We start from the raw sequence: 55,364 nt of genomic DNA, 5'->3' as shown, positions 1-55,364 counted from the left end.
TTCCACAAATCAGCGCACCTTAACAAAGGATCATTGTAGAATGCTTGCTTTTACGATAGTTAGCGCGCCAACATGACGGCGCTGCTAAGAACCGGGGCCGACCGATAACTCCAATACCGAGATTTGCAATGAACCGTCGCCGCCGTGTCTACGAAGGCAAAGCCAAAATCCTTTATGAAGGACCAGAGCCAGGCACACTCGTCCAGCACTTCAAAGACGACACCACCGTGCTGCATCCCAAGAAATCGGAAGTGATCGACGGCAAGGGCGTCCTCAACAACCGTATTTCCGAGTATATCTTCAGCCAGCTCAACCGCATGGGCATCCCGACGCATTTCATCCGCCGGCTCAACATGCGCGAACAATTGATCAAGGAAGTGGAGATCATTCCGCTCCAGGTCGTCGTGCGCAATATCGCCGCCGGTTCGCTGGCCAAGCGCCTCGGCATCGAGGAAGGCACCGTCCTTCCACGGTCGATCATCGAGTTCTACTACAAGAATGACGAGCTCGACGATCCTATGGTTTCGGAAGAGCACATCACGGCGTTCGGCTGGGCTGCACCGCAGGAGATCGACGACATCATGGCGCTTGCCATCCGCGTCAATGATTTCCTGAGCGGCCTTTTCCTCGGCGTCGGCATCCAGCTCGTCGATTTCAAGATCGAATGCGGACGTCTCTACGAAGGCGATCTCATGCGGATCGTTCTCGCCGACGAATTCTCGCCGGATTCGGCGCGGCTCTGGGACAGCCAGACCGCCGAGAAACTCGACAAGGACCGTTTCCGCCGCGACATGGGCGGGCTTATCGAAGCCTACCAGGAAGTCGCGCGCCGTCTCGGCATCATGAATGAAAACGAGCCGACCCGCCCCGCGGGACCGGTTCTGGTCAAGTAAGCACTCATCCAATCAGCTCGGAGAAGACAAGTCGATGAAGGCACGTGTCACTGTAACCCTGAAGAATGGCGTTCTCGATCCGCAGGGCAAGGCAATTGTCGGCGCATTGGGCAGTCTCGGTTTCGATGGCGTTGGTTCCGTGCGCCAGGGTAAGGTGTTCGACGTCGAACTCAAAACGTCCGACCGCGCCGCGGCCGAGGCCAACCTCAAGGCGATGTGCGAGAAGCTTCTCGCAAATACGGTGATCGAAGATTATAGTGTGGCGATTGATTGATCACTTTTGAGGATTCGCCATGGACGCTGCCACGACCGAGAAGATCTATTTGGAACTGCTTGAACTCGACCGGCGCTTGCAGGAACTCGTTGAAGAAATGCAGGGATTGACCTTTGAAATGCGCGAGACCCGCAAAGTGCTCGCCGAGGGACAAGCCCGCAACGACGCGCTGAAGCAAAAACTGTTTGGCAATCGTTTCCAAAACGCCGAGATGGTTGCACATGGCTGACGCAACACAGGATTTCGTGCACGAGCTTCTGCGTCGTTTTCATCAGCGGGTCGACAAGGCCGACGCCAGCATTCGGGACTTGCGGCACGAAACAAGCGCTATTCGTCTTCTGATCCAGGCCTGTCAAAGCGACATCAACAATGTCTATACCATGCTTCATCAGCATGAAGACCGTCTCGATCGCATCGAAAACCGTCTCGAACTTCGGGAACTCGCGGAAGCACAAGCAAGGTTTGAACCACACCCATGAAATCAGCAGTCGTTCTTCTCCCCGGCCTCAATCGTGACCGCGACATGATCGCGGCCTTGACCGACGTCTCCGGCGTCGCGCCCGAAACGGTGTGGCAGACGGACACCGAGATCCCCGATGTCGACCTTATCGTCATTCCTGGCGGGTTCTCCTATGGCGATTATCTGCGCTGCGGCGCGATTGCGGCGCGCATGCCGGTCATGCAGGCAATCCGCGAGAAGGCGAACAAGGGCGTCATGGTCATGGGCGTTTGCAACGGCTTCCAGATACTCGTCGAGGCTGGCCTCCTGCCTGGTGCGCTGATGCGCAATGCGTCGCTGAAATTCGTTTGCCGCCAGGTGAAGCTTGAAGTCACCAATGCCAATACCGCATTTACGCGCGGCTATTCGCAGGGCCAGATCATCCGCACCCCCGTCGCCCATCATGACGGCAACTATTTTGCCGATGCGGAAACGCTTGCCCGTCTAGAAGGCAACGGCCAGGTTGTCTTCCGCTACGCCGAGGGCACCAATCCCAACGGCTCAATCAACGATATTGCCGGGGTCGTCAACGAAGCGGGCAATGTGCTCGGTCTCATGCCCCATCCGGAAAACCTTATCGAAGCTGCGCATGGCGGCACTGACGGACGCGCCCTTTTTGCCGGTATCCTCGGAGTGGCTGCCTAGCAATTATTGACGAACCCTCTGCCGGATATACAATCGACCTATATCCAGCGGGGTCGGGTCATATGCGTGTAGCAAAGTGGGGCAACAGTCTGGCAATTCGCCTTCCAGCCTCCGTTGTCGATGCTCTCGAACTTCAGGAGGGCAGCGAAATCGAGATACGCATAGCGGGTGATCGCACCTTCGAAGTATCTTCCGATCAAACCCGTGAACGGGCGCTCGAGCGCATCCGCATCTTCCAGAAGAAGCTCCCACCTGATTGGAAGTTCGATCGCGACGACGCGAATGCCCGTTGAGTTCCTGGATACCAATGTTCTTGTTTATGCGTTCACCGACGATCCGAAAGGGCGGCGCGCTCAAGAACTTCTGAGCAAAGGCTGCGTCATCAGCGTCCAGATTCTGAACGGGTTCACGAATGTCGCCCGCCGCAAGCTCTGGACATGGATTGGACAGAAACCGAGGAGGCGCTTTCACTTATCGCCGTCTGTGCCCCACAGTCGTGTCACTCGATGTAGCCATGCACGATGCTGCGACCAGGATTGCGCGTCGTTATAATCTTCAGCTCTTCGACTCCCCTGTTGTCGCTTGCGCTATCAACAGCGGCAGTTCGGTGCTCTGGTCCGAAGATATGGGGGATGGAATGACCATAGATCGCCTGACAATCACCAATCCGTTTGGTCGTCCTTGATATCGCCCGCCATTTCGTTAGGCTCCTGCAGGAGCCCGGCAAATCACAGAAATAGCCGGCTCAAATGGAGGAACGTTCAATGAAGCTATATTCCCGGCCGCTATCTCCCTACTCCTCCATCATCCGTTGCATTGCCTATTACAAGCAGGCGCCGATCAAGATCGTTGCTCCGCCGCCTGGCTCGCCGATTCCGGAGGAATTCCGGGCGATTTCGCCCTTCAACCGAATCCCGGTCCTGATTACCGGCTCTGGCCTTACGGTGATCGAAGCCACCGTCATTGCCGAGTATCTGGAAGAGCATTTTCCCGAACCGCCGCTTTTGCCGGCCGACTCGCGCGACCGCGCTATTGTGCGGATGCTGGCGCGCGCGGCGGAGCTTGAAGTGCTCGCACCCACCATGGAACTCCTTGAACTGCTGTTCATGAAGTCGAAGGACGAAGCGCGCATCAGCAAATTGTTCAAGCAGATGGAAATCGGTCTTGCGGAAGTTGAAAACCGGCTCGGCCATGGACCTTATGCGCTCGGTGAAGAGATGACGCTCGCCGATGCATGGCTGACGCCGACCCGATTCGTCATGAACCCCTTCCGCCAATTGGCAGACCGGCCCGACCTGCTCGCTCCCTACCCGAGGTTCGACGCACTGGAGCAACGGATTGTTCAGGATCCGGTGCTATCGCTGGTCTGGTACGAGATGGTGGACGGCCTCAAAATATTCCTCGGGGAGCTCGAAACCGCCTGATCCCCTTTCCCGCATAATCCCGGTGCCGAACAGCGGTTCCGGACAGCTTATGCATAGATGTCCTCTGTGCCCACGCGAAGTGGCGCAGTCGTGGAGAACACCGCATGAAGACGCCGTCGATCGGTATTGCCCTGATGATTTCGCTCGCTGCACTCGCTGGATGCCAATCCAAGAGCAAGCCTGGACCGGGCAGCCTTGCCTTCAATTCTGAGAAGGCGGCGCTGCCGACGATGGAAAGGGTCGCGCTCGCCGCCAATGCCTGCTGGTTCAAGTCCGGCGATGCAACGTTCAAGCCCTACCGTCTCGCTCCCGAACTCGATTCCTATTCGGGAAGGCCACGCATCCTCGTCGTACCGGCGAGCAATCCCGGCGGACGGCCTTTGCTTGTCGTTCATGCCGAGGGCAACCCTGCAAAGGTCGAGGCGTTTGGTCCGCTGATGATGCATTCTTCAGGCAATCGCATCGCAGCAGACGTTCGCCGCTGGGCGAGCGGACAATCGTCCTGCGCAGCCAGCGGTTAGAGTCGCCGTCATCGTCGCGTTGCCCGCGCCTCCCTCTCCACCGTCATGCACGCGCCTCCTTCTCCGCCGTCATGCACGTGCCTCCCTCTCCACCGTCATGCACGTGCCTCCCTCTCCACCGTCATCCTCGGGCCCTTGACCCGAGGACCCATTTTTCCTTTCGACGGTCAACAGCTTCCAGGTGGATTCGGGCCAAGGGCTCGTGGATGACGGAAAGGGCGGTGAATATACCGCGACATGGTTTTCAGGTGGGTCCTCGGACCTACAGCCCGAAGATAACGACGGAAGCACCGATAACGGCGAGGTTTATCCCGAGAAGTAGTTACCGAGATCGGCTTCGATGTGATCGCGCGTCAGGCCGAGGTCCTTAAGCCCGTCTTCGCCGAGGGAGCCAAGCTCAAGCCGCGACCGCCGCCGGTCGATTGCATTTCCCACCCAGCCGAATAGACGGCCGAAACGATTGCTGTGCGCATGTACTGCCAAGCCTGGATGAACGGGCCTGGCGGGATCGATATAGGTCGTACCCATTACTGCCTCCATGTGTCATCACTTGCATGATACCTCGTTATCTGTGCCGCGCCGCACAAGAGCGCGCGGCGCCCGCACGTTGCATCAATCCCAGAAGAAGCGCTTGACCTCGCGCCGCGCTTCGGCAGGTGCAATGCCAATGTCTTCGAGTAATTCGTTGCTCAGTTCGCTGAGATGCATGCGCGTGCGCCGCTTCAGCATTGCGCGACCGAACCAATTGACGAGCGCAACAATTGTCACGGTCCGCGAGGGTGTCGATGACCGACAAATTTCGCTCGTGCCAGCGCAATCCGCGCCTATTGTCTCTATTGTGCTCATCATTGGCTCCTTTAAGCCGATCATTGACTCTTATTTTGAATGATTGTCTCTATGTATTGACTCAATTGGAAGCGCAATATATTAATTGTCACCATGACAAATTGGCTTCCGAATCTTGAACCTGGCAAAGGCCCGCTTTATTTGCAGTTGGCCGAGCGTATTGAATCCGATATTGCCGAAGGCGTGCTCGCCCCCGGCACGAAGCTTCCGCCGCAGCGCAACCTTGCCTTCGATATCGGTGTCACGATTGGCACCGTCGGCCGTGCTTACAATCTCATTCGGGAACGAGGCCTCGTCAGCGGCGAAGTCGGTCGTGGGACATATGTCACCGAGCGCAGGGAACCGGTGCTTGAACAGCCCTCCCCGCGCACCGAGACGTTTGGCGGCACGCGCAACCAGGCGGTCGAACCTGGCAGAATACGGCTCGATAGTACGGCCGCCATCGACGTCGGCCAATCGGAAGCGATGGCAAGGTTGCTGGCTGGCATCACCAAGCAATATCCCTCTGAGATCGCAAGCTACTCCCGCACCCTGCCCGCCTCCTGGCAGGTAGCCGGCAGCCGTTGGCTTTCAGCAGCTGGATGGGCACCGGAGCCCGCGTCGATTGTCCCGACCCTCGGCGCTCACTCCGCGATTCTCGCAATCATCGCCGCTGTAACGGTTCCAGGCGACCGCATCGCTTTCGAGGAACTGACCTATTGCTCGGCTGCCCGCAGCGCCAACCTCATGGGACGGCGAAGCATCATCATACAGACTGAGAGCGGCTCGCTCACCCCTGGCGATTTCGAACGGCATTGCGCCCAGCAGCACCCGAAGCTCGTCTTCCTGATGCCTTCGCTGCACAATCCAACGGCCGCCACCATGCCGGAAGACGACCGGCGCGCAATTGTCGATATTGCGCGGCGCTACAACGTCTGGCTAATCGAAGACGAGATCTACGGTTCGCTCACCCGCCACGATCATGTCAAACTTGCCGAACTCGCGCCGGAGCGGACATTTCACATCGGCGGGCTGTCGAAATCCGTGGCCGCCGGCATTCGCAGCGGCTGGGTCGCCTGCCCGCCTCACCTCTCAGCCCGCGTCCTCACGGCCCACAAGATGGTCAGCGGCGGCGTTCCCTTCATGATGATGGAACTCAGCGCACAACTGGTCAATACCGGCGAAGCTGACACCATCCGCAACGAGGTATGTGCCGAAGTGAACGCACGCGAGGCTTTGGCGCGCTCCGTCTTCACCGGTATGGAATTCGCGTCGCAGCCGCATTCTCCGTTCCTGTGGATGAAACTGCCTGATCCATGGCTCTCCGGCACGTTCAAAAATGCCGCGCTCAATGAGGGCGTGATGATTGACGACGAGGACGAGTTCAAGGCCGGACGCAGCGAAAAGGTGTTTCACCGTGTTCGCGTCGGCCTGACCGTCCCGACGACCCGTCAGGAGCTCGGCCAGGGTCTGTCGGTGTTGCGCCGCCTGATGGAGTCCGACAACGCGAGCTACGACAGCTATTCGTAACTGAGTAGTGAGTGGGTGAGTAGTTAAGCGAGGGCGTCTTTGGGTAGGTAGCTGGGCATCTGTCCGTGCGTGCGTGACTGCGTTCGTTCGGTGCCTGGTTGATCCTTGCCGTTCGAAAGACGGGCAGCTTTACCCGCGACCCTTCATCCTCCGACCGACTGGCACCTTTACCCGCGCCCCTCCACCCTCGGACCGAATGGCACCTTGCCGCAACCCTTCCCCTCTCCGTCATCCTCGGGCCTGACCCGAGGATCCACCTTCAACCCGCCACCAGCCCGGCAAAATCGAAGATCTTGCGGTCGAGCAAATGGCTCGGCCGGGTGTTGGCGAGGGCGCGGATCATCGTTTCCTTGCGGCCCGGCATGCGCCTTTCGATGTCGGCCAGCATGGCCTTCATGGCATTGCGCTGCAGGCCCTCCTGGCTGCCGCACAGATCGCAAGGAATGATCGGAAACTGCATGGCGCCCGCAAACTTTTCCAGATCATCTTCCGCGCAATAACTCAACGGCCGCAGCACCATCAGGTCGCCTTCGTCGTTGAGAAGCTTTGGCGGCATTGCTGCGAGCCGTCCGCCGTGGAAGAGGTTCATGAAGAAGGTTTCGAGAATGTCCTCTCGGTGATGGCCGAGTACCAGCGCAGCGCAACCCTCTTCCCGGGCGACGCGGTAGAGGTGCCCACGGCGCAGGCGCGAGCACAGCGAACAATAGGTCTGGTTTTCGGCGATCTTGTCCGTGACCACCGAATAAGTGTCCTGATATTCGATGCGGTGCTCGATACCGTTGGCTTTCAGGAAATCCGGCAGGATGTGCTTGGGAAAATTCGGCTGTCCCTGGTCGAGATTGCAAGCGAGGAGTTCGACAGGCAGCAGACCGCGCCATTTTAGGTCGAGCAACAAGGCCAGGAGCCCGTAGGAGTCCTTGCCGCCGGAAAGTCCGATCAGCCAGCGCTCGCCGGGCTTGACCATGGCGAAGTCCTCGAGCGCCTGGCGCGTTTGGCGCAGGAGCCGCTTGCGCAACTTGTTGAACTCGACGGAGGACGGCACGCCGAGAAACATCGGATGGCAGCCGCTTGCGTCGGTGAGGTCAAGCTCATGGATGGTCATTGAAGTATCCCGCTACGATCCGGTTCGTCGCCTTAATTGCATCGCGGGCTCATCGAAGGCAAGTCCTTCATTGTCCGAAGACGGACCAGCCGGTGCGCTGGGCGAGCAATTCGAGCGCGGCCGACCCGAGCAGCGAGTTGCCATTCTCGTTCAGTCCCGGCGACCAGACGGCCATCGAGGCTTTGCCCGGCGCCACGGCAAGAATGCCGCCGCCGACACCGCTCTTGCCCGGCAGGCCGACGCGATAGGCGAAATCGCCAGAGCCGTCATAATGCCCGCACATCAGCATCAGCGCGTTGATGCGCCGCGCGCGGCCCGGTGAAACGACGCTGCCGCCATTGAGCGGATTGCGGCCGGCCGACGCGAGATAAAGCCCGGCATGGGCAAGCTGGCGGCACGACATGGCGATAGCGCAATGGTGGAAATAGACCCCGAGGACATGCTCGACGGGATGATTGAGATTGCCGAAAGCGCGCATGAAATTGGCGAGCGCGATATTGCGATAGCCGGTCTGCGTTTCGGAACGCGCAACGTTCTCATCGATGGCTATAGTTTCATCATCGGCGACGTGGCGAATGAACTGCACGATTTCCCCGATCGCCTCCCTCGGTTGATGCCCGGCGAGAACGACGTCCGCAACCGCGATCGCACCCGCATTGATGAAGGGATTGCGCGGCTTCCCCTTCTCCTGCTCAAGCTGGACAATGGAATTGAAGGCGTTGCCGGAAGGCTCACGCCCGACTCTCTTCCACAGCCCGTCGCCGATCTTGCCGAGCGCAAGCGTCAGCGTGAACACCTTGGAAATGCTTTGTATGGAGAAGTTGGTTTCGGCATCGCCCGCAACATGGACCTTCCCGTCAACCGTTATCATGGCGATGCCGAACTGTTTCGGGTCCACCGTCGCGAGTTCCGGAATGTAATCGGCGAGTTTGCCCTCGCCGATGCGGCCGGAAAGGTCGCTATAGACACTGTCGACGATAGCCTGAAGGTCGGTCATGGCCGGACTCCGGTTGAAAAAAAAGCCGCCGAGATTTCTCCGGGCGGCTTTTTCTGAAATTCAGAACTGATTAACGCGAATAGAATTCGACGACCAGGTTCGGTTCCATCTGTACAGCGTATGGCACGTCGGAGAAAGCCGGAACGCGGCTGTACTTGGCAACCATCTTGTTGTGATCGACTTCGAGATATTCGGGAACATCGCGTTCAGCGAGCTGAACCGATTCCAGAACGATCACGAGCTGCTTCGACTTTTCGCGAACTTCGATGACGTCGCCAGCCTTGCAGATGTAGGACTGGATGTTCGTGCGGCGGCCGTTGACGTTGACGTGGCCGTGGTTGACGAACTGGCGCGCGGCGAAGATGGTCGGAACGAACTTGGCGCGGTAAACGATCGCGTCGAGACGCGACTCGAGCAAACCGATCAGCTGTTCGCCGGTATCACCCTTGCGGCGTGCAGCTTCCTCATAGGTCTTGCGGAACTGCTTTTCCGAAATGTCGCCGTAGAAACCCTTGAGCTTCTGCTTGGCGCGCAACTGCACACCGAAGTCGGAAAGCTTGCTCTTGCGGCGCTGGCCATGCTGGCCCGGGCCGTATTCGCGGCGGTTTACCGGGGACTTCGGACGGCCCCAGATGTTTTCGCCAAGACGGCGGTCAATTTTATACTTGGACGATTCGCGCTTGCTCATCGCATTTCCTTTCAACAAATACGAACCGGAGCTCACGCGCCGGTTCAAGGAAACGCGCCCTCCTCTGCCTCCTTTGTGTGAAGACTGACAGAATGATTCACGCACGCATTGCGAAATCACTCACGGGACACGTCAAATGAAACGCAGAGCCGTTGGGCCCTGCGCTGGGGTGGCTTCTAGTGGGAAGGGCCAGGGATGTCAAGCGGGGGCGCGCCTGTTTCAGCGGCTCACATTATTTGAAACCCATGGCCCGGTTGAGGCGTTAGGTTAGACGCTCAACAGGAGTAGAGCCGATAATGACCCTATTCTCGCAGCATTCTCGCAGGTCCGTACTTCTTTTATCCTTCACCGCCCTTATCGCAAGCACAATGATCATCACGACGTCCGACGACGCCGATGCACGGCGCCGGCGTCCGCCCCGTGCGGTCACAACGGCGGCGCCACTGCCTTTCGTACCGCCGATCCCTGAATCCAATCCCCGGGCGGCACAATCGACCGAAACGCCTAAACCGGAAGAAAAGCCCAAGGAGGAAATCCAGAAAGCGGATCCTGAAACGCCGGTTCCTTCGCAAAAACCTGCTGCCGGGGAAAACAAGCCCGAACAGGCGTCAAAGCCTGACGTGAAGCCTGGCGAGCAATTGGGACCCAATCCGCTCCCAAAACCGGAAGAAGCCGGCAAAAACACCGAGAAAGGCGATCAGGAAGAGAATGTCGAAAAGGTCGATCCTTCGATCTCACCGGAGCGTGTCTATCAGAACGCCTGTCCAGCGTTGATGAACGGCGAAGTCGAGGGCTCACTCATTCCGCCATTGTCGGAGGGCATCTGCGGCGAACGTTCCCCTTTGAAGATTACGGCGATCGGCAAGGATACTCCGGTGAAATTTGCCGCCGCTATTACCACCAACTGCGCCATGGCCGGTTCACTGGCCAATTGGATCGTCGAGGTGCAGACGGAAGCACAGAAGGATTTCGGAGCGGAAATCGAAAGCATCACCACCGGCTCAGACTATCAGTGCCGCAAGGTAAACAACGGGCACAAGGGCCGTGTGTCGGAGCATGCCTTTGCCAACGCCCTCGATATCGTCGCGTTCAAATTCAAGAATGGGAAGAAGACGGAACTCGGTTCAGGCTGGAAGGGTTCGCCTGAGGAACAGACGTTCTGGCGCGCCTTGCACAAGGCAAGCTGCGACCGCTTTATGACGGTCATCGGCCCCAACGGCGATGCCGCACACCAGGGCAACCTGCACCTCGATCAGGGCTGTCACGGAAAGAAGTGCGAGGCGCGCATCTGTCAGTAAAGGCGCGCCTCGATCAATCACTCGCTGGTTTTCTTTTTCGGCAGGCCCTTGCGCTTGGTTTCGGCAAATTCCTCCAGCTGCTTTTCGCTCATCGAGTCATACATGCTCTTCGAGGCACCCTGGAGTTCGCTCTTCTTGGTTTCTCCGCGCTTGGCCGAAAGCGCAGCACCAGCGGCCTTTTGCTGGGCTTGGGATTTTGCGGGCATCGGATTTCTCCCTGTGGGTGGTTGCACAAGGAAAGAAACGCAAGCGCCATGGCTCGGTTCCCCGCCGAACGTTTCTGCTGACTTGGAAAGTATGAAGGGGGCAGGCGGGCCCCCTTCGTCGCCTCTGGCTAATCTGTTAGCTGCGATGCTTTTGCTTCTTGACCGGCTTGACTGCTTGTACGGGCTCGAGCGACAGACTGCTGACACCGACAGCAACGTTGAAACCCTGCGTTCCTTCGGTGCTGAACGGCTGCAGGCCGATATTCTTGTTGGATCCGCCGATAAGCGCGTTGGCGCCAAGGCCGAGCCCGACGGAAGCACCCGCCGACACGCCGACATACTTGCCGGCAAGCGCATTGGCACCCGGCTTGTTGTCAGCTGTCGTCACCACGGTCCAGCTCAGATACGATTTCTGCGTTATACCGAGGTCAAGGCCAAGTTTACCGAGACGGCCCTTGTAATTTTCAACCGAACCGTCGCGATGCTTGTAGGCACAGTTGATCGCCTTATTCGACCCGAAAACCAACCCGACGCCGCCATCGACCTGGCACGACAGGATTCCGATATGGGTTGCTTTCGCTGGTGTTTCGGCTTTCGTCGTCTTGGCAGTAGCTGCCATGGTGCCACCGGAAAGGGCGGTCGCCGCCACAATGAGCGCCGGAATGAATCGTACCATAATTGTCTTTCTCCGTTGATCTTAATGAAATCACTATCGGCACATGAAGCGCCTCAATGAACCATTCCCCGGAAAATCCCGAGGGCTGCCTTAAACGTTCATATGATTGGATGGTTCCGGCGGCCGTGCCAACTTCACACTTGACGCAGCAGATTGCCGTGTGTCAGCCGATTGGCGCCGCGTCGAACACCTTGCGTGCGTCCCTGAGACTGTCACGGTTTTTTACCGCCCATTCGCCAAGCGCGCCGATCGGCACCGCAATCGAATGGCCCATCGGCGTAAGCGCGTAGCTAACTTCCGGAGGCGAGGTCGGCTTGACCGTCCGCAACACAAGCCCTTCGCGCTCGAGCGAACGCAACGTTACCGTCAGCATTCGCTGCGAAATACCCTCGATCATTCGCCGCAGCACATTGAAGCGGCGCGGTCCCGCCTGGAGATTGATGATCGTAAGCAGGCTCCACGAATCGCCGATAATATCGAGCACCTCGCGCATCGGACATGAGCCGCTGCCGTCCGATTCCATTGCCGCCATGGAAGCGAGAAGCGGCGTCTTGCCTTCGGTTTTGGCGTGAATGCTCATGCGCTCGATGTCCTTGCTGTGGCAGGTGGTTACCTGGATGTGCCCTGAAACGGAAAAAGTGCGTTCTTCCCAAGGCATGTTTCCTAGCATAGGTAGTTATCATTCGTAACTACAAAACGATGCGTACCCGCATCAAAGGAGCATCCCATGAAAATCGCATTGATTGGCGCCACCGGTTTCGTCGGCACGCAGATCCTGAAAGAGGCTTCGTCGCGCGGTCATGACGTGACGGCGCTGGTACGCAACGTCGACAAGGTAGAGAAGCGCGATGGCATCAAGGCTGTGGAAGCGGACGCGCTCAACACCGCCGATCTCGCAGCCAAGCTGAAGGGAAACGACATCGTCATATCGGCCTATAACCCCGGCTGGGACAATCCCGATATCAAGGCCATCCATATCGCTGGCAGCAAATCGATCACCGAAGCGACCAAACAGGCTGGTATCAAGCGCCTGATCGTGGTCGGCGGCGCCGGCAGCCTGCGTGCGCCAGATGGTTCCCAGTTCGTCGATGGCGCGGCGTTCCCGGCAGAGTACAAGGAAGGCGCTTTGGGTGCACGCCAGGCGCTCGAGGATCTTGGCAGCGAAACCGCACTTGATTGGACCTTCCTCTCGCCGCCCTTCGCGCTTGTTCCCGGCGAGCGGACCGGCAAATACCGCCAAGGCAAGGACGAGCCTGTCTTTGGCGCTGACGGCAAGAGCACGATCAGCACCAGCGACCTGGCAGTCGCTATTGTCGACGAGGCTGAAAAGCCGGCGCATGCGCAGGAGCGCTTTACCGTCGGCTATTGACCGCACGCGAAGTGCGTGGCGTTGCTTTCAGGCGCCACGCGCCCCGCCAGTATCCTTTTTGTGCCTCGGACACCGTGATGTGCGTTCTTCACAGAACCACTTTCTGTGCTTACCTGTGCGACAAGGTTTGAACGAGGCGTCAAAAATGGAACTTGGTCTTTATACATTTGTCGGGATGAGTCCGGATCCTGCAACCGGCGTCGCCATCAGCGCGCACCAGCGCATGCAGAATCTCCTCGAGGAGATGGAACTGGCCGACCAGGTAGGGCTCGATATCTTCGGGATCGGCGAACATCATCGGCCGGACTTCGTCATCTCGACACCGGCGGTTGCTCTCGCCGCCGGTGCGGCGCGCACCCGGAACATCCGCCTGACGAGTGCCGTCACGGTGCTGAGTTCCGATGACCCGGTGCGGGTATTTCAGGAGTATGCGACGCTTGATCTGATTTCCTCCGGCCGCGCCGAGATCATGGCTGGCCGCGGCTCCTTCATCGAATCCTTTCCGCTCTTCGGCTATGATCTCAATGACTACGACGAACTTTTTGCCGAGAAACTCGACCTTCTGCTCAAGCTGCGGGACAGCGAGCGTATAACCTGGAAGGGCAATTTGCGCGCTTCCCTGAACGATCTCGGCGTCTATCCGCGCCCATTGCAAAATCCCCTGCCCGTGTGGATTGCCGTGGGCGGGACGCCGCAATCGGTCATCCGCGCGGGAACGCTCGGTCTCCCGCTTGCCGTCGCTATCATCGGCGGCGAGCCGCATCGTTTTGCGCCGCTGGTCGAACTTTACCGCGAGGCAGGAGCCAAGGCCGGCCATTCCCCGGACAAGCTCAAGGTCAGCATCAACTCGCACGGTTATGTTGCTGCGACATCGCAGGCTGCCTCCGACGAGTACTGGCCGTCCTATGAAGTCGTGATGAACAAGATCGGCCGCGAACGCGGCTGGCCGCCGAGCAATCGCGCCCAGTATGAAGCCGGCCGCACCATACGCGGTGCCTTACTTGTCGGCTCGCCTCAGGAAGTGATCGACAAGATCATGCTGCAGCATACCTATTTCAGGCATGACCGCTTCATGCTGCAGATCGATCTCGGCAGCCTGCCGCACACCAACACCTTGAAGGCCATCGAACTCTACGGGACCGAAGTCGCACCGGTCATCCGCAAGGAGCTTGGTGGCGCGAAGCCATCTTGAGGAGGTTGGTTCAGCGATGCTCGATCGACAGCAGCGTATCAACCGCCCATTGCTTTAAACCGGGGTCGTCCATCAGGATAAAAAGGTAGGTCACACCGTCGCTCGCAACGGCGCAGCCCTCGAGCCACTGATCGGTCTTGCCGTTTTCCAGTTTGTTGTCGTTCCATAGGCCGTAAAAGCTGAGCGTGTCCTTGACGACTGAAACGTCGAGCTTGCCGGTAAACCCTTCCGGCGGGCGGCGGTCATCATGTTCGATGGTCGTCGCGGCCGGCACGACGATGCAGCCGATACTCTTGAACACATTCTGTTTGAAACGATCGTCCCAGCCCAGAATGAAATGTCCGGGCAGCGTTATCCACCAATTATCGCCAAAGGGTTGCGGCCGTGGATAGCGCAGATAGCCCATGCCGGGCGGCCTCGGCCACGTCTTCGACCGGCTCGCAGCCTCAAAGGCGGCGACATTCAACTTCTTGTCTGTTTCGAGGCGTGGTTCTTCCCTTGCGATCTTGATGAGTTCCGAGAGCACGTGAATGAAAAGCGCTTCATACTGGTCGATCGGGCCACGCCAGGGGAACGAGCGCCACAACATCGCCTCGGCCAGTCCAAATGCCGCCCGCGCGGGCAAGCCGAAATCCCACCAGGGAAAAAAGTTGGCAGCCTCACCCTTGAAACCGAAGAAATCCACGTCGCGGGGCCCGCGAACTGTCATGATCCGATCCTTGAAAACATCAAGCGCTTCGCGTGCTGACAGGGAAAGGGACAGCGGGCCATGCTTGCTGGCGCTGCTGCGCTCGACGACGACTTTCGAGACCGAGTTGAAATAAACACTCATGTGAGTCTGGAGGACATCGTAATTTCGGTCCGTCCAATACCGGGTGTCGTCGCTGAATTCCTTATCCTGCGTGACGACAAGTTTTTCCTGTTCGACCAGTTCATCCAGCAAGGCCACGAGATAATCATGATAACCCGGGCCGGTTGCCACCGTCGCCGCCGAGAAATTAACCCGAGCGCTGTCTTGGTAGAAATGCACATCCTCGTCCGTCGGCAAGATCGAGCAGCTTGACCTCGCCTTGCCGTCATCACCCTCTGCAGTGATGACAGCCAGCGGTCCCAAAGTCGGTTCCTTGCGCGCCAACAGGCAAAACTTGCGGGCGAGATCCTTGGCGCTCGGCCGCTGCTTTGAAGATTTGATATTTTCTTGGCGAGAGAGGACGAGTCCCAGAATAATGCTCACGAAAGCCCTCGGCGATATTGGAAAGCGTTGTATCTGATCGGCAGTCTCGGCGGCGGCGCGCGGCGCGCTGTCAAAAATCCCGCCACACGCAGGTGCTATGAATATTGCGAATGAAGGATCGGCGCGCAGTGACCGATGGAACTGGAAGGTGTCGCGAAGGTCATGCCGTCCGGCATGAAACACTCGATCGCCACCTCTTCCAATCTGATCGCCACCATTTTCAGGCAGAGGGAGAATTGAGAAGGGGCCGCCTCATTGGCAGCCCCTGTTTATTCGATGATCTGGATTGGCGAATTATCCACCGGCTTTGGTGGCTCGGTGGTTTTCCCTTTTTTCTTCGGGGCAACGCTTGGTTCCGCAGTCCGCGCCACGGGGGAGCGGGCATCCATGAACGATTGGATTTCGTTGAGACCGACCGTATCGCCATTGCCTCGACTGATTTCATCAAAGTGGTCGGCGATGAAGCCCCAACCAGCATCCTTTGCCTGTTGTGCCGTCAAGCGGCCCGAGGGGCCGGCCGCCGCCTCGAACTGCCTCTTCAACCGCTGATCGAGTTCTTTCTGAATGTTCTGCGGCGTCATCGGTGTACGCACCGTGCCGGGCGGGTCGGGCGGTGGGAAGCCCAATTTCTCGCCCGCACTCGCAGGCGACAAGAATAGGATGCTGGCGGCAATTGCCAACATCGTCCCCGATAGAAGTTCGACAAATCGCATAAAATACTCCCAGTCCAATGCAATAGATGGGCGCGGTTTATTGTTTCGCCCAAATGGTATCACCAATGGCAACTCGATAAAATGCGAGCCTAGAAGCGCAGTAACGCCTGGTCAATTATTCGAAAGTTCAACACGCCCGTTTTTTCAACGCCACGCAACATGGCCTATGCTTTAGGCGAAAGTGGCGGAGTTGCCGTCCGAAACCAACTGCAATCCAAGATTGGTGTCGAGACCGAACCCCTGCATCAGGCGGCGCGTGGAGAAATCTGGATTGCCCGATGTGAACACGGCAAAATCGTCGCCGTGTTCGGGTTCTTCGCCGGTACCGTCGACCTTGAGCAATGAAAGACCACGGCGAGCAATGGCCTCTGCGGGATCGAGCCAATCGACCGGCCAGGGAGCGAGCCGGCGAAAGACGTTGGCGAGGAACGGATAATGGGTGCATGCAAGGACGACGATGTCCGTCCGCTTGCCGTCCCGTTCGTAGAAGCAGGGAGCAATCTCCTGCCTGATTTCGGCATCATCGACAAATTCCCCGCGAATATGAGCTTCGGCCAGGCGGGCGAGGCTCTGGCTGCCGACAAGACGCACATGGCATTGCGAGGCAAACGACTGGATAAGGTCACGTGTATAGGCGCGCCGAACCGTTCCGGGTGTTGCAAGAACGCTGACGAGGCCAGACGAAGTCCGCTCGGCCGCCGGCTTGATGGCCGGTACCGTGCCGACAAAGGGGACGCCCGGATAGGCTCTGCGCAGATCGTCGAGCACGAGCGTCGATGCAGTATTGCAGGCGATGATTGCGATTTCGGGGTCGTATTTCGCGATCAGTCCACCGAAGAGTTCAACGATGCGCTGGCACAAAGCCGCCTCCTCCCAATCGCCGTAGGGAAAGCCGGCATCATCCGCGATATAGACGAAGCGTCGATCTGGCATCAGCACCCTCGCCTCGCGCAGAACGGTAAGGCCGCCAATGCCGCTGTCGAAGACAAGGATCGGCCGGTCGGCAACCCGCTCATTCATCGTCCGTCGGCCTTTCATTTGCCGGCTCATCGATCGGCTTTGCCCGCTTGCGCCCTTCCGGCGCTCCGGCGCCGCGCGGCGTATCGGGGCTGAAGAAGTCGAGAGACACAAGGACGCCGCGCAGGAGCTTCAGCTCCGAATCCGAAAAACCCGGCCGGGTGAGGACGCCGCGCAGATTATTGACCATGATCTCCTTGCGGGCCATCGGCCGGAAATATCCCCTCGCCTGCAGCGCTTCCTCCAGATGGTTGAAGAAGCCCTGCAATTGATCCTTTGGCGCCGGCGCAAGCTCGGGGCCGCGAAAGGCGGTATCGGTATGTTTCTCGAGGCCGGATTTCATCCATTCATAGGACATGAGCAGGACCGCCTGGGCAATGTTGAGTGACGAGAATGCCGGATTTACCGGAAACGTCACCAATTCATCGGCAAGGCTGACTTCGTCATTATTGAGGCCGATCCGCTCGCGCCCGAAAAGAATTCCGGTACGCTCGCCACTGTTGAAGCGCTGGCGCAGCACGACGCCCGCCTCCACCGGCCCCCGCACCTGCTTGAACGCATCGCGCTCGCGCGCCGTCGTCGCATAGACGAAATTCAGATCCTTGATGGCGGATGGCAGATCCTCGAAAACCTGCGCCGCATCAATGATGTGGTCCGCCCTGCTCGCCGCGGAGCGCGCCTTCTCGTTGGGGAATTCCTCGCGCGGCTTGACGAGCCGCAGTTCCGCCAGGCCAAAATTGGCCATGGCGCGCGCCACCATGCCGATGTTCTCGGGCAATTGCGGCTCAACGAGAATAATTGCCGGGCCTTCGGCAATAAGCGTGCGTTGTCTATCTGTACCGGCCATCTCTTGTTCCTGCTGATATTGCCGCCGTCATAACGCGCGATCTTTTGATGGGCAATCCTGCCTTAAAATAACGGCATGGCTGGTCGGCAGCTTTGCGTTCGGCGATCCCGATGCTATAGGGGCGCGAACCCTCACTGAAAACCGATGCTGACATTCCCACACCCAGCAAAATAGAGGCTGACTATCCATGGCAAAGATCAAGGTTGCAAATCCGGTCGTCGAGCTTGACGGCGACGAGATGACCCGCATCATCTGGCAATATATCAAGGAAAAGCTGATCCATCCTTACCTGGATATCGATCTGAAATATTACGACCTCGGGATCGAGCACCGTGATGCCACCAATGATCAGGTGACGATCGATGCGGCCAATGCCATCAAGGAGTATGGTGTCGGCGTCAAGTGCGCGACGATCACGCCGGATGAGCAGCGAGTCGAGGAATTCGGCCTGAAGAAGATGTGGAAATCGCCCAACGGCACGATCCGCAACATTCTCGGCGGCGTCATCTTCCGCGAGCCCATCATTGCCAAGAACGTTCCCCGCCTCGTTCCGGGCTGGACGCAGCCGATCATCGTCGGCCGCCATGCCTTCGGCGACCAGTACCGCGCCACCGACTTCAAGTTCCCGGGCAAGGGCAAGCTTACGATCAAGTTTGTCGGCGATGACGGCCAGACGATCGAGCACGAGGTCTATGACGCGCCCGGCGCCGGTGTTGCCATGGCGATGTACAATCTCGATGAATCGATCCGTGATTTCGCCCACGCTTCGTTCAACTATGCCTATAATCGCGGCGTTCCCTGCTATCTGTCGACCAAGAACACCATCCTCAAGGCCTATGACGGCCGCTTCAAGGACATCTTCCAGGAAGTTTACGAGGCAGAGTTCAAGGCGAAGTTTGCCGAAAAGAAGATCTTCTACGAGCATCGCCTGATCGACGACATGGTTGCTTCCGCCCTGAAGTGGTCCGGCGGCTATGTCTGGGCCTGCAAGAACTATGACGGCGACGTGCAGTCCGACATCGTCGCGCAGGGCTTCGGCTCGCTCGGCCTGATGACCTCGGTTCTGATGACGCCGGATGGCAAGACGGTCGAAGCGGAAGCTGCGCACGGCACCGTGACCCGCCACTATCGCCAGCACCAGAAGGGTGAAGAGACTTCGACCAACTCGATCGCTTCGATCTTCGCCTGGACGCGCGGCCTTGCGCATCGCGCCAAACTTGATGGCAATGCCGAGCTCGAGCGCTTCAGCCACACGCTGGAGAAGGTCTGCGTCGACACTGTCGAAGCCGGTTACATGACCAAGGACCTCGCGCTCCTGATCGGCCCGGATCAGCCCTGGCTGTCGACCACAGGCTTCCTCGACAAGATCAATGAAAACCTGTCGAAGGCGATGGCTGCCTGAGCCATCTCAAAGCATCGATGCAAGGAGCTCCGGTTTTCACCGGAGCTCTTTTTGCTTATGCGCTTTGCGAATGAGCGATGCGAAAATGGCGCGCCAAAAAGCGCTGTTTTGGGTATTATGCCTGATGCTATGATCACCCGAGGGGACCGAAGATGAGCAAGCAGCAGTTCTTTTTCCGCCTGATCCCGCCACGCCCGACCTTTGCGGACGACATGGACGATGACGAGCAAGAGCTGATGCGCCAGCACGCAAGCTATGTGCAGGAATGTTTCAACGAGGGCTTCGTCCTTGCCTATGGCCCGGTGCATGAGCCCGACGGCAGCTTTGGGCTCGCTCTCCTTGAAGTGAACGATCACGCGGAAGCGGTGCGCTTCGGCGACAACGACCCGACCGTACTTGCCGGCCTCAACAGCTATACGATAGCGCCCATGCATATCGCGGCTGCACAGGCGCCGCGCGAGGAGTAAGCACGGCGCTAGCTTTCGTTGCCTGAACCCGCTTCCCCGGTCCCGACCGCGTTTCGCCGAGGTGGAGTATCCGCCGCTGCGGCAGAGTCGGAGCGGCACTAAAGGTCGGAGCGGCAGCAACCTCAGCGAACCTCCTCTTTTGCTCCAGCACCTTCTGAAAGACCGCTGCGGATATTTTGCATACAATCGTTGAACTGTTTCAAACACGATATGCGCGGCAAACATCTCCGGACCGATGAGGGTAACCGCCCCCATACGCACGTCCTTAACAACGCCTGCCGACTGGCATCCGTTTAGTGCGACAAGCATGGCCGCCAACCCAAACGCGACACCCCCGTTTCATAGGGACCCGCCTCAAAACCATGTGTTAGACGTAAAGCAACGGTCGCCCGTCACAACAAATAATAAAACTTCAATACCGGCCAAGATCAGTCAGCGCTTCCGCAATAGTCACTCGAATTTAGTGTCTATACCAAGCCAAAAACTTAATAATCAAAATACTATTCAAGCATTACATCATGCACCACTTGAAAGTGCAAGTGCGTTCCAACGCAGCACTATTGACAATAAGTATAATACGCACAGCGGCGAGTTGGCCCGGTCATACCGCAGGATGACCGGGCATTCGAACCTAGGCGCCGAGCGCCTGGCGCACGGCCGATATCGCGTCTTCCGCTTTTGCGCCATCCGGGCCGCCGGCCTGGGCCATGTCGGGCCGGCCGCCGCCGCCCGCGCCGCCAAGAGCGGCGGACGCAATGCGGACAAGATCGACGGCGCTGTACTTGCCGACAAGATCCTCGGTGACCCCGACAACCGCGCTCGCCTTGCCATCTTCGGAGACGCCGACGAAGGTGACGACCCCCGAGCCGACGCTCTTCTTGGCATCATCGGCGAGTGGCTTCAGGTCGCGCGGATTGACGCCGCTCACCACCTTGCCGATGAAGCCGACACCGTTGACCGTCTCCGGCGCGCCGCCCGCGGCTCCGGAAGAACCGCCAAGAGCCAATTGCTTGCGGGCTTCGGTAAGCTCGCGTTCGAGCTTGCGGCGTTCATCGACCAGCGCCGTTACGCGGGCAAGCGCATCGGCCGGCGTCGCCTTCAGAACCGACGCGATCGCCTTGACGCGGTCGTCCTGTTCCTCGAGATAGCGCCGCGCAGCTTCTCCGGTCAGCGCCTCGAGGCGGCGCACGCCAGCAGCGACAGCGCCTTCAGAGACCACGCGAATAAGCCCGATATCACCCGTGGCGCGTACATGCGTGCCGCCGCAAAGCTCGGTGGAGTACCTTTTTCCGGCCTTCTCGCCCTGCACTGCCGTGCCCATGGAGACGACGCGAACCTCATCGCCGTATTTTTCACCGAAGAGCGCCATAGCGCCTTCGGCAATCGCATCGTCGACCGCCATGAGGCGCGTCGATACCGGCGCGTTCTGCAACACGATCTCATTGGCGATGTCTTCGATTGCCGCAAGTTCCTTGTCGGAAATCGGCTTCGGGTGTGAAAAATCGAAGCGCAGCCGGTCCGGGGCAACAAGCGAGCCCTTCTGGGCAACATGGGTTCCGAGCGTTTCGCGCAGCGCCTCATGCAACAGGTGCGTTGCCGAATGGTTGGAGCGGATGCGGGTGCGGCGTGCCTTGTCGACGATAAGTTCGACCGGGGCACCGACCTTCGCCGTTCCCTTCGTCACCTTGCCGATGTGGACGAAGACGCCGTCATTCTTCTTCTGCGTATCGCTGATCTCGATGACAAGGCCGTCGCCGGTGATCGTTCCGGTATCGCCTTGCTGTCCGCCGGATTCGCCATAGAAAGGCGTCTGGTTGACAACGACTGCCACAGCGTCGCCTTCGCCCGCCGTTTCGACGCTGGCACCGTTCTCGACGAGGGCGGTTATGACGCCTTCAGCCTGTTCGGTCTCATAGCCGAGAAATTCGGTGGCACCGACCTTGTCGCGAACCGAGAACCATACGGTCTCGGTCGCCGCATCGCCGGAACCCGCCCAGCTCGCGCGCGCCTCGGCTTTTTGCCTTTCCATGGCGGCATCGAAGGCTTCCGTGTCGACGCCGATGCCGCGCTGGCGCAGCGCATCCTGCGTCAGGTCGAGCGGGAACCCATAGGTATCGTAGAGCTTGAACGCGGTCTCGCCATCGAGCTTGTCGCCCTCGCCGAGGGATTCGGTCGCTTCGCCGAGGAGGCCGAGCCCGCGATCGAGGGTCTTGCGGAAACGCTTTTCTTCAAGCTTGAGCGTTTCCGAGATCAGTGCTTCGGCACGCACGAGTTCGGGATAGGCCTGGCCCATTTCGCGCACCAGCGCCGGCAACAGCCGCCACATCAAGGGCTCGCGTGCGCCAAGGAGCTGCGCGTGACGCATGGCGCGGCGCATGATGCGGCGCAGCACATAGCCGCGACCCTCGTTCGACGGCAACACGCCATCAGCGATAAGGAAGCTCGACGAGCGCAGGTGATCAGCGATAACCCGGTGGCTGGCGCGGAACTTGCCCTCGGCCTTTACTCCCGTTGCCTCCTCGGATGCGTGGATCAGCGTCTGGAACAGATCGATGTCGTAATTGTCATGCTTGCCCTGAAGCACGGCGGCAAGGCGCTCGAGGCCCATGCCGGTATCGATCGACGGGCGCGGCAGATCGATGCGCTGCTCCTTCGTCACCTGCTCGAACTGCATGAAGACGAGGTTCCAGATTTCGATGAAACGGTCGCCGTCCTCATCGGCGCTGCCGGGAGGGCCGCCCCAGATTTCAGCACCGTGATCGTAGAAGATTTCCGAGCACGGGCCACACGGACCCGTATCGCCCATCGCCCAGAAATTATCGCTCGTGGCGATGCGGATGATTTTCTCTTCTGGAAGCCCGGCGATCTTCTTCCAGAAACCGGCCGCCGCATCGTCGGTGTGGTAAACGGTGACCGTCAGCTTGTCCTTTGGCAGCCCGAATTCCTTGGTGATCAGGTTCCACGCAAGCGAGATCGCCTCTTCCTTGAAGTAATCGCCAAAGGAAAAATTGCCGAGCATTTCAAAGAAGGTGTGGTGACGCGCCGTATAGCCGACATTGTCGAGGTCATTGTGCTTGCCGCCGGCGCGCACGCATTTCTGCGATGTCGTCGCCCGGTTGTAGGGACGGTGCTCGATGCCGGTGAAAACGTTCTTGAATTGCACCATGCCCGCATTGGTGAACATCAGCGTCGGGTCATTGCGCGGCACGAGCGGGCTCGACGCCACGATCTCATGGCCGTTCTTCTTGAAATAGTTCAGAAATGTCGACCGGATCTCGTTGACGCCACTCATGCTGCTTGCCTTCTGACTTCTTATATCCAAATGGAAATAGCCCCATTCTTAGTGAAGGAGCGGAACGAAACGCTTGTAGCGACAGGGCTGCGTGCTGTCCAGAAAATCCCTATTGCCGCGAGGTGCGACCGGCCAGGGAATGGCCCAAGGTAAAGCGCGGCCGGCCAGGGAATTGGCCAAGGCAAAATGCCAAGACCCGCAGCCGTCACTGGCCGCGGGTCTCAAATCCTCAGTCAATATCTGGAGGCGGCTCAGCCTTCGGCGGCGTCGGGTTCGTCATCCTCTACTTCCCCGACATTCTTGTCGAGCATCTGCTCGGCAATGAGACCGGCATTCTGGCGCAACGCCAGTTCGATCTCATTGGCTATTTCCGGATTCTCCTTGAGGAACAGTTTTGCGTTGTCGCGGCCCTGGCCGAGGCGCTGCGAATTATAGGAGAACCATGAACCAGACTTTTCGACGATGCCGGCCTTGACGCCAAGATCGACCAGCTCGCCCGTCTTGGAGACGCCCTCGCCATACATGATGTCAAACTCGACCTGCTTGAAGGGCGGCGCCAGCTTGTTCTTGACGACCTTGACGCGCGTCTGGTTGCCAACGACCTCGTCACGCTCCTTGAGCGATCCGATGCGGCGGATATCGAGGCGAACAGATGCATAGAACTTCAGCGCATTGCCGCCCGTTGTCGTTTCTGGTGAACCGAACATCACACCGATCTTCATGCGGATCTGGTTGATGAAAATGACCATGCAGTTGGAACGGGAAATCGATGCGGTAAGCTTGCGCAGCGCCTGGCTCATCAGGCGGGCCTGCAGACCCGGCAGGGAATCGCCCATCTCGCCCTCGATTTCCGCCCGGGGCGTCAGCGCCGCAACGGAATCGACGACGAGAACGTCGATGGCGCCGGATCGCACCAGCGTATCGGTAATTTCAAGCGCTTGCTCGCCCGTATCCGGCTGCGAGATCAGAAGGTTCTCAAGATCAACGCCAAGCTTGCGGGCATAGACGGGGTCAAGCGCGTGCTCAGCGTCGACAAAGGCGCAAATGCCGCCCTTCTTCTGGGCTTCGGCGATCGTATGCAGGGCAAGCGTGGTCTTGCCTGAGCTTTCAGGCCCGTAAATCTCGACGATGCGGCCTTTCGGCAATCCGCCGACGCCAAGGGCAATATCGAGCGACAGCGAGCCGGTCGGAACCGTTTCGATCTCCACAACCTGCTCGTTGCGGCCAAGCCGCATGATCGAGCCCTTTCCAAAGGCCCTCTCGATCTGGGACAATGCCGCATCCAGCGCTTTCGTTTTATCCACCGAATTACCCTCAACCAACCGCAATGAATTTTGAGCCATGTTACACTACCCCTGTGTTGTGCATGAAGTCCCGATGTCGCTTCTGATGAACTTATTTGTATCTGTTTTGTTCTCATTTTGCAATAGACATAAGTAATTGAAATAAATGCATAACTTCAAAATGTTCGTAAAATGTTCTTGTACGGGCGCGACATGCTGTCGGGCAAGCTTTCCCCTGTTTCCGGGCGTTGCCGGACAAACCGGAGTTACGAAAATCGAATCGGCCGGATTATTGCGCCGGTCCGACTGACACTTTAGAGAGGTAGCGCAACGCCAGCCCTTCAATCCGTGGTTTTAATCGGAAAAGCAATCACCCATGACGTCAGGCAACAAACCGCTGCTCTTTGCTGTTGGCGGCGCCCATCTCGACCGGCGCGGCCAAAGCACCGTACCGTTTGTCCCCGGCGCTTCGAACCCCGGCATCATGCGCGAAGAGCCGGGCGGCGGTGTCTTCAATGCGTTAAGGTTGGCGATGCAGCGCGGCATCGCCGCTGAACTCTTGTCCATACGCGGCGGCGACCGTATCGGCGAGACGATTGGCGCAGCGATCGAATCAGCCGGCATCATCGATAGCTCCGTCGTCTTCATGGACCGGGCGACGCCGAGCTATACGGCAATCCTCGACGAACATGGCGATGTCGTCGCCGCAATCGCCGACATGGCGCTTTATGAGATCGGCCTCCCCCGGCAACTGCGCCGGCGCAAGGTGCGCGATGCCGTGGCGGCGGCCGACGCCATATTTTGCGATGCCAACCTTCCGGCCGATGCGCTGGAAAGGCTTGCGGGCCTCGCAGGACATCGGCCGATCTATGCCCTGGCGATATCCCCGGCAAAGGCGGTGCGCCTGCGCACGATCCTTGGCAATCTCAGCTGCCTTTTCATGAACCGCCGTGAAGCATCGGCGCTGACCGGTCTTGGCCAATCCGCAGAGCTAAAGGAAATCTGCGCAGCTTTGCGCGCGGCGGGCCTTCAAGGCGCCGTCGTCAGCAATGGTGCCGGTCCCACCCTCGCCTACCATAATGATCTTGCCTATACACTCGAACCGCCTGGCGTCGACGGGATTGCTGATGTGACCGGCGCAGGTGACGCGCTTGCCGGCGGCACGATTGCCGGGCTGATGCAAGGTGTCGCGTTTCACGAGGCAGTCCGCCAAGGTATGACCGCGTCGATGCTGACATTGAAGACACATTCCGCCAGCCCGATCTTTACCCCCGAGGAATTCGACGCAGCGCTTTCCTTGATACCCGATGCGACCTTGCTGCGTTGATCAAAGGAGCCGACATGACCCTCAATCCCTTTACCGATATAGCCCCCGAGGTCGCGCAGGCACTTGATGCGGGCAAGCCGGTTGTCGCGCTGGAAAGCACGATCATCACTCATGGCATGCCCTATCCCGACAACAGCCGCATGGCCGCGGATGTCGAGGCCATCATCGCGGAAGAAGGCGCTGTCCCAGCGACGATCGCCATTGTCGATGGCCGCCTCAAGATCGGGCTATCCGCCGATGAACGCGAAGCGCTCGCGCAGGTGAATGGCGCCATGAAGCTGTCGCGCGCCGACCTTGCCTTTGCACTTGCCGAAGGACGCACTGGCGGCACGACGGTTGCAGCCACCATGCTTGCCGCGCACCTTGCTGGCATCAAGGTCTTTGCCACGGGCGGAATCGGCGGCGTGCACAAAGGCGCAGAATTGAGTTTCGATATTTCGGCTGACCTTGAAGAGCTCGGTCGGACCCCGGTCATCGTCGTCTCGGCCGGGGCCAAGGCCATTCTCGATATCGAAAAGACGTTGGAAGTGCTTGAGACCAAGGGCGTTCCGGTCGTCGTCCATGGCGCCGATGTGCTTCCCGCCTTCTGGTCGCGCCAATCGCCGATCAAGGCGCCGTTGCGGCTCGACTCAGCCGAGGCAATCGCCGGGTTTCAGCGGGCACGCGAAGCCATCGGCGTCAACGGCGGCATGCTGATCGCCAATCCCATTCCGGCAGCGGACGAAATTCCGGCGGAGAGGATGGCGGGCTATATCGGCGAGGCGATCGCTCGTGCTACGAAAAATGGCGTCACCGGCAAGGCCGTGACGCCATATCTCCTTTCCGAAATTCTCGACATCACCAAGGGCGAGAGCCTCAAGGCGAACATCGCTCTCGTCGAGAACAATGCGCGCCTTGCAGCGAAGATCGCCGTGGCGCTCGCTATCAGGTAAGCGGCGCGATCTGGATTTCGACGCGGCGGTTCTGAGCGCGCCCGGCTTCGGTCGCGTTGGTTGCCACCGGCTGCGAGGGGCCGAAGCCGCGTACATCGAAGCGGCGGTTGTCGATGCCCTGCTGGGTCAGGTAGTTGGATACGGAAAGCGCCCGGCGCTCGGACAGAAGCTCGTTGTGCTGCAGGCTGCCGGTTGAATCCGTATGGCCGGCGACATCGACGATGGTCTGGTTGAACTTGCGCAGGACCACAGCGACGGAACTGAGCGTCGGGTAGAACTCCGGCTTCACCTGATCCTGGTCGGTGTTGAAGGTAATGTTCGACGGCATGTTCAGAATGATCCGGTCGCCATTTCGGGTCACCGAGACGCCGGTCCCTTGAAGCTGCGCGCGCAACTCCGCTTCCTGGCGGTCCATGTAGTTGCCGATCGCGCCGCCACTGAGCGCACCGATGCCTGCACCGATCAGCGCGCCATTGCGACCCGACTTGCCGCTGCCGCCACCAATGGCAAAACCGGCGAGCGCACCTGCTGCCGTTCCGATCAAGGCGCCGCCGGCGGTGTTCGACATCTTCTGGTCACCCGTATAGGGGTCCGTCGTCGTGCAGCCCGCCAGAAAGGTCGCTGCCAGGCAGCTGATGGCAAATTTCTTCATCATCGAATCAAGTCCCCGTTTGGATGTGGCGCGGACTATACAAGCGATTCGGGCAAAATATGGGAGGCCAAAAATGCGTGGTAGACGCACCTATACAGCCATCCTCGCGACTTGGCTGGCGGCCTTTAGACTAAGGTCGAACTGATTTTGGGAAGGCTCGGTATGACGGCGCGTGGGGGCTACGTTCTGATCCGTGCCATCGCGAGACAATCGGCATACCGACCTTCCTTGAAGGCATAGGCTTTGAGGAACCCCTCGCGTTCAAAGCCAAACGTCTCATAGAGGTGAATGGCAGCCTCATTGTCGGTGAAAACCGTCAGCTCAACGCGCTTGATATCCAGCCAATTATCAGCTGCGTCGAGCAAGGCACCGACGAGCGCCCTGCCGATGCCCCTGCCGGTAAACTCATCGTGGACACCTATGCCAAGGCCCGCCGCATGTTGGCGTCTGCCCTGGAATCGCGTGAGCCCCGCAAGTCCGACGATCTGGCTGTTGATTTCGGCAACGATGCTAAGCGTTGCGGTGCCATGGCCGGCGAGCCACGATCGCGTCTGCTCGACGCTTTGATAAGGCAGGCGCAATGTCTCGGCGCGGTAGTGGGGCAAATTCGAAAGCGCGGTGATCTGCTCGACATCTTCCGCCCGTGTGGCGCGGATCAGGAATTCTGGAGCAGATTGTGGTTTGGGTTCACTCATGAAGCTCTCCATCTTGTTTGAGAGAGCGGAGTTCCTACCCTGCTCATCTCGGTGGCAGGGTTTGGTGGATTATCGCGGTCGATTCAGCGCAACAGGATTCCACCATCCCCGACAGGGATTCCGCGTGGCATCCTGATGGTCGAGCGAACGGTCATTGCAGCGATTAATACCTACTGAGCTGGCGAATTCAATGAAAGGCGTCAGATGAGCTTCATCAGCGTCGCGAGTATGCCAAAGCCAAGGGCTAGCATTGCGCCGAGGCGCAAAGTCAACGTCAGATTAATCGCGTTGACGGCCGCTGCGAGATCGGCCTTTGTAACGAGTTCTGACATGATGTAATCCCTCGCTGCTTCGGCATGGGTCTCTGCGTGCTGCTGGTCGATACCACCGGCACGCAATCGTTTTGAATATCCAAGCGTATCAAATGCTATCGCCATCGTCATGTCTTTTCCCATTGGAACTGCCATAAATTCGCATAACAACATCAGAGGTTTCAATTCGACTTTTGACTCATTTTCTCAACGTTCTTCAAAAAATTTGACAGCCTTTGCATCCTGAATTCATTTGCGTCCATCAGGACAATCAATGATGCTCCCCGCCATTCGAGAAGAAGGGCGAGAACCATGACGCAATCACAAGAAGCTCCTGTTGCAATCATTACCGGCGGAGGACGCGGCATGGGCGCCGCCATCGCGCGCGAACTGCATGGCCGCGGCTATCGCCTCGGCCTGATGTCGCCCTCAGGCAGCGCCGTCGAGCTTGCAGGCGAACTTGGCGCGATCGGTCTGAAAGGATCCGCGGGCGAAGCCAGCGATCTCGAGGCGCTGGTCGCACAAACCGTAGAGGCCTATGGCCGGGTCGATGCCGTGGTCAACCACACGGGACATCCGCCGAAGGGGGATCTTCTCGACATCACCGACGACAAATGGGCGATTGGCAACGACCTGATGGTGCTGAGCGTGGTACGCATGGCGCGGCTGGTGACGCCCTACATGCTCAAGCAAGGCAAGGGCGCCTTCGTGAACATCACGACTTTCGCGGCCTTCGAACCAAGCCTGGTCTTTCCGGTATCCTGCGCCTATCGCGCCGCGGTAGGTGCCTATACCAAGCTTTATTCGGACCGTTATGCCGCCGATAATATCCGCATGAACGCGTTGCTCCCGGGCTTCATCGACAGTTTGGACCACAAGCCGGAGACTGCCGAAAAGGTCCCGATGAAACGCGTCGGCACGATGAACGAAATCGCCAAGACCGCTGCCTTCCTGCTATCGGACGATGCAGGCTATATCACCGGGCAGAATATCCGTGTCGATGGCGGGATTACGCGTCACGTCTAGGATAGGCTGACGCCAAACGTCTCACGCAGCTGCCTTTGCCCGTTCGGCGTGACGGTTACGGCCCGCGTCCCGTCCACGCGCCTGATCCAGCCGCGCTCGAAGCAATGGCTGCACAGAGCCGCGCCGATGGCCCCGGCTAGATGCGGGCGTCTTTCGCTCCAGTCGAGGCAGGGCCGGCAGAGAATTCGGCCACGGGCTGCGGTCAAGGCCGCAATGTCGATACCGGCGTGGTCAAGGAGCGCGCGCCCGCTCTCCGTCACCTCGCCGGCGTCGAGGCCGAGCTCGAGGTGACCCGCGTCAACCAGCGCGTCGGTGATTGCGACGCCGAGATGGCCGGCCAGATGATCGTAACACGTTCGCCCTGCCCGCAAGGCGGCGTCGCGCGGCCCTGTTCGAACGGGCTTGGCAGCGACGCCCGGCGCGGCAATGCGCATGATGCTCTCGATCATCTGAGCTACGGCGGGCGATGCCAGGCGGTGGTAGCGGTGCCGTCCCTGTTTTTCCACCGCCAGCAATCCGGCTTCGGTCATGCGTGTCAAACGGCTGCTCGCGGTCTGCGCAGTGATCCCGGCGAGTTGCGCGAGTTCCGATGCCGTCAGCGCGCGTCCGTCCATCAAGCCGTTGAGCATGCTTGCGCGTCCGGGATCTCCCGCCAGCGCTGCAATTTCGGCAAATTTCGCATTGTTCGACATCGCATCTTCCTCACGCCATCTTGCCCTAAATTGCCCAGCCCCTGCCGACAAATGCTTCGAAAACGGCCGAAGTATCAAGCCGCCTTCGCGGCCTATGTTGATGGCCAGTTAGAAACGCGATGGAGCGAGAGAAATGGCGATCACCTGCATTATCAAATACGAAATCGATCCCTATCAAAGGGGTGCATTCGAAGAATATGCCCGCAACTGGAACGAGGCTATCCCGCGCTGCGGCGCCGACCTGATCGGTTATTTTGCCCCACATGAAGGTTCTGCTACCCTGGCCTACGGCATCTACAATATTGAGAGCCTCACAGCCTACGAGGCCTACCGTGCCAAGCTGCGGGACGATCCGGTCGGCCGTGCGAACTATGCGTTCTCAATGGAGAGGAAATTCATCCGCCGCGAGGATCGCACGTTTCTCACTCACGTTTGCGGATTGAACGGGAAGGAACTGATCCGATGATTGCAGTGATTTTCGAGGTTGAGCCGGCAGAGGGCCGCTCCGGGGATTATTTTGATCGGGCAGCGGATCTGCGTCCGCTGCTGGAGACGATGGACGGGTTCATCTCCGTGGAACGGTTTCGCAGCCTTGCCAACGAGAACCGCTACCTTTCCCTTTCCTTCTGGCGCGACGAAGCGTCAGTGGCGGCTTGGCGCCAGACCGAGGAACATCGCCTTGCCCAACGCGACGGCCGTGGTGGGATCTTTGCCGACTATCGGCTGCGGATTGCGTCCGTTGTGCGTGACTACGGCCTCAGAGCCCGTGACGAGGCTCCGTCTGATGCGCGGGCTTACCATCATGCCTAGGCCCGTTGTCCGTGATTGCGCTCGGCGCATGCCGGTCCTGGACCACGCATATAGTGGCGTTCGGGCCGGTAGCTCGGCACAATGAACTCGCGGACGACGCGAAGCGTATCGCGCAGCTGGATAATCATGGTCATCATGTCTGGTCTCTTGCATTTTGGCTGCCGGGCGAACCGGTAGCGATCAATTAGCTAAAATTTAACTCATAAATATGAACAGCTCCTGAATGCCATTGGTTAAAGACCGATAAATTCATCAATCATTAGCCTTAACCACTTGGGCAAAAAGACGTTTTCGCAACGGAAATTGCCGCGAGAATGCCCCTTTTTAAAGCATTGCGACCGCTTCGGGCTTGTCCCTACGTTCAATCACGCATTGCCGATCAAGATACCCGTCGCGAGCACAAGGCTGCCTCCAAGGACCACCTGGATCGCCGCGCGGAAGAAGGGCGTCTCCATGAAGCGATGCTGGATATAGGCAATGGCCCAAAGCTCAACGAAGACGACGAGGGCAGCGACAGTGGTGGCTGTCCAGAAATCGGGGATCAGGTAAGGCAAGGCATGGCCGAGACCGCCGATCGCCGTCATCAACCCATTGGCAAGGCCGCGTTTCAGCGGCGATCCGCGGCCGGAGAGCTTGCCGTCGTCGTGGGCGGCCTCGGTGAACCCCATGGAAATGCCGGCGCCCAGCGAGGCCGAGAGACCGACCAGAAAGGTCTGCCAGGTGTCCTGCGTGGCAAAGGCCGCCGCGAAGATCGGCGCAAGGGTTGAAACGGAACCATCCATCAGGCCGGCAAGCCCGGGCTGGATATAGGTCAGTATCAACTGGCGGCGCTCCGTTTGCTTTTCCGCGTCCTGAACCGCGTCGGGCGTATGTCTGAGACCAAGCCGGTGTGCCAGCGATTCATGTGCCTTTTCCGCAATGGCAAGATCGCCAAGCAGCTTGCGCGTCGAGGCATCGCTGACGAGTTTCATCGCCTCGGTATAAAACCGGTAGGCTTGTTCCTCCATTTTCTCGGCCATCTCGCGCACCTTGTCGATGCCAAGCGGACGCATCAGCCAATCGGGCCGGCGCTCGATATAACCGCGCACATGTTCCCGGCGAATGAGCGGAATCTGGTTGCCGAAGCGCTCCTGATGCAGCTCGATCAGCACTTGCCGGTGCCGGTTTTCTTCCTCGGCCATGTCTTCGAACACTTTGGCGCTGTCGGGAAAATTCTCGCGCAACCCATCCGCATAGGCGAGGTAAATTCGCGCATCGTCCTCTTCTGACGAAATCGCAAGCGCGAGAATCTCCTGTTCGGTGAGCGATTCGAGTGAATGGCGGCGATGGGAGAAGAACCGGCTGAGCATGACATCATCCTATTTTAGAATAATTCTAAACTATAGTTTCCAGCGTCATTGTTCAAGTCCGCGCAGGCCTTTCGATGGACAGAAAGAAACCACGCGGATATGGTCCGCTCCGTCGCAATCACCCAGGAACTCCATAATGACGCTTGCCGGTTTTGTCGCCTATTCGGGCGCTCTTGCCATTGCCGCGGCTATACCCGGCCCGGGCCTCACCGCACTGATCGCGCGCGCGCTCGGTTCCGGCTTTCGCTCGGCGCTGTTCATGTCGATCGGGCTCATTATCGGCGACCTTACCTACCTTACCGCAGTGGTCCTAGGCCTCGCCATGGTGGCGCAGACCTTTGGAACGGTCTTCCTCATCATCAAATGGGCGGGCGTTGCCTACCTCGCCTATCTTGCCTGGGGTCTCTGGTCCGCAGGTATTTCCGCAGAAAAGATCGAGGCGAAGAAAAGCCGCGGCGGGCCGGCTGCAAGCGTTCTTTCGGGACTTACCGTCACGCTCGGCAATCCAAAGACGATGCTGTTCTATATCGCCCTGACGCCGACGCTGGTTGACCTTCACGCTGTCACCCTCGCCGATTATTCGATATTGGCGACGATTACCGTGCTGGTGTTGCTGGTCGTGCTGATTCCTTACCTTGCCCTTGCAGCAAGGGCGCGTGGCCTCCTTGCATCGCCACGGGCGTTGAAGCGGCTAAACCGGACTGCCGCCGCCTTCATGGCCGGAGCAGCGCTTGCGATCGCCGGGCGCGCTTCCTGACTGGAATGATTTTCCAGTTTTCGCGCGATAATGGCAGGGTTTTCCAATGACGATGCGTCGACCGAACGGCTTCGACTAGGAAATTCCGCCGCTGCCCCATAAGATCGGCGCAACGACGCAATCAGAGGATGGGAGTTCATCAATGAGCAACAATGACGCGCGCAAACCGGGCCGTGGCCGCATCTACAATTCGATCGTGGATACGATTGGCGATACACCCATCATCCGGCTCGACAAGCTCGCCAAGGAAAAGGGCGTCGGCGCCAACCTTCTCGCCAAGCTCGAATTCTTCAACCCCATCGCCAGCGTCAAGGATCGTATCGGCGTCGCGCTCATTGAAGCGCTGGAGGCGCAGGGCAAGGCGACGCCGGGCAAGACGACATTCGTCGAGCCTACATCCGGCAATACCGGCATTGCGCTTGCCTTTGCCGCCGCCGCGAAGGGGTACCGCCTGATCCTGACCATGCCGGAAACCATGTCGGTAGAGCGGCGCAAGATGTTGAAGCTGCTTGGCGCCGAGCTTGTGCTTACCGAAGGCGTCAAGGGGATGAAGGGCGCGATTGCCAAGGCCAACGAACTCGTCGAAACGACGCCCGATGCGATTATTCCTGGCCAGTTCGACAATCCGGCCAACCCTGAAATCCATCGTCGCACCACCGCCGAGGAAATCTGGAATGACACGGAGGGCAAGGTGGATATCTTCGTCGCCGGCATCGGCACGGGCGGCACGATCACGGGCGTCGGCCAGGTGCTGAAGCAGCGCAAGCCCGAAGTTCGGATCGTTGCGGTGGAGCCAAAAGATTCGCCGGTGCTTTCCGGCGGCAATCCCGGACCGCACAAGATCCAGGGCATCGGCGCTGGGTTCGCGCCCGCCGTGCTTGACACACATATCTACGACGAGGTGATCCAGGTCTCGAACGAGGATTCCTTTGCCAATGCGCGGCTCGTCGCCCGGCTTGAGGGCGTTCCGGTCGGTATTTCATCCGGCGCCGCGCTGACGGCGGCGATCGAGATCGGCAAGCGCCCGGAAAATGCGGGCAAGAACATCGTTGTGATCATCCCGTCCTTCGCCGAACGTTATCTTTCCACGGCGCTGTTCGACGGGCTGGATAGCTAGTTTCGCGCATCCGCGCCACTGTGTACTTTGGCTCGTCCCGAGGATCCATTATCCGGTGGGAAGGTGGGTCCTCGGGACAAGGGCCCGAGGATGACAGCGGTGGTAGGTCAACGATGACGGTAGTGCTGCAAGGATTGGGAGGTTGTATCGGCAACGAGCGCATAGCCGGATAACGGAAATAGCTCAGCATCTCGAGCGGGGCCCTGCACGACCCACCCATTCCGAATGCGCACGGCTTCCTCCGACCGTCCGCTTTGGTCCCACTCGTCTTGTACCACCGCCACCCTTTGGCCCCCGCCTCACCCACCGTCACCTTTGGGACCGAACACCTTTCCCGTTGCCGTCATCCGCGGGGCTTAGGCGGATCGTCTGGCCAGACTACTTCACTGCCGTTATCCTTGGGGATTGTCGTGATTGTCCCGACGGCGCATTGCCCATTCCAGAAACCACTCCCGCTGCCGTCATCCTCGGGCGCTTGACCCGAGGATCTATTATCCGGCGGGAAACGAGGCAAAGTGGGTCCTCGGGACAAGGGCCCGAGGATGACGGCGGTGGTAGGTCGACGATAACGGTAGTGCTGAATGGCAGGGGTGGAAGGATGCGGTAGTTGCCCAACATTGATGGCGCGAGGTCGGATGGTCACGCGACTATGACAGCTGTAGGGCAAGGATGACGGAGGGGGTGTGCGAATTATGGCCGTAGGCGGCTGACGGTAGTGGCCTAAGGATAGCGGTAGTAATGGGAGGATGGCAGTGGTGGCCCAAGGATGAACGGTGGTAGCGCGAGAACAACGATGGGGAGGATGAAGTTGGAGCTTGGTTAAGCCCCGCTGTCGACTGACTAGGAAGGGGGTCCCTACTTCCCTACTTCCCTACTTCCCTACTTCCCTACTTCCCTACTTCCCTACTCGCCCTCCAGCATCTCCTTGACGGCCGTCGCGAGCTGTTTCAATGAGAACGGCTTCGGCAGGAATCCGAACTTTGCATCCTCGGGCAGATTGCGGGCAAAGGCGTCCTCGGCATATCCTGAGACGAAGATGAATTTTATGTCGCCATATTCCTTGCGCAATTCGCGCAGCAGCGTCGGCCCGTCCATTTCCGGCATAACCACGTCCGACACGATAATATCGACCTTGCCCCCAAGTTCCTTCATTACTTCCAGCGCCTCGACGCCGCTGGAAGCCTCGTGCACCGTATAGCCGCGCGACTGCAGCGCACGCAGCCCGCCCATGCGTACCGCATCCTCGTCCTCGACGAGGAGAACCGTCGCCGATCCTGAAAGGTCGGTCGCCTTTTCCGCCTTCTTCTCGCGCTTCGGCACTTCGGCGGCGATCACCTCGCCATCGGCATTGACGGCCGCCGCCTGCTTCTCCTCCACATAGCGCGGCAGGAATATGCGGAAGATCGTGCCCTTGCCGGGCTCGGATTCGCAGTGGATCGAACCGCCGGTCTGCTTGATGATGCCGTAGACCATGGAAAGGCCGAGGCCCGTCCCCTTGCCCACCTCTTTTGTGGTGAAGAACGGCTCGAAGATCTTGGCGATGACCTCCGGCGGCATGCCGGTGCCGCTGTCGGCAACCTCGACCAGCACGTAGTCCCCCGGAACGAGATCGCGGTAATTGAGCTCCGCGGATTCGGCCTCGCCGACATTGCGGGTGCGGATGATGAGGTCGCCGCCATCCGGCATCGCATCGCGTGCATTGACCGTCAGGTTGACGACCACCTGCTCGAACTGGCCAAGATCGGCCCGTACGGGCCAAAGGTCGCGGCCGTGCTCGATCTTGAGGTTTACTTGCGTGCCGGCAAGCCGCGTCAGCAGCATGCGCACATCGGCAATCACGTCGGTAAGGTTGAGAACCTCCGGCCGCAAGGTCTGACGGCGCGAGAAAGCGAGAAGCTGGCGCACCAGCGATGCGGCGCGGTTGGCATTCTGCTTGATGTTCATGATGTCGGCGAAGGACGGATCGGACGCGCGGTGATTGGACAGGAGCAGGTCCGACGACATGATGATGGCGGTCAGCACATTGTTGAAATCGTGGGCGATGCCGCCGGCAAGCTGGCCTACGGCCTGCATTTTCTGGCTCTGGGCCATCGTGGCCTCGAGTGCCTTTTGTTCCGTCGTCTCGACGACCGAAACGATCGCGGCTTCCTCGGCGCCGTCCTCCGATCCCGCATCGAACACCGGGCTGATGTAGAAACGCAGATGGCGTTCCTCATTGCCTGGAACGACCGTATCGACAGGCGAAATCTCGGCCTGACCGGCAAATGCAGCCGCAAGTGCCCGGTCAAAGGCTTCGCGGTCGCGCTCGTGCACCACAGTTTCCAGCGGGATGCGCCGGTCGATGTCGTCACGGTCGACGATGGGCGCGAACAGACCAAGGAACCGCGCATTGGTACGCAGGATCTTGCCTGTGGCATCGACGGCGGCAATTGCCATCGAGGCGGAATTGAAGAAGCGCGTGAACCGCACTTCCGCTGCGCGCAACGCGGCCGAGTTGTCCTCGCCCTCGGCGCGGTTGAGAACGATAGTGCGGCTCGGGCCCCGCCTTCCGTCACGCTGCACCTGTACGCGGTGATAAAAACGCACGGCGAGACTCTGGCCGTTGGCCTTGGCAAGGTCGAGGTCGATCACCGTATTGCGGCTGGTGCCGGGCTCGGTCTTGACCGCATTGATCAGCGCCATGCCGTTGCCGGCGACGATCTCGCGAACCATCATCGAACCCGGCGTAAACCGCGTCAGATCGACGCCGAGCCATTCGGCAAGCGTCGCGTTGATGTAGATGATGCGCCCGTCAGGATCGGCCGAGAAGAAACCGGCAGGCGCATGGTCGAGATGGTCGATCGCTTCCTGAATGTCCTGGAAGTAGCGTTCCTGCTCGGCGCGCTCGGCCGAAATATCGGCGATCTGCCAGGCATAGACCGGGGCGGTCTGGTCAGGAATGCCGGCGACGGGACGCGCCTTGATGCGGTACCAGGTCGGGACCGGTTCGCGCGACGGATCAAGCGGACGCGACAGCCTGAGTTCTTCCTGCCCGGAAATGCCGTCGCGCACGGCATTGGCGAGACGGTAGATGGGATCTGAGGCGGCAGCTTCCCCGGAAAGAATATGCTCGATCGGGCGAACATCATTGGAGTTGGTGACACCCGTCAATTGCGCATAGGCGCGGTTTGCGTAGACGATGCGCCCCTTCTGGTCGCAAACGACGGTGCCTTCGGGCAGCGTGTCGACAAACGCGCGGGTCAGCTCGTCGCTCGTGCCGCGCGGGGTGAACTGGATGACATTGATCGCCGAGCCGAAAAGATAGAACACGCCGGTCATGGCCAGCGTGCCGAGCAGTCCGAGGAGGAACTGTTGCCCCAACTGGTCGCGGTAAATGAAGTAGAGGATCGAAACGCCGACGAGCAGCACACCGAGGATGACGAGACGCAGGCCCGCCTTGTTCGACTTGGTATTCGCAATGATCGGTTCTGGATAAAGATCGCTGTTCGTTTCTTGAGACATGCGTCTCAAACCCCTTTTTACCTCACAATCGCCGCCACGGCCCTGGCTGCGCTGTCTCGCTTCGAATCGTTTGGATCATATCTTTTCGGCGCTATAAACCCTATCTTTCAAATGCGGGGCGTTCGTCCACTACTCGTTGGCTGACTGCCGATTCCATATCCCCGCCGGGCGAATGCTTCCCGCTAATGATTTATCCCAGGGTAGACTGACGGCATCAGGGTTGCGGCGGGCATTGGCTCGCACTAGTGTCACGCAAAGTATTGCGTGGAAGCCCATGTCGGGGAACAGGTTTTGGGCTCGGAGACCTTAAAGGAGAGTTCGTCATGAACGCTTGGCTCGCCCCTATCGTCGGTGACACAGCCGCCCCCATTGTCGGTTTTGTACTGCTGTTCCTCCTGGTAATCCTGCTGTTGCTGATCGTTTTCGCCATCTTGCGGCGCGCAACCGGCGGAACCTTCGTCGCCGGCGGCCGCAACAGGCAGGTGCGCCTCTCCGTCACCGACGCAGCAGCCGTCGACAATCGCCGGCGTCTCGTGCTCGTAAGGCGCGACGATGTGGAACACCTCATCCTGATCGGCGGCCCGACCGACGTGGTCATCGAGCAGAATATCCGCCAGTTCGCAAAGCAGCCCTCGCGCAACGAAACAATCGCTCCGCCGGTTTCCGCGCCCGCAGCCGAGCTGAAGCGACCAGTGGCACTGGATGAACCGCAGCCGGACCCGATTGCTCCGGTCGCCGCCCCGGAACCGGTCGCGCCCGTCGCGGCACCCGCCCCGTCACGTCCTGTGCAAACCGCGCAGGCCGCGCCGCAAATCCCCTTGCGACCGGCACCTCCCCAACAGCGTCCGGTCGCGCCCCAGCGGGATTTGCGTCTCGCCGAACCACCTAAGCATGCGCCGGCCGCCGTTCCCGTTCCTCCGCTGCCCGCAGCACCTGGAGCCGCTCGCGTCGCGACGGTTGCGACGGCAGTAGAGGCCCCCTCCTTCGCCGCACCCGCCGTCGAGACGCCAACCGTCAGTGAGCCTGCGGCCGAAAACGGCGTCTGGCCTCGCGTCATGCGGCAGGCATCCGCCCCGCAACCGCCAGCGCCGAAGGTGGAATCGCCTTCGCCCGCACCCGCAAGCGAACGCCCTGCGGAACCGCGCACGACCACCGCCGCAGCTTTTCCCTTCGCCGTGCGCAATGAACCCGCCTCCGCTGCGCCTGCACCTTCGGCCTATAAGGAACCGACGCTCGAAAACCTCGACCCTGCCGAGACCGTGGAGCCCGACGTGACCCTCGGCGAGATCGACTTCTCCGAGGCCTTCGAGGCGGATCTTGAAAGCGAGCTCAACATTGCACCCGGCAAGGACGAGGCGCCCAGGAAAGCCGACAATATCGAGGACGAGATGGAGCGCCTCTTGGGCGAACTCTCCAAGCCCGAAAAACGATAGACCGTATAAAACGAAAGGCCCGGAAAACCGGGCCTTTCTCTGGTGCTTTGATCTACTCCGCTCAGTCGTCGCGGTAAACTTTCTCGCGTCGTTCGTGACGTTCCTGGGCTTCGATAGAAAGCGTTGCGATCGGCCGTGCATCAAGACGCTTCAGGCTGATCGGATCCCCGGTCTCCTCGCAAAAGCCGTAGGTTCCGTCGTCGATACGCTGCAAAGCGGCGTCGATCTTCGAGATGAGTTTGCGCTGGCGGTCACGGGCGCGCAACTCGATGGCGCGGTCAGTTTCGGACGAGGCGCGATCAGCTATGTCCGGCAGGTTGGCGTTTTCCTGCTGCAGGATCTCAAGCGTTTCGCGCGCCTCCCGCAGAATGTCGTTTTTCCAGTTGATGAGTTTTTCACGAAAATAGGATTTCTGCCGATCACTCATGAAGGGCTCGTCATCCGTGGGCTTGTAGTCAAGATCGATCAGTTCATTCATCTTTGAATCACCCTGCACCTATGAGACGCGAGGAGGCCTATATAGGTCGTGTCACATGGGCACACAACTACAAAAAGACATGTAAATCCCAGAAACAAATGGCCGGATTTTGCTCAATTTATTGGCAAAATTGGCAGGTTGGTCGAATATTCTGCACCGAAATGATTGGTTTTCGAGGCCAAACGCGGCCTTTTATAGCTCTTACACTCTACTGGGAGTTGTAGCTTGCACTCCCAAAACGCATGCAGCACAGAATTTCCGCAGGCGCTTTTTGCACAATTATTTGATTATTTTGACATTTGCGCCACAGCTGAATCCAGCAATTGCGTCTTTTGAAGAAGCGTGCAACCACTTCTAACAGGCATCATAGCGCTGGGAAATCGATAGATGAGTCAGGTCTTTTTGTTGCGGCATGCAAAAGCGCTCTGGCCATCGGCCGGTCAGAAGGACTTTGACCGTGCCCTCGATATTGCCGGCATCGAGGCTGCCAAGGTCGTCGGCGAGGAACTCAAGCGGTCTGGATTTCGGCCCGAAATCGTCCTGTGTTCACCTGCAATCCGGGCGCGGCAAACCCTTGAATATATCGCTCTCGAACCACCCTTTATCCTTGAAGACGCAGAAAGGCTCTACTCGGGCGGCGCCGATGGCTACCTTTTGAGCGTGCGCATGGCCGGGCTCGAACACGAAACCGCCAATTCCGTCATGCTTGTCGGCCACAATCCCATGATGGAGGAGCTTGCGATCGCGCTCATAGACCAGGCAAAGTCACCGGCACACCCTGACCTCGTATCGGGTTTCCCCACCGCCGGCCTCGCCGTCATCAGTTTCGACGCCCCTCTCGCCGAAATTAACCCGGGAACCGGTATGCTTCAGGCGTTCTTCTCACCCGCCGAACATCACCTCTGAGACGTCAATTCCTTGCCATCGACCGGGCTTCGTCCCATATGGCTGAAACTGTGACCGCGCCATGGGACGATAGAATTGGGTACACTGACGACATTTACCGACGAAGCCAAAATTGCGCTTGATACATTGGCCGACCGGACCAGTGCGCTCGTTTCGCCGTCGCTGCGCCTCGGCGTAACCGGCCTTTCGCGCGCCGGCAAGACAGTCTTCATCACCGCCCTCGTCCACAATCTTATCCATGGCGGCCGGTTGCCGCTGTTTGAAGCGCAGAAATCCGGACGCATCGCCCGCGCCTATCTCGAGGAGCAACCGGACGATGCCGTGCCGCGCTTCCAATATGAAGAACACTTGAAGGCGCTGATCGACGACCGCATCTGGCCGGAATCGACGCGAGCCATTTCTGAACTCCGTTTGACGATCGAATATGAGTCCGCATCGATGTGGAATCGCATGTTTTCGGGCGGCAAGCTCTCCGTCGATATCGTCGACTACCCGGGCGAGTGGCTGCTCGACCTGCCGCTTCTCGGCAAATCCTACAGCGAGTTTTCGAGGGATTCATTTGAACTGGCTCAACTCGCCAGCCACCGCGATGTCGCAACCGACTGGCTCGAGGAGGCAGCGGGCGCCGAGGCCGATGGCCCGGCCGACGAAATGATGGCGCAGCAGCTGGCGAAAAGCTTCACCGCCTATCTGAAGGCCGGCAAGGCGGACGAACGGGCACTTTCGACGCTGCCGCCCGGCCGTTTCCTGATGCCGGGCGATCTCGACGGTTCGCCCGCACTTACCTTCGCGCCGCTTCCCGGCCTTTCCGACGGCAAGCATCGACCCGGGACCCTCGCCGCCATGATGGAGCGGCGCTACGAGGCCTACAAGACCCATGTCGTCAAGCCGTTCTTCCGCGAACATATCGCCCGTCTCGACCGCCAGATCGTTCTCGTCGATGCCCTGCAGGCCATGAATGCCGGTGCGGCCGCGGTGGCGGATCTCGAAAGGGCGTTAACGGAGATTCTCTCATGCTTTCGCCCCGGCAGCACAAACTTCCTGACGGGGCTGGTGCAGCGGCGCATCAGCCGCATCCTCGTTGCCGCAACCAAGGCCGACCATCTCCACCACGAAAGCCATGACCGGCTTCAGGCCATCGTGCGCCGGCTCGTCGACCGCGCGGTGAGCCGGGCCGATTTTTCGGGTGCAAGCGTCGATGTGCTCGCCATGGCCGCCGTTCGCACGACGCGCGAGGCAACCGTGACGCAAGGCAGGGAGGTATTGCCCGTGATCGTTGGTACGCCCTTGAAGGGCGAGACGATCAATGGCGAGACATTCGACGGCAAGACTGAAACTGCCATATTTCCCGGTGACTTGCCGGCAAAACCGGATTCAATCTTTGAAGCTCCGGACCGCCCTTCCGACGATCCGGCCATTCGCTTCGTTCGCTTCCGGCCGCCCAAGCTTGAACGCACAGCAGAGGGTATAACACTGTCGCTGCCGCATATCCGGCTCGATCGCGCCCTACAGTTCCTCATTGGAGATCGCCTCGCATGACGGACCAGAACTCGCGCAAGCCCGCAGCCTTTCGCCTCGACCCAGCAGCTGCGCCGGAAACACGGCATGCTGCCAGTGCGCCGAAATCACAGGTGCGTCGCCCGACAGCGATCAAGGATGTTGCGGTGATTACGCCGGCCGCCGTCGATGTCTTCGACGCCGATGACGCCGTTGCCAATGAGCTCGACGCGCTGACGCCACCGCCCGCCCTTGCCCGCAAGTCGCGCTTTTCTTTCGCATCGCTCTTCACCGGCGCACTCGGCATCCTGGTATCGCTTGCTCTGGGTTTATGGGCCGACAATCTTATCCGCACCTTGTTCGAACGGGCGCCCTGGCTCGGATGGCTGGCGCTTGCCGTTGCCTTCCTTGCTGCCTTTGCGCTTGTGGCAATCGTACTGCGGGAGGGTCTCGCCCTGCGCCGGCTGGCGTCCGTGCAGCATTTGCGCGAAGAGGCAGCGAAAGCCGCCGAGGGCAATGACAGCCGCGCAGCAAAGGCCGTCGTCGGCAAGCTCGTCGCCATCGCCGAGACATTGCCGCCCACGGCCAAGGGCCGCGCGCTTCTCCACGATCTGCGCGACGAGGTCATTGATGGGCGCGACCTGATCCGCCTTAGCGAGACCGAGTTGCTGCGCCCCCTCGACCGGCAGGCGCGTGACATGATCCTTGCTGCCGCCAAGCGCGTCTCCATCGTCACCGCGGTCAGTCCGCGCGCATTGGTCGATATCGGCTATGTCATCTTCGAATCCGCCCGGTTGATCCGGCGCCTGTCGGAACTTTATGGCGGCAGGCCCGGCACGCTCGGCTTTCTGCGGCTGACCCGCAATGTGATCGCGCATCTTGCCGTCACTGGTACCGTTGCCATGGGCGACTCGATCATCCAGCAATTGGTCGGCCATGGGCTTGCCGCAAAACTTTCCGCACGCCTCGGCGAAGGTGTGATCAATGGCCTGATGACGGCGCGCATCGGCATTTCGGCAATGGATCTGGTGCGGCCATTTCCCTTCAATGCCGAACGGCGCCCGAATATCGGCGATTTCATCGGAGATTTGGCCCGTATCGGCGGAACGAAAAAGGAATAGTGCCGCGTTCGCCAATTATTGGTTGCAATCTTCGTCGCGACACGTTTTCTGTGGACGGCAACTTTCCGTTAACCATTCCGGACCATGATCGCCCCACGTACCTATTCCAATGATTTGTGTTGAGTCCCGCCGATGAAGAGAAGCGCAACAGCCGCTGCCCTGTCCCTGTTCGCCTGCGCGCTTCTCGCGCCGCCGGCGCAAGCAAGGGACAACGATGCCGAGTTCTTCCGCACGGTCGAGGGTCAATGGACCGGACCGGGCGAGATCGTCGCCGGTAAATACAAGGGCACGAAATTCACCTGCACCCTTGACGGGTCAACGCCAGCAGAAAAGCCGGGCATGACGCTCGACGGCAGCTGCCGCGTCGGCATCTTCAACCAGCCGATGAAGGCGACGGTCATCCGCTCCGGCAATAGCTACAAGGGGACTTTCCTCGACGGCTCCGCCGGCAAGGGCCTCGATATCACCGGCGGCAACGTCGCCGGCGACCGCGTCGTTCTTTCGATCAGCCGAAAGCAGCTCACCGGCGCGATGCAGGCAAAATTCACCAGCGACAACACGATGAACGTGACGATATCCGTTCGCCTTGAAGACCAGCTTATTCCGGTTGTCGGGGTTTCCTTGAAGCGCGTCGATTCGGTGGCTGTCGGAAGTATCGCAAAGAACTGAGCCTTCAGCGCTCTTTCGCGTACGCAGTACCTTCCCTTCTCCATCACCTCGCGTTTGGCCCGGGATCAATGGTGGTGCCTCAAGCCCCTTCGCGCCACCAGCCTGAATCGCCCAGCGCTTTCTCCACCCCGGCCTTGTCGCAACGGGCTAGCCAATGCGACACAGGCTTGCCGTCAACCACCAAATCCGGCGCGATATCGGCGAGCGGGACGAGCACGAAGGCCCGCTCGGTCATGCGCGGATGCGGCAGGACCAGGGTCGGGCTCGCGAAAGTCTCGAATCCGGCATAGGCAAGCACGTCGATATCGATAATGCGCGGTCCCCAGCGCTCAATGCGTTCGCGCTTCATCTCTTTCTCGATGTCGAGGCAGGTCGCAAGCAGCGCCTCGGGCTCCAGCGCGGTCAAAACCTCGGCGCAGGCATTATGAAACGAGGCCTGGTCGGTCTTGCCCCAGGGCGGGGTTTTATAAACCGGCGAAACGGCGACGACATCCGTATCCTTGCGTCCATCAAGTGCACGCAGCGCCTGCGCCATGGCAGCCACAGGGTCCCCGATATTGCCGCCGAGGCCAAGCCAGGCCCTTTGAAGGGGTTGCTTCATCGGCGTTCCCGCCGCACAGCAAGCATCGCATCGGCGAGCGCAAGGGCGCTACGGTTCATTGCAACATTGTGCACGCGGAAAATATCGGCGCCGGCGAGACGAAGCATAGCCGAGGATGCGGCCGTCGCGACGTCGCGCTGTTCCGCCTCGCCGCCGGACGTTGCGCCGAGGAAGCGCTTGCGCGACGTTCCGGCAAGGAACGGATAGCCGAATGCCGCAAGTTCGGCGAACCGGTCCATAAGCGCGATGTTTTCCGCGGTGTCCTTGGCAAAGCCGAAACCCGGATCGAGGACGATCTGCTCGCGGGCAACGCCGGCAAGCTTGGCGATTTCGAGCGAGCGATTGAGAAACGCGAACTGGTCGACAATGACGTCCGGATCGCGCTCGCGCTCGCGCCCTGTATGCATGATGACGAGACCCGCGCCTGTCTCGGCGGCAAGGTCGGCGATGGCAGGCTCGCGCTGGACGCCCCAGACGTCGTTGACGATATGGGCGCCGGCGCGAACGGCAAGCCGCGCCGTCTCTTCGCGATAGGTATCGACGGAGATGATGACGTCGCTCTCCTTCACAAGGGCCTCGATGACCGGCAGAACCCGCGACTGCTCCACATGCGGTTCTACCCGCGTTGCGCCCGGACGGGTCGATTCGCCGCCGACATCGATGATATCGGCGCCTTCGGCAATCATCTGCCCGGCTCCGGCAAGCGCCTGGTCCAGGGAATAGTGCTGGCCGCCATCGGAAAAGGAATCCGGCGTAACGTTGAGGACGCCCATGATCAGGGCGCGGTTCCCAAGCGTTAGCGTGCGGCCATGCCCGAGCTTCCAATTCCAATCCATCGCCTTACTCCCTTCACATTCCCCTGTTTTTGAACAGAACGCGCACGGCGTCAATTCATCCGCAATGTTTTTGACGATAGGGTCTGGATCGGGCAGACTTGGCCGGAACACAGGAACAGATCATGCGTATTTTTGCTAAAGCTGCAGCGTTTGCCACAGCGATCGTCCTTGCAGCACAGCCTGCCAACGCAGCGACCGTCCTGCGCAGCTATGAGTATTTCAACCTGAACGGCAAGACGGCAGCGGATCTCGACCGCGAGCTATATCGCCGCGGGCCGGTCCTGCAGAAAACCGGGCAGCGCCATCCGGGCATGACCAAGATGCGCTTCGAAAGCCGCATCAAGTACGGCTCCAATGGCAAGACCTGTCGTGTGGTCGATGCGACAATCATCGTCCACGCGCATGTCTACCTGCCCCGCTGGGCGCAGCGACGCACCGCGCCCGCCGATCTTGCGATGATCTGGGACACACTGTCGGCCGATATCAAGCGGCACGAGGAAAGCCACATCTCCATTGCCCGCACCGCGGCAGGCAATATGGAACGCCAGATCGAAGCGCTGCCCTGGCGCAGCGACTGCGCGACATTGAAGAACGATATCAGCACGCTGACCGCGAAACTTATGAAGCAGCACGACCTTGCCCAGGTGCAGTTCGACAAGGTCGAGGCGCTCAATTTCGAGGACCGCTTTGGGCGGCTATTGAGCTACCGCCTGATCCGCGAGTTTGGCAAGACGCCGTAACCGGGCCTAGTTGGCGACGCCGAGCTTCTTCTGCAGACTTGTCGACGACGTCGTGTACTGGAAGACGATCCGCTCGCCCGGGCTGACGATGTGCTTTGCCGCCTGTGTCATCAGGGCGGCTTCGTGGAAGCCGGAAAGGATGAGTTTCAGCTTGCCCGGATACCAGTTGATATCGCCAATGGCGAAGATGCCAGGTTCAGACGTTTCGAAGTTCTCGACATTCACCGGAATGAGATTCTCATGCAGATTAAGCCCCCAATCGGCAATCGGTCCGAGCTTCATCGTCAGTCCGAAGAATGGCAGCATGCGCGTGACCGGAATGTCGATTTCGCCTTCGCTGCCCTTGATCGTCGCATGGCTGAGTTGCCCGTCCTCGCCCTTGAGGCCTGATACCTGCCCAAGCTCGAAGCGGACGCTGCCGCTTTCGACCAGTTCAAACATCTTCTTGACGCTGTCGGGCGCTGCGCGAAACTCGGCGCGGCGATGCACGACGGTCAGGCTGCGCGCGATCGGCTGCAGGTTGAGCGCCCAGTCGAGCGCGGAATCGCCGCCGCCGACGATGAGGATATCTTGATCGCGGAACTCCTCCATCCGGCGCACCGAATAGAACACGCTCTTGCCTTCATAGGCTTCGATGCCGGGAACTGGCGGGCGCTTGGGCTGGAACGATCCACCACCGGCCGCGATCACGACCACCTTTGCCTCGAAGACCTCACCCTCGTCGGTTTCGACATGAAAACCGCCGTCGGCCTGACGCTCCAGCTTCGTAACCATCCGGTTGAAATGGAATTGCGGCGAGAAGGGCTTGATCTGCTCCAAGAGCTTTTCGGTGAGATCATGGCCGCTGATGATAGGCCAAGCCGGGATGTCATAGATCGGCTTTTCCGGATAGAGCTCGGCGCACTGGCCGCCCGGACGATCGAGAATGTCGATGAGGTGGCATTTCAGGTCATAAAGGCCTAGCTCGAACACCGCGAACAGACCGACGGGGCCGGCGCCAATGATGACAATATCGGTTTTGATAACTTCGCTCATCGAAAATTCCTCATGCCAGAAGGTTCTGTATGCCGTGCAGACGAAATTGGGATCTTGGCTGGTGCATACGGGACGCACGGGCTGCACAGCGCGTAGCGACTGCATTCACCAAGGTCAAGTGAATGCATCCTGACCCACCCGCAAAATGGCGCGCCGAGCAGCGATTTTAATCCATCGATGAGAAAATATCAGGCCTGCCGCTCGGGAACATGCACCACGAGACCGTCGAGATCATCGGATACGCGGATCTGGCAGGACAGGCGCGAATTGGGGCGCACATCATAAGCGAAGTCGAGCATGTCTTCTTCCATGGCTTCCGGCTCGCCCGCAACGGCCGTCCACTCTTCATCGACGTAGACATGGCACGTGGCGCAGGCACAGGCGCCACCGCATTCCGCATCGATGCCCGGCACCGCATTACGGATCGCATTCTCCATCACGGTCGAGCCGTTTTCTGCGTCCGTTTCGAACCGTGCGCCATCAAAAGTGACAAACGTGATTTTCGCCATAGCATGCCCCAAGCAGGAAATTTTATCGCTGACATAGGCATTTGGGGCGGGAAGTCAATTGCACTCCCTGACGCAGCCCGAGCATGCGCGGCACCGGGCAACGTTTATGTCGGAGGCTAGGCCTCAACGGGTAATGGCAGCGATATAGTCGCGCACATCGTCGATGATGGGCCGCAATTCCTTGAGCTTGCTCAGGTCGGCCGGCGCATATTCGATGGCTTCAGCCATCTCGGCGACGCCGAAAGCGCCAATGATGCGGGCCGAGCCCTTGAGCGACTTTGCAAGCCGCGCACGCTCGTCAGGTGTCGCGTGGGCGAGCCGGTCGACAATGCTGCTGGTCTGGCGGGAGAAGAGGCCGAGAATTTCGGTCTCCAGCGTGCGGTCGCCGAAAGTCTCGCGGGTCAGGTGAACGAGGTCGATCGGTCGTTTGCGCGAAGGGAGCGAGTGCTCTCCGCCCGGCAATGCGAATGCCATCGATGCCGCCTGTTGTGCCATTGCTACTCTCCAGAACACGTTTACGAATGAACGAACAAGTTTCATCAAATTGCGCTGATTCAAGGTTAAAACTTGGCAATCGCCCGGCGTTTTGAGGATTATGGTGAACGTTCGGTAAATTTTGATGTTCGGCTGAAATTTGGGCCGCCTTAGTTTTTCGGCTTGATGCGGATGTCGGCGCCCAGTGTTCTTTGTAAATATATATTGAGAATGTGCATCCCGCCTCAGGCTATGCCCGAAGCGGGATGCGGGACTTCGTAATGCGCTATTTCCGGGCAGATAGTGACAGCGGTGCTTCCCGGCTGAAGTTTTGCAACTCGATATCGGTGACCGCCACCATGCCGCTTTCCTTGGGGAAGCTGAGTTTTAGTTCCTTCAGCCCCGTCACATCAATGCCGCCGAACGCTTTGAGCGGAATCGCCACCATGTTGAGCAGCGATTTGATGTGTTCATCCTCGAACGGCTCATCGCGAGGATCCGCGAACGGCGTATCGCGAGGATCGTCCGTCATCGGCAATCCCTTTTCCATTTTGCGCGGGGCATTATAGAGGGCATCGTTAAAGGTGCTAGCGGCAATGGTAGCTGTCTTGCCGCTATTGTCGGTCAGCGTCACATTGACCTCCTGTCCTACAGGTCGCAAGACTGCAATGCGGAATGTCAGCGTATCATACGACTTGGCGGAAAGACCCTTCAGATCCGTGGCAATCGAAGCATCGGGCTTTGTCCAGACAAGCTCGAGATGATCGGCAAGCGAAAGGAGTCCCTGTGGGAGGACAGCGTATTGAAAATCGAGCAGTCGGCTTGGTTCACAGACCGCTACTTCCCAGTTCCCCATTGTGCAGAAGGCAGTCGCATCAAAACCGCTCAAGCTGAAGCTGCCGCCTAGTTCGTTGCGCTCCATACTGTCACTGCGCTCGAAGCGCTGAATGAGCTTGCGCTTGTCGGCGCCTTTCTGCACGCTCAGAGCAACCCATTCATCGCATGGACCGTCGGTGGAGGGGCAGGCTGCATTCGGGAGGCGCGCCGCCGCATTCCAGTAAGCGGCAAACTTCTGCTCGCCGCCGACATGGTAGCGCATGAACGAACTGATGAGGAAATTGCCGCTGCGACGCTGATCGTCCTGGCTCAAACGGATGCCGTCCCGCCTGGTTGGGGCGCAATATCTTGTCGGATAGTGACCGAAATCGTCCTCTAACCAGTTTGTATTGTAGTAATTATGGTTGGCGCCCTTGACCATGATCTGATAGCGCGGCGCTATATCGTTAGCGGGTCCGAAGCGATTGTGATCGTAGGCAATCGACCCGTCGAGACGGTCCACATCTCCATCACAACCGGGCAACAGGACGGCAAGTGGCACATTGTTGATACCGTAAGTTCCATGGCGATAGGTCGGGGCCAGCATGAAGGCAGCCTTGAAGTCGTAGGGCTTTTCCGTCTCGCGCCCGGCGGCAAAGAATATATTATATTTCTCGATGGCTGCTTCGAATTTTTTCTCATCAATCTTGGCTGGGACGGCGGCAATGGCGGGTTTGATATCGACTGTTGGAGTAGGATCGGGGGCGGACCTTGCTTTAACGGTGGGCATAGTCTTGATGATTTCTCCAGGCGTAGCGCCGGTTGCGGGGTTGACCGCTTTGACCAGGGCAGGATAATCCACCTTGAAGAGATTAGGATGGGCAATCAACGAAGCGCGTAGATCGTCCCTGCTAAGCCCGAGGCGGGTCGGGTTGAATTTGATCGCATAGGTAACGCCTAGTCCGCCGCGTGAATGGCCCATGAGGCCGATACGATTGAAATCCAGTTTGTTTTTCAATGGATCAAGTGCGCCCGGCTCGTCATATTCGTCAATTTGGCCGGATGCATCGATCTGGCGCAGCCTATCCAATGTGCCCAGTATGAGTTGCGCCCGCGACTGGCTGGAGGTGTCTCCATCAATCGCACTGCCGGAATTGATCCAGTTGGCGTTAATGGAAACCACGACATAGCCATGCGCTGCCAGATCCTGAGCTATATAATCATAACCTTGATAGCTTGGATCCTCGTGCCAATGATTCCCGTGCTGAAACACGATGATCGGAAAGCGTTCTGCCGTCGCCGCTGAATTCAGTGGCATCGGATAGCGTACCTGGCCCTTGATCGGGGTGATGAAAACCTCATCGTCGCTGGTCGTGTCACTAAACCAAGAGCTCGATGCCACGAGGTTGCCCAGGTCGTAGTCAAGGGCGGGCGAAGCTTTGAATGTTGCGCCGCCAATGGTGTCGGGGGCGATTTCAGTAAATCGCACCACTTTTTCTTCCGCAGCGGGCGTTACGATTTGTGTGTCGGTGGGCCCGGTGAGAGGAATCGCCTCGCCGCCACCCAATTGCGGATCGTGTGGTTCCGTTCCCGGAACGACGGTCACAATCCCTTCTACAGGCCCCGCCGCCACCTCGGGATTTTCAGGGGCAGTTTCTTTCAAATCGCTCGTTGTATCGAATGTCGAAGCCACCGCTGCGGGTTCGACCGTTTGCGCCGCTGAAACAGCTTCTTCCGTATCACTTTGATTGCACGCCGATAAAAATATCATCATCATACCAGCTATGCATGTTTTTTGTGCAATATGCTTTGTTCTATAAATCATCCAGTTTCACCCAATATGCGGCGGTTACGTTTAAAATGACCCAAAACACGTTGTTTGCCGATAAAGCATCCGGCAGACTTTTTTCCGTGTACCCCTAGGTCAGCAATTTTCATGCCAGAACAGGACGCGCCGGTTTTTAATTAGGCGAGGACCGCTTGTACCGACAAATCATCCCCCTGTTGCGTCTTCTCGTATCTATCAAAAAACAAATGCGGGGCGTAGGGAACCGGACTGGCTCCGCCGCTAGCACCCGGCACCATAAATTTCAGCGATGCCGCCTCCCGTTAACCTTGTGTTTAAACTTTTAAGCATTTGCCGAATCCGTTGTTTCTTTCCATTCCATGTGTCAGTACGATAAAGTAGCGGCGTAATGAGTATGGCGCGGAGGGCTTCGCATGTGGTCAACCGCCCAATATTGTGAGGTAAACATGGCCACAGCCCCTAGAAGCAAAGCAGCCAAGACCGAAGACGAACTCGGCCAAGCTCTTGAAAAGGCGCTAGAAATCGATTTCGACGAATCGACGCTCGGCATGGATATGGATCTGTCGCCGATCGACGATGATCTTTTGTCCTTGAGTGACCTCGAAGCCCAGATTTCGCAGGCGGCTCAGGAATTGGCGGCTGAAAAGCACAATTTGACGCCGGAAGCCGAACCTGTGCTGGTGGCTGAAACCAAACCGGCCCCTGCTCCCGTTGCCCCTGCCGCAAATGTTGCACCGCTTCCTGCACCAAAGCCGCAGATCAAGGCCGCCAACCCCATTCCCGCAGCGCCGCCGGCCCCGCCCAAGGCGCCTGCCGTGCCGTCGCAGACTTTCAAGCCGGCAAATGACGACCTGTTGCAAAAGGCAACAGCTGCCCGCGCCTCGACGCCCGCCGCACAGATGCCGCGCTCTTATGCGCTGCCAACCGCAATCGTCAGCGTATTATGGGCTGCAGGCGTGCTTGCCGTCGGCAATGCGTTCTTCCCAGGGCTGCGCTCGATCCGCTCATTGTCCGACTTTGCCGCTGCTCCATATGCAATCGGCCTTGCCGTCACGATCTTCGTGCCCATCATGCTGTTCTGGGCCTTTGCCCTCATGGTGCGCCGAGCGCAGGAAATGCAGTATGCCGCGCGCTCGATGGCAGAAGCCGCCATGCGCCTGTCAGAGCCGGAAATGCTCTCATCCGATCGCGTCGCGTCGCTCGGTCAGGCCGTACGCCGCGAAGTTGCCGCGATGAGCGAAGGCGTCGAGCGCACACTGGCGCGCGCCGTCGAACTCGAGACGCTGGTCCAGACCGAAGTCAACCAACTCGAACGCGTCTATACGGACAATGAATATCGGATCCGCACCCTCGTCGACCGTCTCGGCGGCGAACGCGAATCCGTCATCGGCCATGCCGAGCGCGTACGTGCCTCGATTTCGAGCGCGCACGAACAGCTCAAGGAAGAGTTGTCGCTGGCTGGCGATGCGCTGCGCGACAACATCGCCAACGCTTCGACAAACCTTACAATGTCGATCAGCCACTCCGGCGAAGGCCTTATAGATCGGCTTACCCAGAGCGGCCAGGCGATCACGGAGTCCATCGTTTCGCGCTCCGACGATATCTCGCACAAGATCAGCACATCGGGCGAAGCCTTTGCGAATCTTCTGGAAATGCGGATCGCTGCCCTTTCGGAGCAGACCGACGCGGTAAGCCTCAAGCTCGCCGACACCCTTGATGGCCGGACCAGCAGCATGTTGTCGCTGCTCGGCGATGCCACTCAGACGCTGGTCGGCGAATTCGACAATCGCCTTGCCGGCCTCGACGCGACCATCAACGAACGCGGCCGCTCGCTGCTGGCTGAGTTCGAAACCCGCGCCCAGTCGCTCGATACGAGCACCGAACGCCTGAATTCGGCTCTGGAGGCTCGTGCCCGTCAGATCAACGAACAATTGATCGAGCGCACGCGCGACATCGCCAAGACCTTCACGGATGGGCGCGCCTCCATCGACGGCATCGTCGACGAAACCAAGGCGAAGATCGGCAACGACCTGTCGAGCCTTTCGGAATCGGTCGGCAGCCTGCTCTCGACCAATGCAAATGCCTTTGCGGACCGCCTCGCGGAAAATCGCGAAGCGCTCGCTGCCACGCTTTCGGGCGAAACCGAACGCGCAGCTTCGATCATCCGCGAACAGGCGGGCCAGATCGGCGACCACACGTCCAATCTGCGTTCGATTCTTGAAACGAGCACTGCCGCCATCGGACAAATCATCGACAGTCACGCTGGCTCCCTCGAAGAACGCACCTCCGGCCTGCGCGCAGCCCTGGATGACAATGATGCCCGTATCGGCGCCACGCTCGAACAGCACGCCAAGGCGATCGAGGACCGCACATCCGGCATGCACGCCGCGTTCTCGGATACGGATGCCAAGATCCGGGAGACCCTCGAAGAACACGCACGCACCATCGACCTGCGCAGTTCAACCATCGAGGCCGCGATCAACGCCAACGACTCCCGTATCGGCCAGACACTCGACGCCCATGCCAAGATCATCGACGATCGCACATCCGGCATGCGCGCTGCCTTCGTCGACACGCATTCGAAGATCGCGCAGACCCTCGACCATCACGCCAAGAGCCTCGACGAGCGCAACCGCGAAATCCAGATCGCCCTTTCGAGCAGCGATATCAAGCTCGGCGACACGCTGGCAGCGCATACCCAGGCGATCGATGCGCGCAATGCCGAGATCCAGACCACCCTGCTCAATAGCGGCGCACGCATCGACGATACGCTCGGCGGCTTCATCGACTCCGTCGACGATCGCACCAATCGCATCGAATCTGCCCTCGTCAACAGCGATGCGCGGATCAGCGATGTGCTTAATACCCATGCGAGCGCAATCGAGGATCGCACGTCGGGTATCGAGCAGGCTCTGAGCCATAGCGACGAGCGCATCAACCGCACGCTTGCCTCCCACGCTTCGTCCCTTGATGCCCGCGCCGCGGACATTCAGGCCGCGCTGGACAGCACGCATTCGCGCATCGGCGATACGCTTGCCAATCATGCCAGCGATATCGAAGAGCGCACCGTCCGTATCCGTTCGGTGCTCGACGGCAGCAACAATGCCATCGGCAACACCCTCTCATCGCATATCGCCTCACTCGAAGAACGCGCATCGGATATTCGCTCGCTCCTCGACAACAGCAACAATGCGATCGGCGATACGCTTGCCTCGCATATCGGCGCTCTCGAGGCGCGTACCTCCGATATCCGCTCGGTGCTGGACAACAGCAACAACGCAATCGGCAACACGCTCTCCTCGCATATCGGCGCCCTCGAGGCACGTACGGCCGATATCCGTTCCGTGCTCGACGGCAGCAACGGCCAGATCGACGAAACGCTTGCCTCGCATGTCAGCGCGCTTGAAGAGCGGGCGGCGGCGATCCGCGCGCTTCTCGCTGACAGCGACTCGCGCATTGGCGATACCTTGAATGCCCATGCAGGCATGCTCGATGACCGCATTGCCTCGATCCGTGCAGCCATGGAACAGGGCAATTCGCTGCTCGGCCAGACGCTGGACGACAAGGCAAGCACGATCAGCGACCGGACGGTTGCGCTGCAGGCTGTCTTGCAGGACAGCGCGGACGTTCTCGCCAAGGCCTTCGAAACGCACGGCGGGACCATCGACGAGCGCACCAACACCATGGAGAACGCGCTTTCCATGGGTGTCGAGAACGTGCGCAAGTCGCTCGAACAGAGTGCCTCGGTCGTGGCACGCACGCTGCGTGACAAGATCACCGACGCCGCTGCATCGCTCACCGGCGAGGCCCAGAAGGCAGGAGAGGCTCTCGACGGCCATGGCGAAGCCTTCAGCCAGCGCATGAACGAGAGCCTTGCCGAAACCGAGCGTCGTCTGGGTGAGCGGGCCCGCGAAGCTGCGGCCAATCTCGAAGCTCTGGAAGCCCGCTTCTCGGCAGCCACGGATTCGACCGCATCGAAGCTCGCCGAAAGCACCCGCGAACTTAACGAGGTTCTCGCCGCCCGTTCGCAGGAGATCCTCGGCATCCTCGACAATACGGCTCAGCCGCTCGTCGACAGCCTTGCCGACAATGGCCGCACCCTTGCCTCGCAGCTTGTCGAAGCGACAACTGCGGCAACGGAACGCCTGCGCGTCGAGAATGCCGCGCTTATCAATGCGATCGCCAGCCGCACGGCCGAAACGATCACGGCGGTACAGGCCGCGAAGGCCGGACTTACCGACGACGTCAGCAACCTCATCGACCGTCTCTCGGCTTCCAACGCGAAGCTTGGCGAACTCATCGACATGGCTACCAAGAACCTGGGCGATATCGATGGCCGCTTGCTCGACACGACCACGGCCTTTGCCGAAAACGCGACCAAGGCGGCCGAGTCCTTCCAGACCTCGACACGCCTTATCGACGGCAATCTCGGCAAGCTGTCGAACCTCTCGGAGTCGACGCTCACCGACATCGCCTCGATCGCCAAGCGCTTTGACGAACATGGCAAGATGCTGAACTCGGCTTCCGACCTGATCAATGCGTCGCAGTCAAACCTCGCCTCGACCTTCGACGAGCGCCAGGACGCATTGCAGAAGCTTGCCGCCGGCCTCATCTCCAAGTCGGAAAGCATCGAGAAGACCATGCGTTCGTTCGAAACGCTCGTCTCCTCGGCCTTCGACCGGGCCGAAGGCCGCGCCTCGCAGACGACCGAGCAAATCCGCAATTCGATTTCCGAAGTGGTGGAACAGGCCTCGCAGAAGTTTGCCACCGCAACGGACGAAATCCGCCGTTCCTCCGCGGCAATCCGCGCGGAACTCGAAGAGACCCGTTCCGAACTGCAGCGCGGCGTCATGGATATGCCGGAAGAGGCCAAGCAATC

General features: G+C 59.4%; 56 protein-coding genes (1 of these 56 only partly in view). 28 read left to right on the top strand and 28 right to left on the bottom strand.

Annotated features, from left to right (window positions below; all coding sequences use genetic code 11):
* The first annotated feature begins 128 nt into the window (after positions 1-128).
* From purC to GF108_RS16400, 8 genes are all read left to right on the top strand, one after another.
* A complete protein-coding gene (purC, locus tag GF108_RS16440; RefSeq protein ID WP_027231626.1) occupies positions 129-893 on the top strand; it encodes a phosphoribosylaminoimidazolesuccinocarboxamide synthase in 765 nt (254 codons plus the stop codon).
* A gap of 34 nt (positions 894-927) precedes the next feature.
* Positions 928-1,167, top strand: coding sequence for a phosphoribosylformylglycinamidine synthase subunit PurS (purS, locus tag GF108_RS16435; RefSeq protein ID WP_153669075.1), 240 nt, complete (start codon positions 928-930; stop codon positions 1,165-1,167).
* Between the two features lie 19 nt (positions 1,168-1,186).
* The gene (locus GF108_RS16430) at positions 1,187-1,396 is read left to right on the top strand and encodes a hypothetical protein (protein WP_153669073.1); all 210 of its coding nucleotides are present in this window, start codon (positions 1,187-1,189) and stop codon (positions 1,394-1,396) included.
* Positions 1,389-1,646 (top strand): hypothetical protein, encoded by a 258-nt coding sequence (locus tag GF108_RS16425; RefSeq protein ID WP_153669071.1) that lies wholly within the window; start codon positions 1,389-1,391, stop codon positions 1,644-1,646. Before GF108_RS16430 ends, GF108_RS16425 begins: the two co-directional genes overlap by 8 nt.
* Complete coding sequence (gene purQ / locus GF108_RS16420; RefSeq protein WP_113280632.1) at positions 1,643-2,311, top strand: phosphoribosylformylglycinamidine synthase subunit PurQ; 669 nt, start codon at positions 1,643-1,645, stop codon at positions 2,309-2,311. The genes GF108_RS16425 and purQ overlap by 4 nt, the downstream gene beginning before the upstream one ends.
* 62 nt (positions 2,312-2,373) lie before the next feature.
* Positions 2,374-2,604 (top strand): AbrB/MazE/SpoVT family DNA-binding domain-containing protein, encoded by a 231-nt coding sequence (locus tag GF108_RS16415; RefSeq protein WP_153669069.1) that lies wholly within the window; start codon positions 2,374-2,376, stop codon positions 2,602-2,604.
* Positions 2,605-3,075: 471 nt separating this feature from the next.
* A complete protein-coding gene (locus tag GF108_RS16405; RefSeq protein ID WP_153669065.1) occupies positions 3,076-3,735 on the top strand; it encodes a glutathione S-transferase family protein in 660 nt (219 codons plus the stop codon).
* Positions 3,736-3,839: 104 nt separating this feature from the next.
* Positions 3,840-4,256: a hypothetical protein gene (locus GF108_RS16400; RefSeq protein ID WP_153669063.1), complete on the top strand. Its 417-nt coding sequence runs from the start codon at positions 3,840-3,842 to the stop codon at positions 4,254-4,256.
* Between the two features lie 306 nt (positions 4,257-4,562).
* Here the strand turns inward: GF108_RS16400 and GF108_RS16395 are convergent, their stop codons facing one another.
* Together GF108_RS16395 and GF108_RS16390 are read right to left on the bottom strand one after the other, a co-directional pair.
* Complete coding sequence (locus tag GF108_RS16395) at positions 4,563-4,784, bottom strand: DUF1127 domain-containing protein (protein WP_172982654.1); 222 nt, start codon at positions 4,782-4,784, stop codon at positions 4,563-4,565.
* Between the two features lie 84 nt (positions 4,785-4,868).
* Positions 4,869-5,102: a DUF1127 domain-containing protein gene (locus GF108_RS16390; RefSeq protein ID WP_153669059.1), complete on the bottom strand. Its 234-nt coding sequence runs from the start codon at positions 5,100-5,102 to the stop codon at positions 4,869-4,871.
* A gap of 93 nt (positions 5,103-5,195) precedes the next feature.
* On the opposite strand from GF108_RS16390, the gene GF108_RS16385 reads away from it, so the two are divergent.
* On the top strand, positions 5,196-6,611 hold the full coding sequence (locus tag GF108_RS16385) for a PLP-dependent aminotransferase family protein (RefSeq protein ID WP_153669057.1): 1,416 nt from the start codon (positions 5,196-5,198) through the stop codon (positions 6,609-6,611).
* A gap of 259 nt (positions 6,612-6,870) precedes the next feature.
* Here the strand turns inward: GF108_RS16385 and ttcA are convergent, their stop codons facing one another.
* The 3 genes from ttcA to rpsD form a co-directional block, all read right to left on the bottom strand.
* Positions 6,871-7,713: a tRNA 2-thiocytidine(32) synthetase TtcA gene (gene ttcA, locus GF108_RS16380; protein ID WP_153669055.1), complete on the bottom strand. Its 843-nt coding sequence runs from the start codon at positions 7,711-7,713 to the stop codon at positions 6,871-6,873.
* A 67-nt stretch (positions 7,714-7,780) separates the two neighbouring features.
* Complete coding sequence (locus GF108_RS16375; RefSeq protein ID WP_153669053.1) at positions 7,781-8,710, bottom strand: glutaminase; 930 nt, start codon at positions 8,708-8,710, stop codon at positions 7,781-7,783.
* Between the two features lie 70 nt (positions 8,711-8,780).
* Entirely contained in the window at positions 8,781-9,398 is a 618-nt protein-coding gene (gene rpsD / locus GF108_RS16370; RefSeq protein WP_027231636.1) for a 30S ribosomal protein S4, read from the bottom strand.
* Between the two features lie 368 nt (positions 9,399-9,766).
* Between rpsD and GF108_RS16365 the strand changes: the two genes are divergently transcribed.
* The gene (locus tag GF108_RS16365) at positions 9,767-10,696 is read left to right on the top strand and encodes an extensin family protein (protein WP_246663976.1); all 930 of its coding nucleotides are present in this window, start codon (positions 9,767-9,769) and stop codon (positions 10,694-10,696) included.
* A 17-nt stretch (positions 10,697-10,713) separates the two neighbouring features.
* Here the strand turns inward: GF108_RS16365 and GF108_RS16360 are convergent, their stop codons facing one another.
* The 3 genes from GF108_RS16360 to GF108_RS16350 form a co-directional block, all read right to left on the bottom strand.
* The gene (locus tag GF108_RS16360) at positions 10,714-10,902 is read right to left on the bottom strand and encodes a DUF3008 family protein (protein WP_027231638.1); all 189 of its coding nucleotides are present in this window, start codon (positions 10,900-10,902) and stop codon (positions 10,714-10,716) included.
* Positions 10,903-11,038: 136 nt separating this feature from the next.
* Complete coding sequence (locus GF108_RS16355; protein ID WP_153669049.1) at positions 11,039-11,578, bottom strand: DUF992 domain-containing protein; 540 nt, start codon at positions 11,576-11,578, stop codon at positions 11,039-11,041.
* Between the two features lie 163 nt (positions 11,579-11,741).
* Positions 11,742-12,158 (bottom strand): helix-turn-helix domain-containing protein, encoded by a 417-nt coding sequence (locus tag GF108_RS16350; RefSeq protein ID WP_153669519.1) that lies wholly within the window; start codon positions 12,156-12,158, stop codon positions 11,742-11,744.
* Positions 12,159-12,305: 147 nt separating this feature from the next.
* Here GF108_RS16350 and GF108_RS16345 point away from each other — a divergent pair, with 147 nt between their 5' ends.
* Positions 12,306-12,947: an NAD(P)-dependent oxidoreductase gene (locus tag GF108_RS16345; RefSeq protein WP_153669047.1), complete on the top strand. Its 642-nt coding sequence runs from the start codon at positions 12,306-12,308 to the stop codon at positions 12,945-12,947.
* A gap of 145 nt (positions 12,948-13,092) precedes the next feature.
* Complete coding sequence (locus tag GF108_RS16340; RefSeq protein ID WP_153669045.1) at positions 13,093-14,139, top strand: LLM class flavin-dependent oxidoreductase; 1,047 nt, start codon at positions 13,093-13,095, stop codon at positions 14,137-14,139.
* A 10-nt stretch (positions 14,140-14,149) separates the two neighbouring features.
* On the opposite strand, the gene GF108_RS16335 is transcribed toward GF108_RS16340, so the two are convergent.
* The 4 genes from GF108_RS16335 to GF108_RS16320 form a co-directional block, all read right to left on the bottom strand.
* Positions 14,150-15,373, bottom strand: a complete 1,224-nt coding sequence (locus tag GF108_RS16335) for a hypothetical protein (RefSeq protein WP_153669043.1) — start codon at positions 15,371-15,373, stop codon at positions 14,150-14,152.
* Positions 15,374-15,642: 269 nt separating this feature from the next.
* Positions 15,643-16,053, bottom strand: a complete 411-nt coding sequence (locus tag GF108_RS16330) for a hypothetical protein (RefSeq protein ID WP_172982653.1) — start codon at positions 16,051-16,053, stop codon at positions 15,643-15,645.
* Between the two features lie 204 nt (positions 16,054-16,257).
* Complete coding sequence (murI, locus tag GF108_RS16325) at positions 16,258-17,124, bottom strand: glutamate racemase (protein WP_246663975.1); 867 nt, start codon at positions 17,122-17,124, stop codon at positions 16,258-16,260.
* Positions 17,099-17,950: an RNA methyltransferase gene (locus tag GF108_RS16320; RefSeq protein ID WP_091945538.1), complete on the bottom strand. Its 852-nt coding sequence runs from the start codon at positions 17,948-17,950 to the stop codon at positions 17,099-17,101. The genes murI and GF108_RS16320 overlap by 26 nt, the downstream gene beginning before the upstream one ends.
* A gap of 187 nt (positions 17,951-18,137) precedes the next feature.
* On the opposite strand from GF108_RS16320, the gene GF108_RS16315 reads away from it, so the two are divergent.
* Together GF108_RS16315 and GF108_RS16310 are read left to right on the top strand one after the other, a co-directional pair.
* The gene (locus tag GF108_RS16315) at positions 18,138-19,352 is read left to right on the top strand and encodes an NADP-dependent isocitrate dehydrogenase (protein ID WP_091945535.1); all 1,215 of its coding nucleotides are present in this window, start codon (positions 18,138-18,140) and stop codon (positions 19,350-19,352) included.
* A 152-nt stretch (positions 19,353-19,504) separates the two neighbouring features.
* A complete protein-coding gene (locus tag GF108_RS16310; protein ID WP_027231647.1) occupies positions 19,505-19,819 on the top strand; it encodes a YciI family protein in 315 nt (104 codons plus the stop codon).
* A gap of 631 nt (positions 19,820-20,450) precedes the next feature.
* Here GF108_RS16310 and alaS read toward each other — a convergent pair.
* Both alaS and recA read right to left on the bottom strand, forming a co-directional pair.
* Positions 20,451-23,111, bottom strand: a complete 2,661-nt coding sequence (gene alaS / locus GF108_RS16305) for an alanine--tRNA ligase (protein ID WP_153669039.1) — start codon at positions 23,109-23,111, stop codon at positions 20,451-20,453.
* 251 nt (positions 23,112-23,362) lie between these two features.
* On the bottom strand, positions 23,363-24,454 hold the full coding sequence (recA, locus tag GF108_RS16300) for a recombinase RecA (protein ID WP_027231649.1): 1,092 nt from the start codon (positions 24,452-24,454) through the stop codon (positions 23,363-23,365).
* A 316-nt stretch (positions 24,455-24,770) separates the two neighbouring features.
* On the opposite strand from recA, the gene GF108_RS16295 reads away from it, so the two are divergent.
* Positions 24,771-25,721, top strand: a complete 951-nt coding sequence (locus GF108_RS16295) for a carbohydrate kinase family protein (protein ID WP_153669037.1) — start codon at positions 24,771-24,773, stop codon at positions 25,719-25,721.
* Between the two features lie 14 nt (positions 25,722-25,735).
* On the top strand, positions 25,736-26,653 hold the full coding sequence (locus GF108_RS16290) for a pseudouridine-5'-phosphate glycosidase (RefSeq protein ID WP_153669035.1): 918 nt from the start codon (positions 25,736-25,738) through the stop codon (positions 26,651-26,653).
* Here the strand turns inward: GF108_RS16290 and GF108_RS16285 are convergent.
* From GF108_RS16285 to GF108_RS16275, 3 genes are all read right to left on the bottom strand, one after another.
* Positions 26,646-27,308 carry an OmpA family protein gene (locus GF108_RS16285; protein WP_091945527.1) on the bottom strand — a complete coding sequence of 221 codons (663 nt, stop codon included), beginning with the start codon at positions 27,306-27,308 and terminating at the stop codon, positions 26,646-26,648. The two genes, GF108_RS16290 and GF108_RS16285, sit on opposite strands and share 8 nt — an antisense overlap.
* Before the next feature lie 176 nt (positions 27,309-27,484).
* Complete coding sequence (locus GF108_RS16280; RefSeq protein WP_246663974.1) at positions 27,485-28,000, bottom strand: GNAT family N-acetyltransferase; 516 nt, start codon at positions 27,998-28,000, stop codon at positions 27,485-27,487.
* A gap of 200 nt (positions 28,001-28,200) precedes the next feature.
* Complete coding sequence (locus tag GF108_RS16275; RefSeq protein WP_153669031.1) at positions 28,201-28,437, bottom strand: hypothetical protein; 237 nt, start codon at positions 28,435-28,437, stop codon at positions 28,201-28,203.
* Positions 28,438-28,623: 186 nt separating this feature from the next.
* Here GF108_RS16275 and GF108_RS16270 point away from each other — a divergent pair, with 186 nt between their 5' ends.
* The gene (locus tag GF108_RS16270; protein WP_153669029.1) at positions 28,624-29,337 is read left to right on the top strand and encodes an SDR family oxidoreductase; all 714 of its coding nucleotides are present in this window, start codon (positions 28,624-28,626) and stop codon (positions 29,335-29,337) included.
* Here GF108_RS16270 and GF108_RS16265 read toward each other — a convergent pair.
* On the bottom strand, positions 29,334-30,029 hold the full coding sequence (locus tag GF108_RS16265) for a helix-turn-helix transcriptional regulator (RefSeq protein ID WP_153669027.1): 696 nt from the start codon (positions 30,027-30,029) through the stop codon (positions 29,334-29,336). The two genes, GF108_RS16270 and GF108_RS16265, sit on opposite strands and share 4 nt — an antisense overlap.
* 133 nt (positions 30,030-30,162) lie before the next feature.
* Between GF108_RS16265 and GF108_RS16260 the strand changes: the two genes are divergently transcribed.
* Both GF108_RS16260 and GF108_RS16255 read left to right on the top strand, forming a co-directional pair.
* Positions 30,163-30,495 (top strand): NIPSNAP family protein, encoded by a 333-nt coding sequence (locus GF108_RS16260; RefSeq protein ID WP_153669025.1) that lies wholly within the window; start codon positions 30,163-30,165, stop codon positions 30,493-30,495.
* Complete coding sequence (locus tag GF108_RS16255; protein ID WP_153669023.1) at positions 30,492-30,839, top strand: antibiotic biosynthesis monooxygenase; 348 nt, start codon at positions 30,492-30,494, stop codon at positions 30,837-30,839. Before GF108_RS16260 ends, GF108_RS16255 begins: the two co-directional genes overlap by 4 nt.
* Here the strand turns inward: GF108_RS16255 and GF108_RS16250 are convergent.
* Both GF108_RS16250 and mbfA read right to left on the bottom strand, forming a co-directional pair.
* The gene (locus tag GF108_RS16250) at positions 30,836-30,976 is read right to left on the bottom strand and encodes a hypothetical protein (RefSeq protein WP_153669021.1); all 141 of its coding nucleotides are present in this window, start codon (positions 30,974-30,976) and stop codon (positions 30,836-30,838) included. The genes GF108_RS16255 and GF108_RS16250 overlap by 4 nt on opposite strands.
* Before the next feature lie 228 nt (positions 30,977-31,204).
* The gene (gene mbfA / locus GF108_RS16245; protein WP_153669019.1) at positions 31,205-32,188 is read right to left on the bottom strand and encodes an iron exporter MbfA; all 984 of its coding nucleotides are present in this window, start codon (positions 32,186-32,188) and stop codon (positions 31,205-31,207) included.
* 136 nt (positions 32,189-32,324) lie between these two features.
* Between mbfA and GF108_RS16240 the strand changes: the two genes are divergently transcribed.
* Together GF108_RS16240 and cysK are read left to right on the top strand one after the other, a co-directional pair.
* The gene (locus GF108_RS16240; RefSeq protein WP_027231660.1) at positions 32,325-32,945 is read left to right on the top strand and encodes a LysE family translocator; all 621 of its coding nucleotides are present in this window, start codon (positions 32,325-32,327) and stop codon (positions 32,943-32,945) included.
* A 142-nt stretch (positions 32,946-33,087) separates the two neighbouring features.
* The gene (gene cysK / locus GF108_RS16235) at positions 33,088-34,062 is read left to right on the top strand and encodes a cysteine synthase A (protein WP_153669018.1); all 975 of its coding nucleotides are present in this window, start codon (positions 33,088-33,090) and stop codon (positions 34,060-34,062) included.
* A 903-nt stretch (positions 34,063-34,965) separates the two neighbouring features.
* Here the strand turns inward: cysK and cckA are convergent.
* The gene (gene cckA, locus GF108_RS16230; protein ID WP_153669016.1) at positions 34,966-37,563 is read right to left on the bottom strand and encodes a cell cycle histidine kinase CckA; all 2,598 of its coding nucleotides are present in this window, start codon (positions 37,561-37,563) and stop codon (positions 34,966-34,968) included.
* A gap of 323 nt (positions 37,564-37,886) precedes the next feature.
* Between cckA and GF108_RS16225 the strand changes: the two genes are divergently transcribed.
* On the top strand, positions 37,887-38,996 hold the full coding sequence (locus GF108_RS16225; RefSeq protein WP_153669014.1) for a flagellar biosynthetic protein FliO: 1,110 nt from the start codon (positions 37,887-37,889) through the stop codon (positions 38,994-38,996).
* 61 nt (positions 38,997-39,057) lie between these two features.
* Here GF108_RS16225 and dksA read toward each other — a convergent pair whose 3' ends face one another.
* Positions 39,058-39,474 (bottom strand): RNA polymerase-binding protein DksA, encoded by a 417-nt coding sequence (gene dksA, locus GF108_RS16220; RefSeq protein WP_027231664.1) that lies wholly within the window; start codon positions 39,472-39,474, stop codon positions 39,058-39,060.
* A 387-nt stretch (positions 39,475-39,861) separates the two neighbouring features.
* Here dksA and GF108_RS16215 point away from each other — a divergent pair, with 387 nt between their 5' ends.
* The 4 genes from GF108_RS16215 to GF108_RS16200 all read left to right on the top strand — a co-directional run bounded on the left by GF108_RS16215 (position 39,862) and on the right by GF108_RS16200 (position 43,667).
* A complete protein-coding gene (locus GF108_RS16215) occupies positions 39,862-40,380 on the top strand; it encodes a histidine phosphatase family protein (protein ID WP_153669012.1) in 519 nt (172 codons plus the stop codon).
* A gap of 75 nt (positions 40,381-40,455) precedes the next feature.
* Positions 40,456-41,919: a YcjX family protein gene (locus GF108_RS16210; RefSeq protein WP_153669009.1), complete on the top strand. Its 1,464-nt coding sequence runs from the start codon at positions 40,456-40,458 to the stop codon at positions 41,917-41,919.
* Positions 41,916-42,998: a YcjF family protein gene (locus GF108_RS16205; protein WP_153669007.1), complete on the top strand. Its 1,083-nt coding sequence runs from the start codon at positions 41,916-41,918 to the stop codon at positions 42,996-42,998. Before GF108_RS16210 ends, GF108_RS16205 begins: the two co-directional genes overlap by 4 nt.
* A gap of 132 nt (positions 42,999-43,130) precedes the next feature.
* On the top strand, positions 43,131-43,667 hold the full coding sequence (locus GF108_RS16200) for a hypothetical protein (RefSeq protein ID WP_153669005.1): 537 nt from the start codon (positions 43,131-43,133) through the stop codon (positions 43,665-43,667).
* A gap of 79 nt (positions 43,668-43,746) precedes the next feature.
* Here GF108_RS16200 and folK read toward each other — a convergent pair whose 3' ends face one another.
* Both folK and folP read right to left on the bottom strand, forming a co-directional pair.
* Positions 43,747-44,268, bottom strand: a complete 522-nt coding sequence (gene folK, locus GF108_RS16195; protein ID WP_153669003.1) for a 2-amino-4-hydroxy-6-hydroxymethyldihydropteridine diphosphokinase — start codon at positions 44,266-44,268, stop codon at positions 43,747-43,749.
* On the bottom strand, positions 44,265-45,104 hold the full coding sequence (gene folP, locus GF108_RS16190; RefSeq protein WP_153669001.1) for a dihydropteroate synthase: 840 nt from the start codon (positions 45,102-45,104) through the stop codon (positions 44,265-44,267). Before folP ends, folK begins: the two co-directional genes overlap by 4 nt.
* A gap of 122 nt (positions 45,105-45,226) precedes the next feature.
* Here folP and GF108_RS16185 point away from each other — a divergent pair, with 122 nt between their 5' ends.
* Positions 45,227-45,844 carry a DUF922 domain-containing Zn-dependent protease gene (locus GF108_RS16185; RefSeq protein WP_027231671.1) on the top strand — a complete coding sequence of 206 codons (618 nt, stop codon included), beginning with the start codon at positions 45,227-45,229 and terminating at the stop codon, positions 45,842-45,844.
* 6 nt (positions 45,845-45,850) lie between these two features.
* On the opposite strand, the gene GF108_RS16180 is transcribed toward GF108_RS16185, so the two are convergent.
* The 4 genes from GF108_RS16180 to GF108_RS16165 form a co-directional block, all read right to left on the bottom strand.
* Entirely contained in the window at positions 45,851-46,879 is a 1,029-nt protein-coding gene (locus tag GF108_RS16180) for an NAD(P)/FAD-dependent oxidoreductase (RefSeq protein WP_153668999.1), read from the bottom strand.
* A 188-nt stretch (positions 46,880-47,067) separates the two neighbouring features.
* Positions 47,068-47,388, bottom strand: coding sequence for a 2Fe-2S iron-sulfur cluster-binding protein (locus GF108_RS16175; RefSeq protein WP_113280609.1), 321 nt, complete (start codon positions 47,386-47,388; stop codon positions 47,068-47,070).
* Between the two features lie 123 nt (positions 47,389-47,511).
* A complete protein-coding gene (locus GF108_RS16170; protein ID WP_153668997.1) occupies positions 47,512-47,883 on the bottom strand; it encodes an Hpt domain-containing protein in 372 nt (123 codons plus the stop codon).
* A 265-nt stretch (positions 47,884-48,148) separates the two neighbouring features.
* On the bottom strand, positions 48,149-50,503 hold the full coding sequence (locus GF108_RS16165) for a hypothetical protein (RefSeq protein WP_153668995.1): 2,355 nt from the start codon (positions 50,501-50,503) through the stop codon (positions 48,149-48,151).
* A gap of 428 nt (positions 50,504-50,931) precedes the next feature.
* On the opposite strand from GF108_RS16165, the gene GF108_RS16160 reads away from it, so the two are divergent.
* Positions 50,932-55,364, top strand: the 5' portion of a protein-coding gene (locus tag GF108_RS16160) for a kinesin (protein ID WP_153668993.1). It continues 706 nt past the right edge of the window; the window shows 4,433 of its 5,139 coding nt (coding positions 1-4,433); it begins with the start codon at positions 50,932-50,934; its stop codon lies off the right edge, out of view.

The sequence above is a fragment of the Phyllobacterium sp. SYP-B3895 genome, from assembly GCF_009647635.1.
Classification (GTDB): Bacteria; Pseudomonadota; Alphaproteobacteria; order Rhizobiales; family Rhizobiaceae; genus Phyllobacterium; species Phyllobacterium pellucidum.
The sequence above is the reverse complement of the archived record's forward strand: the minus strand, read 5'-3'. Positions and strand labels throughout refer to the sequence as shown.

What these genes read in the sequence shown, in the direction of transcription:
- purC (WP_027231626.1), top strand. Translation starts at nt 129, where the DNA reads ATGAACCGTCGCCGCCGTGTCTACGAAGGCAAAGCCAAAATCCTTTAT.
- purS (WP_153669075.1), top strand. Translation starts at nt 928, where the DNA reads ATGAAGGCACGTGTCACTGTAACCCTGAAGAATGGCGTTCTCGATCCG.
- GF108_RS16430 (WP_153669073.1), top strand. Translation starts at nt 1,187, where the DNA reads ATGGACGCTGCCACGACCGAGAAGATCTATTTGGAACTGCTTGAACTC.
- GF108_RS16425 (WP_153669071.1), top strand. Translation starts at nt 1,389, where the DNA reads ATGGCTGACGCAACACAGGATTTCGTGCACGAGCTTCTGCGTCGTTTT.
- purQ (WP_113280632.1), top strand. Translation starts at nt 1,643, where the DNA reads ATGAAATCAGCAGTCGTTCTTCTCCCCGGCCTCAATCGTGACCGCGAC.
- GF108_RS16415 (WP_153669069.1), top strand. Translation starts at nt 2,374, where the DNA reads ATGCGTGTAGCAAAGTGGGGCAACAGTCTGGCAATTCGCCTTCCAGCC.
- GF108_RS16405 (WP_153669065.1), top strand. Translation starts at nt 3,076, where the DNA reads ATGAAGCTATATTCCCGGCCGCTATCTCCCTACTCCTCCATCATCCGT.
- GF108_RS16400 (WP_153669063.1), top strand. Translation starts at nt 3,840, where the DNA reads ATGAAGACGCCGTCGATCGGTATTGCCCTGATGATTTCGCTCGCTGCA.
- GF108_RS16395 (WP_172982654.1), bottom strand. Translation starts at nt 4,784, where the DNA reads ATGGGTACGACCTATATCGATCCCGCCAGGCCCGTTCATCCAGGCTTG.
- GF108_RS16390 (WP_153669059.1), bottom strand. Translation starts at nt 5,102, where the DNA reads ATGAGCACAATAGAGACAATAGGCGCGGATTGCGCTGGCACGAGCGAA.
- GF108_RS16385 (WP_153669057.1), top strand. Translation starts at nt 5,196, where the DNA reads ATGACAAATTGGCTTCCGAATCTTGAACCTGGCAAAGGCCCGCTTTAT.
- ttcA (WP_153669055.1), bottom strand. Translation starts at nt 7,713, where the DNA reads ATGACCATCCATGAGCTTGACCTCACCGACGCAAGCGGCTGCCATCCG.
- GF108_RS16375 (WP_153669053.1), bottom strand. Translation starts at nt 8,710, where the DNA reads ATGACCGACCTTCAGGCTATCGTCGACAGTGTCTATAGCGACCTTTCC.
- rpsD (WP_027231636.1), bottom strand. Translation starts at nt 9,398, where the DNA reads ATGAGCAAGCGCGAATCGTCCAAGTATAAAATTGACCGCCGTCTTGGC.
- GF108_RS16365 (WP_246663976.1), top strand. Translation starts at nt 9,767, where the DNA reads ATGATCATCACGACGTCCGACGACGCCGATGCACGGCGCCGGCGTCCG.
- GF108_RS16360 (WP_027231638.1), bottom strand. Translation starts at nt 10,902, where the DNA reads ATGCCCGCAAAATCCCAAGCCCAGCAAAAGGCCGCTGGTGCTGCGCTT.
- GF108_RS16355 (WP_153669049.1), bottom strand. Translation starts at nt 11,578, where the DNA reads ATGGTACGATTCATTCCGGCGCTCATTGTGGCGGCGACCGCCCTTTCC.
- GF108_RS16350 (WP_153669519.1), bottom strand. Translation starts at nt 12,158, where the DNA reads ATGAGCATTCACGCCAAAACCGAAGGCAAGACGCCGCTTCTCGCTTCC.
- GF108_RS16345 (WP_153669047.1), top strand. Translation starts at nt 12,306, where the DNA reads ATGAAAATCGCATTGATTGGCGCCACCGGTTTCGTCGGCACGCAGATC.
- GF108_RS16340 (WP_153669045.1), top strand. Translation starts at nt 13,093, where the DNA reads ATGGAACTTGGTCTTTATACATTTGTCGGGATGAGTCCGGATCCTGCA.
- murI (WP_246663975.1), bottom strand. Translation starts at nt 17,124, where the DNA reads ATGAAAGGCCGACGGACGATGAATGAGCGGGTTGCCGACCGGCCGATC.
- GF108_RS16320 (WP_091945538.1), bottom strand. Translation starts at nt 17,950, where the DNA reads ATGGCCGGTACAGATAGACAACGCACGCTTATTGCCGAAGGCCCGGCA.
- GF108_RS16315 (WP_091945535.1), top strand. Translation starts at nt 18,138, where the DNA reads ATGGCAAAGATCAAGGTTGCAAATCCGGTCGTCGAGCTTGACGGCGAC.
- GF108_RS16310 (WP_027231647.1), top strand. Translation starts at nt 19,505, where the DNA reads ATGAGCAAGCAGCAGTTCTTTTTCCGCCTGATCCCGCCACGCCCGACC.
- alaS (WP_153669039.1), bottom strand. Translation starts at nt 23,111, where the DNA reads ATGAGTGGCGTCAACGAGATCCGGTCGACATTTCTGAACTATTTCAAG.
- recA (WP_027231649.1), bottom strand. Translation starts at nt 24,454, where the DNA reads ATGGCTCAAAATTCATTGCGGTTGGTTGAGGGTAATTCGGTGGATAAA.
- GF108_RS16295 (WP_153669037.1), top strand. Translation starts at nt 24,771, where the DNA reads ATGACGTCAGGCAACAAACCGCTGCTCTTTGCTGTTGGCGGCGCCCAT.
- GF108_RS16290 (WP_153669035.1), top strand. Translation starts at nt 25,736, where the DNA reads ATGACCCTCAATCCCTTTACCGATATAGCCCCCGAGGTCGCGCAGGCA.
- GF108_RS16285 (WP_091945527.1), bottom strand. Translation starts at nt 27,308, where the DNA reads ATGATGAAGAAATTTGCCATCAGCTGCCTGGCAGCGACCTTTCTGGCG.
- GF108_RS16280 (WP_246663974.1), bottom strand. Translation starts at nt 28,000, where the DNA reads ATGAGTGAACCCAAACCACAATCTGCTCCAGAATTCCTGATCCGCGCC.
- GF108_RS16275 (WP_153669031.1), bottom strand. Translation starts at nt 28,437, where the DNA reads ATGGCGATAGCATTTGATACGCTTGGATATTCAAAACGATTGCGTGCC.
- GF108_RS16270 (WP_153669029.1), top strand. Translation starts at nt 28,624, where the DNA reads ATGACGCAATCACAAGAAGCTCCTGTTGCAATCATTACCGGCGGAGGA.
- GF108_RS16265 (WP_153669027.1), bottom strand. Translation starts at nt 30,029, where the DNA reads ATGTCGAACAATGCGAAATTTGCCGAAATTGCAGCGCTGGCGGGAGAT.
- GF108_RS16260 (WP_153669025.1), top strand. Translation starts at nt 30,163, where the DNA reads ATGGCGATCACCTGCATTATCAAATACGAAATCGATCCCTATCAAAGG.
- GF108_RS16255 (WP_153669023.1), top strand. Translation starts at nt 30,492, where the DNA reads ATGATTGCAGTGATTTTCGAGGTTGAGCCGGCAGAGGGCCGCTCCGGG.
- GF108_RS16250 (WP_153669021.1), bottom strand. Translation starts at nt 30,976, where the DNA reads ATGATGACCATGATTATCCAGCTGCGCGATACGCTTCGCGTCGTCCGC.
- mbfA (WP_153669019.1), bottom strand. Translation starts at nt 32,188, where the DNA reads ATGCTCAGCCGGTTCTTCTCCCATCGCCGCCATTCACTCGAATCGCTC.
- GF108_RS16240 (WP_027231660.1), top strand. Translation starts at nt 32,325, where the DNA reads ATGACGCTTGCCGGTTTTGTCGCCTATTCGGGCGCTCTTGCCATTGCC.
- cysK (WP_153669018.1), top strand. Translation starts at nt 33,088, where the DNA reads ATGAGCAACAATGACGCGCGCAAACCGGGCCGTGGCCGCATCTACAAT.
- cckA (WP_153669016.1), bottom strand. Translation starts at nt 37,563, where the DNA reads ATGTCTCAAGAAACGAACAGCGATCTTTATCCAGAACCGATCATTGCG.
- GF108_RS16225 (WP_153669014.1), top strand. Translation starts at nt 37,887, where the DNA reads ATGAACGCTTGGCTCGCCCCTATCGTCGGTGACACAGCCGCCCCCATT.
- dksA (WP_027231664.1), bottom strand. Translation starts at nt 39,474, where the DNA reads ATGAATGAACTGATCGATCTTGACTACAAGCCCACGGATGACGAGCCC.
- GF108_RS16215 (WP_153669012.1), top strand. Translation starts at nt 39,862, where the DNA reads ATGAGTCAGGTCTTTTTGTTGCGGCATGCAAAAGCGCTCTGGCCATCG.
- GF108_RS16205 (WP_153669007.1), top strand. Translation starts at nt 41,916, where the DNA reads ATGACGGACCAGAACTCGCGCAAGCCCGCAGCCTTTCGCCTCGACCCA.
- GF108_RS16200 (WP_153669005.1), top strand. Translation starts at nt 43,131, where the DNA reads ATGAAGAGAAGCGCAACAGCCGCTGCCCTGTCCCTGTTCGCCTGCGCG.
- folK (WP_153669003.1), bottom strand. Translation starts at nt 44,268, where the DNA reads ATGAAGCAACCCCTTCAAAGGGCCTGGCTTGGCCTCGGCGGCAATATC.
- folP (WP_153669001.1), bottom strand. Translation starts at nt 45,104, where the DNA reads ATGGATTGGAATTGGAAGCTCGGGCATGGCCGCACGCTAACGCTTGGG.
- GF108_RS16185 (WP_027231671.1), top strand. Translation starts at nt 45,227, where the DNA reads ATGCGTATTTTTGCTAAAGCTGCAGCGTTTGCCACAGCGATCGTCCTT.
- GF108_RS16180 (WP_153668999.1), bottom strand. Translation starts at nt 46,879, where the DNA reads ATGAGCGAAGTTATCAAAACCGATATTGTCATCATTGGCGCCGGCCCC.
- GF108_RS16175 (WP_113280609.1), bottom strand. Translation starts at nt 47,388, where the DNA reads ATGGCGAAAATCACGTTTGTCACTTTTGATGGCGCACGGTTCGAAACG.
- GF108_RS16170 (WP_153668997.1), bottom strand. Translation starts at nt 47,883, where the DNA reads ATGGCACAACAGGCGGCATCGATGGCATTCGCATTGCCGGGCGGAGAG.
- GF108_RS16165 (WP_153668995.1), bottom strand. Translation starts at nt 50,503, where the DNA reads ATGATTTATAGAACAAAGCATATTGCACAAAAAACATGCATAGCTGGT.